Origin of the sequence: Aminobacter sp. SR38 (genome assembly GCF_014843375.1) — a bacterium.
GTDB lineage: Bacteria > Pseudomonadota > Alphaproteobacteria > Rhizobiales > Rhizobiaceae > Aminobacter > Aminobacter ciceronei.
Genome location: NZ_CP062112.1, coordinates 4,262,934 through 4,320,604 on the forward strand (window position 1 = coordinate 4,262,934; position 57,671 = coordinate 4,320,604).

48 protein-coding genes, 1 tRNA gene and 1 riboswitch (2 of these 50 cut by a window edge) are annotated in these 57,671 nt (G+C 63.2%); of the genes, 23 read left to right on the forward strand and 26 right to left on the reverse strand.

Annotation, left to right across the window (positions count from 1 at the left end):
• The 10 genes from IG197_RS20865 to IG197_RS20910 form a co-directional block, all read left to right on the forward strand.
• A protein-coding gene (locus tag IG197_RS20865) for an acyl CoA:acetate/3-ketoacid CoA transferase (protein WP_192314756.1) crosses the window boundary here: on the forward strand, positions 1 to 904 show its 3' portion. 707 nt of this gene lie to the left of the window's left edge; the window shows 904 of its 1,611 coding nt (coding positions 708-1,611); its start codon lies off the left edge, out of view; the stop codon is at positions 902 to 904.
• A complete protein-coding gene (locus IG197_RS20870) occupies positions 897 to 1,676 on the forward strand; it encodes an enoyl-CoA hydratase/isomerase family protein (protein WP_192314759.1) in 780 nt (259 codons plus the stop codon). The genes IG197_RS20865 and IG197_RS20870 overlap by 8 nt, the downstream gene beginning before the upstream one ends.
• Positions 1,676 to 3,196: an aldehyde dehydrogenase family protein gene (locus tag IG197_RS20875; RefSeq protein ID WP_067966190.1), complete on the forward strand. Its 1,521-nt coding sequence runs from the start codon at positions 1,676 to 1,678 to the stop codon at positions 3,194 to 3,196. Before IG197_RS20870 ends, IG197_RS20875 begins: the two co-directional genes overlap by 1 nt.
• Before the next feature lie 85 nt (positions 3,197 to 3,281).
• Positions 3,282 to 4,535 carry an ABC transporter substrate-binding protein gene (locus IG197_RS20880; protein ID WP_067958270.1) on the forward strand — a complete coding sequence of 418 codons (1,254 nt, stop codon included), beginning with the start codon at positions 3,282 to 3,284 and terminating at the stop codon, positions 4,533 to 4,535.
• A gap of 166 nt (positions 4,536 to 4,701) precedes the next feature.
• Positions 4,702 to 5,619, forward strand: a complete 918-nt coding sequence (locus IG197_RS20885; protein ID WP_067958274.1) for a carbohydrate ABC transporter permease — start codon at positions 4,702 to 4,704, stop codon at positions 5,617 to 5,619.
• Positions 5,616 to 6,497: a carbohydrate ABC transporter permease gene (locus IG197_RS20890; protein WP_067958276.1), complete on the forward strand. Its 882-nt coding sequence runs from the start codon at positions 5,616 to 5,618 to the stop codon at positions 6,495 to 6,497. Before IG197_RS20885 ends, IG197_RS20890 begins: the two co-directional genes overlap by 4 nt.
• Before the next feature lie 4 nt (positions 6,498 to 6,501).
• Positions 6,502 to 7,617, forward strand: a complete 1,116-nt coding sequence (locus tag IG197_RS20895; RefSeq protein WP_067958279.1) for an ABC transporter ATP-binding protein — start codon at positions 6,502 to 6,504, stop codon at positions 7,615 to 7,617.
• A gap of 1 nt (position 7,618) precedes the next feature.
• Positions 7,619 to 9,124: a GMC oxidoreductase gene (locus IG197_RS20900; protein ID WP_192314762.1), complete on the forward strand. Its 1,506-nt coding sequence runs from the start codon at positions 7,619 to 7,621 to the stop codon at positions 9,122 to 9,124.
• The gene (locus IG197_RS20905) at positions 9,121 to 9,897 is read left to right on the forward strand and encodes a 3-ketoacyl-ACP reductase (RefSeq protein WP_192314765.1); all 777 of its coding nucleotides are present in this window, start codon (positions 9,121 to 9,123) and stop codon (positions 9,895 to 9,897) included. The genes IG197_RS20900 and IG197_RS20905 overlap by 4 nt, the downstream gene beginning before the upstream one ends.
• 8 nt (positions 9,898 to 9,905) lie before the next feature.
• Entirely contained in the window at positions 9,906 to 11,561 is a 1,656-nt protein-coding gene (locus tag IG197_RS20910; protein ID WP_192314767.1) for a GMC family oxidoreductase, read from the forward strand.
• 54 nt (positions 11,562 to 11,615) lie between these two features.
• On the opposite strand, the gene IG197_RS20915 is transcribed toward IG197_RS20910, so the two are convergent.
• From IG197_RS20915 to IG197_RS20950, 8 genes are all read right to left on the reverse strand, one after another.
• Positions 11,616 to 12,938, reverse strand: coding sequence for a Mur ligase family protein (locus IG197_RS20915; protein WP_192314769.1), 1,323 nt, complete (start codon positions 12,936 to 12,938; stop codon positions 11,616 to 11,618).
• Positions 12,939 to 13,002: 64 nt separating this feature from the next.
• Complete coding sequence (locus tag IG197_RS20920) at positions 13,003 to 13,917, reverse strand: glycosyltransferase family 32 protein (RefSeq protein WP_246765207.1); 915 nt, start codon at positions 13,915 to 13,917, stop codon at positions 13,003 to 13,005.
• A 49-nt stretch (positions 13,918 to 13,966) separates the two neighbouring features.
• Complete coding sequence (locus IG197_RS20925; RefSeq protein ID WP_192314771.1) at positions 13,967 to 14,929, reverse strand: ABC transporter ATP-binding protein; 963 nt, start codon at positions 14,927 to 14,929, stop codon at positions 13,967 to 13,969.
• Positions 14,926 to 16,125: an amidohydrolase family protein gene (locus IG197_RS20930; protein WP_154386964.1), complete on the reverse strand. Its 1,200-nt coding sequence runs from the start codon at positions 16,123 to 16,125 to the stop codon at positions 14,926 to 14,928. The genes IG197_RS20925 and IG197_RS20930 overlap by 4 nt, the downstream gene beginning before the upstream one ends.
• 18 nt (positions 16,126 to 16,143) lie before the next feature.
• The gene (locus IG197_RS20935; RefSeq protein WP_182575406.1) at positions 16,144 to 17,067 is read right to left on the reverse strand and encodes an ABC transporter permease; all 924 of its coding nucleotides are present in this window, start codon (positions 17,065 to 17,067) and stop codon (positions 16,144 to 16,146) included.
• Positions 17,064 to 18,029: an ABC transporter permease gene (locus IG197_RS20940; RefSeq protein WP_192314773.1), complete on the reverse strand. Its 966-nt coding sequence runs from the start codon at positions 18,027 to 18,029 to the stop codon at positions 17,064 to 17,066. Before IG197_RS20940 ends, IG197_RS20935 begins: the two co-directional genes overlap by 4 nt.
• Before the next feature lie 60 nt (positions 18,030 to 18,089).
• Positions 18,090 to 19,655, reverse strand: coding sequence for an ABC transporter substrate-binding protein (locus IG197_RS20945; RefSeq protein WP_192314775.1), 1,566 nt, complete (start codon positions 19,653 to 19,655; stop codon positions 18,090 to 18,092).
• Positions 19,656 to 20,125: 470 nt separating this feature from the next.
• Positions 20,126 to 21,139: an ABC transporter ATP-binding protein gene (locus tag IG197_RS20950; protein ID WP_192314777.1), complete on the reverse strand. Its 1,014-nt coding sequence runs from the start codon at positions 21,137 to 21,139 to the stop codon at positions 20,126 to 20,128.
• A 132-nt stretch (positions 21,140 to 21,271) separates the two neighbouring features.
• Here IG197_RS20950 and IG197_RS20955 point away from each other — a divergent pair, with 132 nt between their 5' ends.
• Positions 21,272 to 22,012, forward strand: a complete 741-nt coding sequence (locus IG197_RS20955) for a GntR family transcriptional regulator (protein WP_067958309.1) — start codon at positions 21,272 to 21,274, stop codon at positions 22,010 to 22,012.
• Here the strand turns inward: IG197_RS20955 and IG197_RS20960 are convergent.
• The 3 genes from IG197_RS20960 to IG197_RS20970 form a co-directional block, all read right to left on the reverse strand.
• Positions 22,009 to 22,776 (reverse strand): aspartate/glutamate racemase family protein, encoded by a 768-nt coding sequence (locus tag IG197_RS20960; protein WP_067958311.1) that lies wholly within the window; start codon positions 22,774 to 22,776, stop codon positions 22,009 to 22,011. The genes IG197_RS20955 and IG197_RS20960 overlap by 4 nt on opposite strands.
• Positions 22,777 to 23,136: 360 nt before the next feature.
• On the reverse strand, positions 23,137 to 23,388 hold the full coding sequence (locus tag IG197_RS20965) for a hypothetical protein (protein WP_192314779.1): 252 nt from the start codon (positions 23,386 to 23,388) through the stop codon (positions 23,137 to 23,139).
• Positions 23,389 to 23,490: 102 nt separating this feature from the next.
• Positions 23,491 to 24,441 carry an AraC family transcriptional regulator gene (locus IG197_RS20970; RefSeq protein WP_246765208.1) on the reverse strand — a complete coding sequence of 317 codons (951 nt, stop codon included), beginning with the start codon at positions 24,439 to 24,441 and terminating at the stop codon, positions 23,491 to 23,493.
• Positions 24,442 to 24,688: 247 nt separating this feature from the next.
• Between IG197_RS20970 and IG197_RS20975 the strand changes: the two genes are divergently transcribed.
• Entirely contained in the window at positions 24,689 to 25,141 is a 453-nt protein-coding gene (locus IG197_RS20975) for a cupin domain-containing protein (RefSeq protein WP_067958320.1), read from the forward strand.
• A gap of 108 nt (positions 25,142 to 25,249) precedes the next feature.
• Positions 25,250 to 26,737 carry an NAD(P)/FAD-dependent oxidoreductase gene (locus tag IG197_RS20980; RefSeq protein WP_192314783.1) on the forward strand — a complete coding sequence of 496 codons (1,488 nt, stop codon included), beginning with the start codon at positions 25,250 to 25,252 and terminating at the stop codon, positions 26,735 to 26,737.
• Positions 26,738 to 26,820: 83 nt separating this feature from the next.
• Here IG197_RS20980 and IG197_RS20985 read toward each other — a convergent pair.
• Together IG197_RS20985 and cpdR are read right to left on the reverse strand one after the other, a co-directional pair.
• Positions 26,821 to 26,895: transfer RNA gene (locus tag IG197_RS20985), tRNA-Val, on the reverse strand.
• 126 nt (positions 26,896 to 27,021) lie between these two features.
• The gene (gene cpdR / locus IG197_RS20990; protein WP_018429348.1) at positions 27,022 to 27,384 is read right to left on the reverse strand and encodes a cell cycle two-component system response regulator CpdR; all 363 of its coding nucleotides are present in this window, start codon (positions 27,382 to 27,384) and stop codon (positions 27,022 to 27,024) included.
• A 228-nt stretch (positions 27,385 to 27,612) separates the two neighbouring features.
• Between cpdR and IG197_RS20995 the strand changes: the two genes are divergently transcribed.
• Positions 27,613 to 28,503 carry an N-formylglutamate amidohydrolase gene (locus tag IG197_RS20995; protein WP_192314785.1) on the forward strand — a complete coding sequence of 297 codons (891 nt, stop codon included), beginning with the start codon at positions 27,613 to 27,615 and terminating at the stop codon, positions 28,501 to 28,503.
• Positions 28,504 to 28,728: 225 nt separating this feature from the next.
• Positions 28,729 to 29,499: a histidinol-phosphatase gene (hisN, locus tag IG197_RS21000; RefSeq protein WP_192319899.1), complete on the forward strand. Its 771-nt coding sequence runs from the start codon at positions 28,729 to 28,731 to the stop codon at positions 29,497 to 29,499.
• A gap of 6 nt (positions 29,500 to 29,505) precedes the next feature.
• Here hisN and IG197_RS21005 read toward each other — a convergent pair whose 3' ends face one another.
• Positions 29,506 to 30,465 (reverse strand): alpha/beta fold hydrolase, encoded by a 960-nt coding sequence (locus tag IG197_RS21005; protein ID WP_192314788.1) that lies wholly within the window; start codon positions 30,463 to 30,465, stop codon positions 29,506 to 29,508.
• Between the two features lie 464 nt (positions 30,466 to 30,929).
• On the opposite strand from IG197_RS21005, the gene IG197_RS21010 reads away from it, so the two are divergent.
• On the forward strand, positions 30,930 to 31,397 hold the full coding sequence (locus IG197_RS21010; RefSeq protein ID WP_154386971.1) for an Hsp20 family protein: 468 nt from the start codon (positions 30,930 to 30,932) through the stop codon (positions 31,395 to 31,397).
• Positions 31,398 to 31,470: 73 nt separating this feature from the next.
• Here IG197_RS21010 and IG197_RS21015 read toward each other — a convergent pair whose 3' ends face one another.
• Positions 31,471 to 32,520, reverse strand: coding sequence for a low specificity L-threonine aldolase (locus IG197_RS21015; protein WP_192314791.1), 1,050 nt, complete (start codon positions 32,518 to 32,520; stop codon positions 31,471 to 31,473).
• Between the two features lie 501 nt (positions 32,521 to 33,021).
• Here IG197_RS21015 and gltB point away from each other — a divergent pair.
• Complete coding sequence (gene gltB, locus IG197_RS21020) at positions 33,022 to 37,752, forward strand: glutamate synthase large subunit (protein ID WP_067958341.1); 4,731 nt, start codon at positions 33,022 to 33,024, stop codon at positions 37,750 to 37,752.
• A 116-nt stretch (positions 37,753 to 37,868) separates the two neighbouring features.
• Positions 37,869 to 39,323 (forward strand): glutamate synthase subunit beta, encoded by a 1,455-nt coding sequence (locus tag IG197_RS21025; protein WP_067958344.1) that lies wholly within the window; start codon positions 37,869 to 37,871, stop codon positions 39,321 to 39,323.
• A 64-nt stretch (positions 39,324 to 39,387) separates the two neighbouring features.
• On the opposite strand, the gene IG197_RS21030 is transcribed toward IG197_RS21025, so the two are convergent.
• Positions 39,388 to 40,629, reverse strand: a complete 1,242-nt coding sequence (locus IG197_RS21030; protein WP_246765209.1) for a DUF459 domain-containing protein — start codon at positions 40,627 to 40,629, stop codon at positions 39,388 to 39,390.
• Between the two features lie 15 nt (positions 40,630 to 40,644).
• Positions 40,645 to 41,862 (reverse strand): lytic murein transglycosylase, encoded by a 1,218-nt coding sequence (locus IG197_RS21035; RefSeq protein WP_067966192.1) that lies wholly within the window; start codon positions 41,860 to 41,862, stop codon positions 40,645 to 40,647.
• A gap of 247 nt (positions 41,863 to 42,109) precedes the next feature.
• Here IG197_RS21035 and galU point away from each other — a divergent pair, with 247 nt between their 5' ends.
• Entirely contained in the window at positions 42,110 to 42,997 is an 888-nt protein-coding gene (galU, locus tag IG197_RS21040; RefSeq protein WP_192314794.1) for a UTP--glucose-1-phosphate uridylyltransferase GalU, read from the forward strand.
• 63 nt (positions 42,998 to 43,060) lie between these two features.
• A riboswitch (cobalamin riboswitch) is annotated at positions 43,061 to 43,246 on the forward strand.
• A gap of 46 nt (positions 43,247 to 43,292) precedes the next feature.
• Positions 43,293 to 44,027 carry a 5,6-dimethylbenzimidazole synthase gene (bluB, locus tag IG197_RS21045; RefSeq protein ID WP_192314796.1) on the forward strand — a complete coding sequence of 245 codons (735 nt, stop codon included), beginning with the start codon at positions 43,293 to 43,295 and terminating at the stop codon, positions 44,025 to 44,027.
• Here bluB and IG197_RS21050 read toward each other — a convergent pair.
• Positions 44,024 to 45,709, reverse strand: coding sequence for an outer membrane beta-barrel protein (locus IG197_RS21050; RefSeq protein ID WP_192314799.1), 1,686 nt, complete (start codon positions 45,707 to 45,709; stop codon positions 44,024 to 44,026). The two genes, bluB and IG197_RS21050, sit on opposite strands and share 4 nt — an antisense overlap.
• Positions 45,710 to 45,859: 150 nt before the next feature.
• On the opposite strand from IG197_RS21050, the gene IG197_RS21055 reads away from it, so the two are divergent.
• On the forward strand, positions 45,860 to 46,858 hold the full coding sequence (locus IG197_RS21055) for an SIS domain-containing protein (RefSeq protein WP_192314802.1): 999 nt from the start codon (positions 45,860 to 45,862) through the stop codon (positions 46,856 to 46,858).
• A gap of 33 nt (positions 46,859 to 46,891) precedes the next feature.
• Here the strand turns inward: IG197_RS21055 and IG197_RS21060 are convergent, their stop codons facing one another.
• The 8 genes from IG197_RS21060 to IG197_RS21095 all read right to left on the reverse strand — a co-directional run bounded on the left by IG197_RS21060 (position 46,892) and on the right by IG197_RS21095 (position 55,619).
• Positions 46,892 to 48,100, reverse strand: a complete 1,209-nt coding sequence (locus tag IG197_RS21060; protein WP_192314805.1) for an MFS transporter — start codon at positions 48,098 to 48,100, stop codon at positions 46,892 to 46,894.
• A 93-nt stretch (positions 48,101 to 48,193) separates the two neighbouring features.
• Entirely contained in the window at positions 48,194 to 48,799 is a 606-nt protein-coding gene (locus tag IG197_RS21065) for a TetR/AcrR family transcriptional regulator (RefSeq protein WP_192314808.1), read from the reverse strand.
• A 121-nt stretch (positions 48,800 to 48,920) separates the two neighbouring features.
• A complete protein-coding gene (locus IG197_RS21070; RefSeq protein ID WP_067958367.1) occupies positions 48,921 to 49,385 on the reverse strand; it encodes an NfeD family protein in 465 nt (154 codons plus the stop codon).
• A 36-nt stretch (positions 49,386 to 49,421) separates the two neighbouring features.
• Positions 49,422 to 50,372, reverse strand: a complete 951-nt coding sequence (locus IG197_RS21075) for an SPFH domain-containing protein (RefSeq protein WP_067958370.1) — start codon at positions 50,370 to 50,372, stop codon at positions 49,422 to 49,424.
• A gap of 113 nt (positions 50,373 to 50,485) precedes the next feature.
• Entirely contained in the window at positions 50,486 to 51,700 is a 1,215-nt protein-coding gene (locus IG197_RS21080) for an FAD-binding oxidoreductase (RefSeq protein ID WP_192314811.1), read from the reverse strand.
• Between the two features lie 65 nt (positions 51,701 to 51,765).
• Entirely contained in the window at positions 51,766 to 52,830 is a 1,065-nt protein-coding gene (gene hemH / locus IG197_RS21085; RefSeq protein WP_192314814.1) for a ferrochelatase, read from the reverse strand.
• Positions 52,831 to 53,051: 221 nt separating this feature from the next.
• The gene (locus IG197_RS21090) at positions 53,052 to 55,016 is read right to left on the reverse strand and encodes a 5'-nucleotidase C-terminal domain-containing protein (RefSeq protein WP_192314817.1); all 1,965 of its coding nucleotides are present in this window, start codon (positions 55,014 to 55,016) and stop codon (positions 53,052 to 53,054) included.
• Positions 55,017 to 55,229: 213 nt separating this feature from the next.
• Positions 55,230 to 55,619 carry a hypothetical protein gene (locus IG197_RS21095; RefSeq protein WP_067958382.1) on the reverse strand — a complete coding sequence of 130 codons (390 nt, stop codon included), beginning with the start codon at positions 55,617 to 55,619 and terminating at the stop codon, positions 55,230 to 55,232.
• Between the two features lie 258 nt (positions 55,620 to 55,877).
• On the opposite strand from IG197_RS21095, the gene IG197_RS21100 reads away from it, so the two are divergent.
• Together IG197_RS21100 and IG197_RS21105 are read left to right on the forward strand one after the other, a co-directional pair.
• A complete protein-coding gene (locus IG197_RS21100) occupies positions 55,878 to 57,314 on the forward strand; it encodes a PTS galactitol transporter subunit IIC (protein WP_067958385.1) in 1,437 nt (478 codons plus the stop codon).
• Positions 57,315 to 57,371: 57 nt separating this feature from the next.
• Positions 57,372 to 57,671, forward strand: the 5' portion of a protein-coding gene (locus IG197_RS21105; RefSeq protein ID WP_154387488.1) for a PTS sugar transporter subunit IIA. The gene runs 162 nt beyond the window's last position; the window shows 300 of its 462 coding nt (coding positions 1-300); the start codon lies at positions 57,372 to 57,374; its stop codon lies off the right edge, out of view.

Consider the following 57,671-nt stretch of genomic DNA (forward strand, 5'->3'; position numbering starts at 1 on the left):
GCGCGTGCCGGGCATGCTGGTCGACTACATCGTCGTCGACCCCGAGCAGAAGCAGACGACGCAGACGCTCTACGACCCTGCGATTTCAGGCGAGATCATGCGGCCTCTCGACAGCTTCCGCGTGCCCGAGTTCAACATTCAGAAGGTCATCGCCCGCCGGGTTGCTCAGGAACTCGAGGCCGGCAGCGCGGTCAATCTCGGCTTCGGCATTTCGGCCAACGTGCCGCGCATCCTGCTTGAAGAAGGGCTGCATGGTGAGGTCACCTGGGTGATCGAGCAGGGTGCCGTCGGCGGCGTGCCGCTGCTCGATTTCGCTTTCGGCTGCGCGTCGAATGCCGATGCCTTTATGCCGTCGCCCTACCAGTTCACCTACTTCCAGGGCGCGGGTTTCGACGCCTCGCTGCTGTCGTTCCTCGAGATCGACCGCAACGGCTCGGTCAACGTCTCCAAGCTCAGCTTCCGGCCACATGTGACGGCGGGTGCCGGCGGTTTCATCGACATCACGGCGCGAGCCAGGAAGATCGTCTTCTCCGGCATGTTCAATGCCGGCGCCAAGCTCGACATCGAGGCTGGCAAGCTGGTGGTCGAGAAGGAAGGCAAGCTCAAGAAGCTGGTCAACGAGGTCGAGCATGTCACTTTCTCGGGGCGCCGCGGCGTCGAACAGGGCCAGGACATCACCTATGTCACCGAACGCTGTGTGATGAAGCTTATGCCTCAAGGCATTGTGCTGACCGAGATCGCGCCGGGCGTCGAACTGCAGACGCATATTCTCGACCAGTCGGAATTCCCGCTGATCGTGTCGGACAAACTCAAGCAGATGGATGCTGACCTGTTCGCCGAAGCGCCGATCAGGTTGAAGCTGCCGCGCAAGCCGGTGCGCAAGCTGGAGGGCATCCATGGCTGACCAGCGCATCAGGGTCGAGTTCGAGGGTCCTGTCGCGATCATCACGGCGGCCCGGCCGGACAAGCTCAACGCCTTCGATATAGACATGCTGAAGTCGCTGTCCCAGGCCTGCGACGAGGTCGAGGCCAATGCGGAAATCCGCGTCGCCATCCTCACCGGCGAGGGCAAGGCGTTTTCGGCCGGCGGCGACATCAAGGCCTGGGGCGAAATGACACCCAACGAGTTCGGCCATGCCTGGGTGCGTTTCGGCCACCGCGTGTTCGAACGCCTGGCGACGCTGCGCGTACCGCTGATCGCTGCCATCAACGGCCATGCGTTGGGCGGCGGACTGGAGCTGGCGATAGCCGCCGACATCCGCATTGCCGAGCGTCATGTGAAGATCGGCCTGCCCGAGACTGGGCTCGGCATGGTGCCGGGCTGGTCGGGCACACAGCGTCTGGTGAGGCGCGCCGGTGCGCAGGTGGTGAGGCGTATGGCGCTGGGCGGCGAGGTGTATTCCGCCGACGAGGCAGCAGGGCTCGGGCTGGTCGACCATGTGGTCGAGACCGGCGCGGCGGTGGCTGCGGCGCGCGCCTATGCGGCCCGGGTCGCGGCGCGGGGGCCTGCGGCAGTCGAGGTCGCAAAACTGATGATCGCCACCGCGAACGGTGAAGACAATGGCACCGCCGTCGAGGCGCTGGGCTCGATTCTCGTGGCCAAGACCGGAGACCTCAAGGAGGGGGTCGCGGCCTTCAGCGAGAAGCGTGCCGCCAAATTTGCAGGAGAATGGTGATGACGGTCCTGATGCGTCCCAAGCCGCTCGACGGCTTCAAGGTCCGCGAGTTCAAGATGCTGATCGACGGCAAATGGACCGCCGGCGCCGAAGGCAAGGCCATCGAGCGCGCCAGCCCCGGCCATGGCGCCGTTGTCAGCCGCTACGAGGCCGCGACCGCTATCGATGCGAACCGCGCCATTGCCTCGGCACGCAAGGCGTTCGACGACGGACATTGGCCGCGCATGACCGGCGCCGAGCGCTCGCGCATCCTGCTCAGGGCCGCCGACATCATCGACGCGCGTGCCGATGAACTCGCCTTCCTCGACTGCATCGAGTCAGGCAAGCCGATCTCCCAGGCCAAGGGCGAACTTGGCGGTGCCGCCGACATCTGGCGCTATGCGGCAGCACTTGCGCGGGACCTGCATGGCGAGAGCTACAACACGCTGGGCGACGGCACGCTGGGCGTGGTCCTGCGCGAGGCGATCGGCGTCGTGTCGATCATCACGCCGTGGAATTTCCCGTTCCTGATCGTCAGCCAGAAGTTGCCTTTTGCGCTGGCCGCCGGCTGTACGGCAGTGGTCAAGCCGTCGGAGTTGACGTCAGGCTCGACGCTGGTACTCGGCGAGATTCTGGAGGCGGCAGGGGTTCCCCAGGGCGTGGTCAACATCATCGTCGGAACCGGGCCGGAGGCTGGTGCGCCGCTGACCAGCCACCCCGACATCGACATGGTGTCGTTCACCGGCTCGACCGGTATCGGCAAGCTGACCATGGCCAACGCCGCGCAAACGTTGAAGAAAGTGTCACTGGAGCTCGGCGGCAAGAACCCGCAGATCGTCTTCCCTGATGCCAATCTCGATGACTTCGTCGATGCGGCCGTCTTCGGCGCCTATTTCAACGCCGGCGAGTGCTGCAATGCCGGCTCGCGCCTGATCGTGCATCGCGACGTCGCCGACGAGGTGACCAGCCGCGTTGCCGCTCTGTCGGCCAAGGTCAAGGTCGGCGATCCGCTCGACCCATCGACGCAGGTTGGTGCTATCATCACGCCGCAGCATCTTGCGAAGATCGTTGGTTACGTGAAAGGTGCGAGCGAGAACGGTGCGAGGGTTGCTGTCGGCGGGTCTGCCGCTGATCTCGGCCTCGGCCAGTTCATGGAGCCGACGATCCTGTCGTCGGTCGCCCCCGACATGGCGGTGGCGAAAGAGGAGGTGTTCGGACCGGTGCTTTCGGTGCTTGCCTTCGAGACCACTGACGAGGCGATCCGTATCGCCAATTCGATCGACTATGGTCTGTCGGCAGGCGTCTGGAGCCGCGACTTCGACACCTGCCTGACAGTCGGCCGCAGAGTCCGTGCCGGTACCGTCTGGATGAATACCTTCATGGACGGTGCCTCGGAGCTGCCCTTCGGCGGCTACCGCCAATCGGGCATCGGCCGCGAGCTCGGCCGCCATGCGGTCGAGGACTACACCGAGACCAAGACGCTCAACATGCATATCGGACCGCGCACCGGCCATTGGATGCCGAAGGAGGCGCGCGGCTGAACGGAGGAATTCCCAGAGGCGGGGCCGAAGGGATTTTATGACACGCAATGACGCGTGAGGAACTTGCAACCCGGGAGGAACTGGAATGCGTAAGTTTTTGATGAGTACGGCAGCCGTGGCGGCACTGTTTGCCGCGCCTATGCCGATGGCACAGGCCGAGGAAAGCGTCGAAGTTCTGCACTGGTGGACGTCAGGCGGTGAGGCAGCAGCACTCGACGTGCTGAAGAAGAACCTGGAAGGCCAGGGCGTGACCTGGAAAGACATGCCGGTTGCCGGCGGCGGCGGCGAAGCGGCGATGACCGCGCTGCGCGCCCGTGTCACCGCAGGCGATCCGCCCACCGCCGTGCAGGCGCTTGGCTTCGACATCACCGACTGGGCCAACCAGGGCGTCGTCGGCGATCTCGGCGAAGTGGCCGACAAGGAAGGCTGGGACAAGGTCGTTCCGGCCGCACTGCAGAACTTCGCCAAGCATGACGGCAAGTGGATTGCAGCACCCGTCAACGTGCACTCGACCAACTGGGTCTGGATCTCCAAAAAGGCGCTCGACGCTGCCGGCGGCAAGGCGCCCGAGACCTGGGACGAGCTGGTCGCGGTGCTCGACAAGATGCAGGCCAACGGCATCACCCCGCTCGGCCATGGCGGCCAGGCCTGGCAGGATGCGACCATCTTCGACGCCGTCGTGCTGTCGCTCGGCACCGACTTCTACAAGTCGTCGATGATCGATCTCGATCCGGCCGCACTTGGCGGCGACAAGATGGTCGAAGCCTTCGACCGCATGGCCAAGCTCAAGACCTATGTCGACAAGGACTTCTCTGGCCGCGACTGGAATCTTGCCTCGGCCATGGTCATCGAGGGCAAGGCCGGCATGCAGATGATGGGTGACTGGGCCAAGGGTGAGTTCCTCAAGGCCGGCCAGAAGCCGGGCACCGACTTCGTCTGCATCCGCTTCCCCGGGACGCAGGGCGCCGTCACCTTCAACTCTGACATGTTCATGATGTTCAAGGTTGGCGACGACAAGAAGAAGGCGCAGCTGCAGATGGCTGCCGACATCGAGGATCCGGCCTTCCAGTCGTCGTTCAACGTGGTCAAGGGCTCGGTGCCGGCACGCACCGACGTGCCTGACACCGCCTTTGACGATTGCGGTAAGAAGGGCATCAAGGACCTGGCGGAAGCCAGCTCCGGTGGCAAGCTGTTCGGCTCGATGGCACATGGTTATGCCGCACCGGCCGCAGTGAAGAACGCGCTCTACGACGTCGTTACCCGTCACTTCAACGGCGAACTCGACTCCAAGGCCGCCGCCAAGGCGCTGGCCGAAGCGGTTGCCGCCGCCAAGGGGTGAGACGCCGGTATGCGCAGCAAATCCATCGTGCCGGTGGCACGATGGCAGGCGGCGAACGCCTGGGAGCTGCGTAGCAGCGGGGCCACGGCAGGCCCTTCACCGAACTTCGTGCCCCGGCTTCGGCCGGGGCACATCCTGACCTGACAACCCAGAGGCTGGACACCCCATGGCCGATCTCACCACGACCGCACCCCGCGCGGTGACGAACCCGCGCGCGACGTTGCAGGACCTGCTGCCGAAGATCGTGCTGGCGCCGAGCTTCGCGTTGATCCTGATCTTCGTCTACGGCTTCATCGTCTTCACGGCCTTCCTGTCGTTCTCGGGCTCGAAGCTTTTGCCCGATTTCTCGACCTGGGTCGGCCTGAACAACTATGTCAGGCTGTTCAACCATCCCAACTGGATCACGGCGCTGAAGAACCTCGCGATCTTCTCGGTGCTGTATATCGTCATCTGCAGCTTCATCGGGCTGGCGCTGGCGATCTTCCTCGACCAGAAAATCCGCGGCGAGGGCGTGCTGCGCCCGATCTATCTCTACCCGATGGCGCTGTCATTCATCGTCACCGGCGTCGCCTGGAAGTGGTTTCTCGACCCCGGCATCGGCCTCGAGCACGTGATGCAGTCATGGGGTTGGGAAAGCTTCTCGTTCCGCTGGATCAAGGAAGGCCAGATGGCGATCTACACCATCGTCATCGCTGCGGTGTGGCAATCGTCGGGCTTCGTCATGGCGATGTTCCTCGCCGGCCTGCGCGGCGTCGACAACGAAATCATCAAGGCCGCCCAGATCGACGGCGCCTCGACGCTCACCATCTATCGCCGGATCATCATTCCACTGATGCGGCCGGTGTTCCTGTCGGCCTTCGTGGTGCTCGCCCACCTCGCCATCAAGTCTTACGACCTTGTGGTGGCGATGACCGACGGCGGACCGGGGACTGCGACCTGGACGCCGGCGCTGTTCATGCAGAAGTTCACCTTTGGCCGCAATGAAATGGGCATGGGTGCTGCGTCCGCGATCATCATGATGATGATGATCTTCGCCATCATCGTGCCCTACCTCTACTCCGAACTCGGGGGGAAGAAGAAATGAGTGCCGCCTCCCAGGACGTCGCCACCCGTAACGGCATCTTCGCCCGTGCGCTGATCTATGCCGTTCTCATCCTGTTTGCGGTCTACTACCTGCTGCCGCTCTATGTGATGGTCGTCAATTCGCTGAAGCCGCTGGACGAGATCCGCCAGGGCAACATGCTGGCGCTGCCGCAGCAATGGACGATAGCGCCCTGGCTGTCTGCCTGGTCGACTGCGCAGATCGGCGTCTCGCCGACGGGGCTGAAACCCTACTTCCTGAACTCGGTGATGATGGTGGTTCCGGCGGTGGCGCTGTCGACCATCCTCGGGGCGCTCAACGGCTATGTGCTGACCAAATGGCGCTTCAAGGGCGACAACATCGTCTTCGGCCTGATGCTGTTGGCCTGCTTCATTCCGTTCCAGATCGTGCTGATCCCGTCGGCCCGCATCCTCGGCCTGACCGGCTTGGCCGGCACCATTACCGGGCTGGTGCTGATCCACGCCATTTACGGCCTCGGCTTCACCACGCTGTTCTTCCGCAACTATTACGAGGCGTTCCCGACCGAACTGGTGCGGGCAGCACAGATCGACGGCGCGAGCTTCTTCCAGATATTCCGGCGCATCCTTTTGCCGTCGTCGGGTCCGATCATCGTCGTCACCGTCATCTGGCAGTTCACCAACATCTGGAACGACTTCCTGTTCGGCTCGTCGTTTTCGGGCTTCAACTCGATCCCGCTGACGGTAGCGCTCAACAACCTCGTCAACTCGTCCACCGGCGTGAAGGAATACAACGTGCATTTCGCCGGCGCGATCCTCGCCGCCCTGCCCACCCTCATCGTCTACATCGTCTCCGGACGCTATTTCGTGCGCGGCCTGATGGCCGGCGCGGTCAAGGGGTAAGCCCATGTCGTTTCTCAAGATCAGCAATCTCTACAAGAACTATGGCCAGGTGGAGATCCTCAAGGACATCAATATCGAGATCGACAAGGGCGGCTTTCTGGTGCTCGTCGGCCCGTCGGGCTGTGGCAAGTCGACGCTGCTCAACACCATAGCCGGGCTCGAGCCGATCACCTCGGGCGAGATCTCCATCAACGGCAATTCGGTCGCCGGGCTGCATCCGTCCAAGCGCGACATCGCCATGGTGTTCCAGTCCTACGCGCTCTACCCGAACATGACGGTGGCCGGAAACATCGCGTTTGGCATGGAAATCCGCGGCGTGCCCAAGGACGAGCGCGACAAGGCGATCAAGCAGGTGTCCGACATCCTGCAGATAGGCCACCTGCTCGACCGCAAGCCGAGCCAGCTCTCCGGCGGCCAGCGCCAGCGTGTTGCCATGGGCCGGGCGCTGGTGCGCAATCCGCAGGTCTTTCTGTTCGACGAGCCGCTGTCCAACCTCGACGCCAAGCTGCGCGTCGACATGCGCACCGAGATCAAGCGCCTGCACCAGCGCATGAAGACGACGATCGTCTATGTCACCCACGACCAGATCGAAGCGATGACGCTGGCCTCCAAGATCGCCGTGCTCAAGGACGGCACCCTGCAGCAGTTCGGCACGCCGGCCGAGATCTACAACAGCCCGGCCAACATGTTCGTCGCCGACTTCATGGGTTCGCCGGCGATGAACCTGTTGACCGCGCGCCTCGAAAACGGCGAGGGCGGGCTCAACGTCATGCTCGAAAGGCCGGGCGAGAAGCCGCTGGCGCTGCCGATCAAGAATGCCAATGGTGTGCTCGGTGGCTATTCGGGCAAGGAGATCATCTTCGGTGTCCGTCCGGAAGCACTGACCGACCCGGATGGTGCCGATCGCAACGCCAGGTCGATCGCCGAGGGCGAATGTTTGATCGAGGTGGTCGAGCCTGCCGGTTCCGACACCTTCGCTGTGACCAAGCTCGGCGGCAAGGAAGTGGTGGCGCGGCTGCGTGCCGACGCCGCGATCCATGCCGGCCAGAAGACGAAGCTCGCCTTCAACCTGGACAAGGCGGTGTTCTTCGACCCGAAGAGCCAGCTGCGCATCGCCTGACATGTCCGGACAGCCTGACATCGTCATCATCGGCTCGGGTGTCGGCGGCGCCACTGTTGCTGCAGGGCTCGCCGCGGCCGGCGCGGAGATTCTCGTGCTCGAGGCTGGTGGCCATATCGCCGACCGGCCGGAGAACCGCGACCAGCGCGCCATCTTCCAGCGCGGGCATTTCCGCCCTGACGAGACCTGGTATGAGGCCGACGGTACCGGCTTCAATCCGGGCAACTATTACAATGTCGGCGGCAATTCGAAGTTCTACGGCGCCGTGCTGACACGCTACCGCCGCGAGGACTTTGACGAGATGCAGCATCTCGACGGTGTGTCGCCGGCATGGCCGATTGCCTATGAAGACCTGGAGCCGTGGTACGGCAGGGCCGAAGAGCTTTATCAGGTGCGCGGTACGCTCGGCGAAGACCCGACAGAGCCCGTGCATTCGCAGCCCTATGGCTTGAAGCCCGTTGCCGACGAGCCCGCGATCTCGAAGGTGCGGGCACGCCTCAAGGCCAACGGCATGCATCCCTTTTCGCTGCCGCTCGGTGTCGATATCGAGCGCTGGCTGGCCAAGGGCAAGACGCCGTGGGATGCGCATCCCAACAGCTTCGACGGCAAGATGGATGCCGAGACGACGGCGCTGGCCGCGGCGCTGAAGCATGAGAACGTCAAGCTGCAGACCGGCTCGCGTGTGACGCGTCTGGAGGCGGCCGCCGACGGGCGGATCGTTGCGGTTCATTACCTGCGCAATGGCGAGGCAACAGTGCTGCGACCGAAGCTGGTGATCCTGTCGGCAGGGGCTGTGCAATCGGCGGTGCTTCTGCTGCGCTCGGCCAACGACAGCAACCCCAGCGGCCTCGCCAACCGCTCCGATCAGGTCGGCCGCAACTTCATGAACCACAATTCGACGGCTGTCATCGCCATGAGCCCCTGGTTCCGCAACGACTCGGTTTACCAGAAGACCTTCGGCTTCAACGATTTTTATCTCTCCGACGGCGAGGGCGGGCCGCCACTGGGCAACGTCCAGCTGCTCGGGCGCATCTCGGGTACCATCCTGAAGGGCGCGATGCCCGCCGTGCCGGAGTGGCTGTTGAATCTGACAACGGCGCATTCGATCGACTTCTACGCCATGAGCGAGGACCTGCCGTCGCCGGAAAGCCGGGTCATGGTCGATGGCGACCGCATCGTGCTGAAATGGGTGCGCAGCAACTGGCAGGCGCATGAGCGGCTGGTGGCCAAGCTCAAGCAGGTGCTGCGCAGCGCAGGTTTCCCGGTCGTCGTCTCACGCGCCTTCGACAAGCGCACGCCGTCGCACCAGTGCGGCACGGTAAGGATAGGCAGCGACCCCAAGGACGCCCCGCTCGACGTCTTCTGCCGCGCCTTCGACCATCCGAACCTGTTCGTGGTCGATGCGAGCTTCCTGCCGACATCGGCGGCGGTCAATCCGGCGCTGACGATCGCGGCGCAGGCGCTGCGGGTTGCCGACCACATCGCTGAAAAGGATCTGGCGGCATGAAAGTGGCGGCAAAACCGGTGGCACTGGTGACCGGCGCGCGGCGCGGCATCGGCCTTGCCGTTGCCGAAGCGCTTGCCAGGGCGGGCTTCGACCTCGCCATCACCGATCGCGAGAATGACGTTGCCTCGGCAGAGGCGGTATCGGGGCTGGAGAAACACGGTGCGCGCGTGCTGTTCCTCGCCTCCGACCTTGCCGACCTCGACGGCCATGCCGGCACGGTCGACAGGATCGTCGGGCATTTCGGGCAGATCGACTGCCTGGTCAACAATGCCGGTGTCGCGTCCAGGGTGCGCGGCGATTTCCTGGAGATGACGCCCGAGAATTTCAACGCCATCATGGCGGTCAATCTGCGCGGCACGGTGTTCTTCACCCAGGCGGTGCTGCGGGCCATGCTCATCGCACCACCGACATTGCATCCGCGCTCGGTGATCAACATCACCTCGATCTCGGCCGAGATGACGTCGCCCGACAGGCTCGACTACTGCATGTCGAAGGCCGGGCTTGCCGCCTTCACCCAAGGGCTGACGCTGCGGCTCGCCGGCACCGGCATCGACGTGTTCGAAATCCGGCCCGGAATCATCCGCTCCGAAATGACGGCGAAAGTCTCGGAGAAATACGACCGGCTGATCGCTGACGGCCTCGTGCCGGTCAAACGCTGGGGCGAGCCGAACGACATCGGCCGCATCGCGGCGGCACTCGCCAGCGGCGGCTTCGGCTTTGCCACCGGCTCCATCATCAGGGCTGACGGTGCGCTGTCGGTCGCGCGACTTTGAGATCAGAGATGACTTACGACTACATCATCACAGGTGCGGGTCCAGCCGGTTGCGTGCTGGCCAACCGGTTGAGCGAAGATTCCGATGTGCGCGTACTGTTACTTGAGGCTGGCGGCGGCGACTGGAACCCGCTGTTCCACATGCCGGCGGGCTTTGCCAAGATGACCAAGGGCGTGGCGAGCTGGGGCTGGGAAACCGTGCCGCAGAAGCACATGAAAGGCCGCGTCTTGCGCTACACCCAGGCCAAGGTGATCGGCGGCGGCTCCAGCATCAACGCCCAGCTCTACACGCGCGGCAACGCCGCAGACTATGATCTGTGGGCAAGCGAGGACGGCTGTACCGGCTGGGACTACCGCTCGGTGTTGCCCTATTTCAAGCGCTCGGAAGACAACCAGCGTTTCGCCGACGATTATCATGGCTATGGCGGGCCGCTCGGCGTGTCGATGCCGTCGGCTGCCCTGCCGATCTGCGATGCCTATATCCGCGCCGGCCAGGAGCTCGGCATTCCCTACAATCACGACTTCAATGGCAAACAGCAGGCCGGCGTCGGCTTCTATCAATTGACCCAGCGCAACAAGCGGCGCTCGTCGGCCTCGATGGCCTATCTCGCCCCGATCAAGGACAGGCGCAACCTGACCGTCCGGCTGGGCGCGCGGGTGACGCGCATCGTGGTCGAAAAGGGCAGGGCTGTCGGTGTCGAGGTCGCCAGCGGCAATGGCACCGAAATCATCCGCGCGGAGCGGGAGGTGCTTGTGTCCTCGGGCGCTATCGGTTCGCCCAAGCTTCTGCTGCAGTCGGGCATCGGCCCGGCCGATCACCTGAAGAGCGTCGGCGTGCCTGTCGTCCACGACCTCAAGGGTGTCGGCGAAAACATGCAGGACCATCTCGACCTGTTCGTCATTTCCGAATGTACCGGCGATCACACTTACGACAACGTCGCCAAGCTGCATCGGACGCTGTGGGCAGGACTGCAATATGTGCTGTTCCGCACCGGGCCGGTGACGTCGAGCCTCTTTGAAACGGGTGGCTTCTGGTACGCCGATCCCGACGCGCGTTCGCCGGACATCCAGTTCCATCTCGGCCTTGGTTCGGGCATCGAGGCCGGCGTCGCCAGGCTCAAGAATGCGGGTGTGACGCTCAACTCCGCCTATCTGCATCCGCGCTCGCGCGGCACGGTGCGGCTCGCGTCCAGCGACCCGGCGGCGGCTCCGCTGATCGACCCCAATTACTGGGCCGATCCGCACGACCGCAAGATGTCGATCGAAGGTCTCAGGGTTGCACGCGAGATCATGCAGCAGGCAGCGCTCAAGCCGTTCGTGCTGGCCGAGCGGCTGCCCGGACCGGACAAGGTGTCCGAGGAACAGCTGTTCGACTATGGCTGCGCCAACGCCAAGACGGACCATCACCCTGTCGGCACCTGCAAGATGGGCACCGACGATATGGCTGTCGTCGACCTCGAGCTCAAGGTACATGGCATGGAGGGCTTGCGTGTCTGCGACAGCTCGGTCATGCCGCGCGTGCCCTCCTGCAACACCAATGGCCCGACTGTCATGATGGGTGAGAAAGGCGCCGACATCATCCGCAACCGCGACCCGCTGCCACCGGCGATTTTCACATATGAGCGCAACGACACCCGACCACGGGCCAGGGCCGAGATAAGCTAGTTTCACCCGGAGGGCCAGGCCTCGCCCGTCACTCCTGCTCGAGGGGGCATGCCCTCAGTCCGTGGATTGGCTGCCTTTGTTCCGCATGGCCCGCGAACGAGCTTTCCGGGCTTTGCGATGATCGTGGTAGGGAACCTCGACCATTCCGCATTGCAGACAGTCGATGTACTTGCCGCAATTGGTTTCCCAGCACTGGACATCGTGTGTCCAACTGAGCGCGATCCGTTCAAGATGCTGGGTCTGTGACCCCTTCAGAAGGATCAGTTCGTTCGGCCGCGAGGTTGCCTTGACATAGTCAGATGCCTCCTTTGGCAAGAGGAAGTCGATGAACTTGCCGCTGTTCCTGTCCTCTGCGGTAGGGCGGGCGCGATGGCCGTTTTCGCCGACGAAGATGAACTGGTCCGAACATTGGTAGGCGAGGTCGTATGCAAGTGCGGTGCCCTTCCTCGGGCCACCGGTATAGTCGGAGATAAAGCCGATCACTGCGCGCTTGTTGGCTGGCTGGGCATTGCGGAGAATGGCGATGGCGGCCGGAATGCTGTCGTTGGGCGCCTTCACCGTATCGACGATGAAGGCGGGGCCTCCGGCGGTGGCGAGGATGCCGCAGCGGTTCCATGGGGCTGCAAAGCCGGCAATGCGAGATGCCGCCAAGGCTGGTGGCACGCCGAGTTCGACAGCGGCGGCGAAAGCGCCTAGGGTCGCGATCCAGAACTCCTCTCCTACAAAAGCCGTCTGCAGTTCGAAGCTTCCTTTCCGGCAGGACACCGTCACTTTGAGGCGTCGTGGGAAAGCAGCCTCGGCAGCGTCCAGTCTATAGTCGGCGCCTTTCGACCGGCCGAAGGTGACGATCCGGGCCTGAGTACGCTTTGCCATTGCCATGACATGCGGATCGTCCGCATTGAGGACAGCCAGCCCCGATGGTGACAAGGCCGCGACAAGCTCTCCCTTTTCCTGAGCCACGGCGTCCTTGCCGCGAAAGGCCGAATAATGCTCCAGGCCGACCTTGGTGATGATGGCGACGTCAGGGCGGAGGAGGTGAGCCATCGGCGTGATCGAGCCTTTGACGGTGGCACCAACCTCGGCGACGACATAGTCCGCCTGCGATGGCGCGTGGCACAACGTTCTTGCCAACTGCGGGATCGTGTTCTCGTAGACTTGGGCGTATACGCTGCCCTGGCCCTCCAGAATGTGCGCAAGCAGGGCGGTGGTCGTTGATTTCGCCGAACTGCCCGTTATGCCGATGTGCAGCGCCTTGGAGCGGCCACGTCTCAGTTGCGCCAGCTTCAACCGGAGGCCATTGCCGAGGCGAGCGATGATGGCCCGTGGCCCATGCTTTCGGCGGAAGGACCGGGTGGCATTCCTGAACGCCTGATACATCAATGCCCCTCTCCAGCGGGCGCTCGATCCGCGCCACGTAGTTCCACGGCACGCTGCGCGCTCATTATGCCGCCTTCTTCTTCTTGATCGCTCTCAATCGCTTACGCGCAATCGAAGCATAGATACGCCGCCGGTATTCGAGCATGTTGGAAAAGATCGAGCTGAATCGATAGGCGCCAGTCGTTTCTCCGAACATCTGGTGTGCATAGATCTTGCCGGTCCCGGAGTATTTTCGCCCGATGAAATGCTCGGGAATGAGGATATGAGAGGGCCAGATGACGATATCCGGACGGTGCGTTTCGATCAGCTCGGCAATGAACAGATTGCCCGTCGTCCTCCAGGGTTGGTCCAGTTCGGCCGGGGGTGTCTTTTCCAGTATGGAGAGGATCAGGTCCAGGAATGGATGGCCCGGCGCAGCCGCAACGATCGGGGCAACCAACTGGCCGCGCAGGAATTCGTTTTCGTAGACAGTGTAGAGGCTTCCACCGTCATCGAACAATTCATCGACCGGGTGGACGCAAATGCTGTCCGCTCCGGCCATGTAGCCGCCCTGGGCGTACAGGATTTCGAAGCGCAGCAGGTCTGCGGCACCGGCATAAGCGCCGCGCTTCATGTACTCGTCGATCTGGGCGCGAGTCCTGAACATGCCGTTACGGAGGAAGTCATTGTCGTAGAGCGTGTATTCCCAGTCCGGGTGTCGCTCGATCCAGCTCTGCATCCACTGCGACGGCTGCTGCTTCGGGCCTATCCAGATATGACCGAGCTTCCTGGGAATTTTCATGGGGTGCGAAGCTCCATAGGCCCAAGACAGGTGCCCGGCATGCGGCCGTCCAGCAGAGCCGTGGCGAGCAACCAGAAGGCGAAGCGCGGCTTTGGTGAACACTTTCTGGCGTGTGATGAGAGGCTCGTCAACCGAAAGGTCGAGCCCTTCTTTGCCGACCGCCCGAATGAACGGCCGGCGCATGCCGAAGGTTGGCAACCTTTCGGATCTAATGTGCGGGAACTGGCCTTGCGTTGTGCCTTGCTGCTCAGTCTTGAATGGCGTGGCAGGCGACGTTGGCGCCGGCTGCCGAGTGCCTTAGTTCCGGCCGTTCCTTCTTGCAGACGTCCATCGCCAGCGGGCAGCGCGGGTGGAAGGTACAGCCGCTGGGCGGGTTGAGCGGGCTCGGAATGTCGCCGCCCAAGGGCGCGCGGTCGCGCTTCGGCGCTTCGAGGTCGGGCACGGTTTCGAGCAGCAGCCTGGTGTAGGGGTGTTGCGGGTTTTCGAGGATGATTTCGCCCGGTCCTTCCTCGACGAGGCGGCCGAGATACATCACACCGATGCGGTCGGTGAGGAAACGCACGACCGACAGATTGTGGCTGATGAACAGATAGGTCAGCCCTAGTTTCTGCTGCAGCTCCTTGAGCAGGTTGAGCACCTGTGCCTGCACAGACACGTCGAGGGCGGATGTCGGTTCGTCGAGCAAAAGCAGCTCGGCCTCGGCGGCAAGCGCGCGGGCGATCGAGATGCGCTGGCGCTGGCCGCCGGAGAATTCGTGCGGATATTTGTCGGCGTCGCTGGGTGCCAGGCCTACGGTGACCAGCAGCTCGCCGATGCGCTTGCGGCGCTCAATGCGGCCAAGCTTTCGCGCCATGGGCTCGGCAATGCTCTGGCCGATGCGCCAGCGTGGATTGAGGCTGCCGACCGGATCCTGGAACACCATCTGCAAGCGCACACGCTCGCCGCTGTCCTTGCGGATCTCGACGGCGCCTACGGTCGGCCTTTCCAGTCCGGCGACGAGGCGTGCGACGGTGGACTTGCCGCAGCCGGATTCGCCAACCAGCGAGAAGGTCGTGCCGGGGCGAATGGCGAAGCTGACGCCGTCGACGGCCTTGACGCTGCGACGCGGGGCGCCGGTTGCCAGGCGTTGCAGGAAGGGTGCGGAGACGTCGAAGGTGCGGCCGAGATTGGCGACCTTGAGCAAGGGCTGTTCGGTGACGATTGCGTTCATGCGCCGCCACCATCGATCCAACTGCCGTCGCGGGCGACGATACGGCCGCGCTTGACCACCAGTGCGCGCTTCGGCCGGTCGACGACGATCTGGGCCTGGTTTTCACCTTCGATCAGCACGAGGCTGCCGTCGCAGCCGACATCCAGCCCATGGCCGGCGAGATCGAGCAGGTCGGCGCCGCGCTTCGTACCCATGTCGAGGGCAGCCGTCAGCTCGGCGTCGGTGCGGCAGTTGCTGCGCCAGGACAACAGCCAGCAGCGCTCCAGCATGTCGCCATTGCCATGCGGGTTCCAGGTGTCGCGCAACGAATCCGACGCCACAGCACAACGCACGCCATAGTCGGCAAGCTCGAACATCGGCGGGAAGGGGATGTCGCCGGGCACCGCCGAGATGATGCCGATGCCGGCCTCGGCGAGCAGGTCCATCATGCGGGCGAGCTCGTCGCGCGATGCTGTGCCGAGACAGAATGCATGGCTGACGATGACCTTGTCCTGCATGCCAAGCGCCTTGGCGCGCTCGGCGATCAGGCCGAGTTCGTAGAGGCCGAGCTCGCCGCGCTCATGCAGGTGGATGTCGATCTTGGCCTGCTTGCGGTGGGCGATGCCAAAAATGGTGTCGAGATGGCCCTTCGCGTCGCCGTCGACGCTGGCCGGGTCGATGCCGCCGATTACAGAGGCGCCTTCGTCAAGGGCTGCTTCCATAAGCTCTGCCGTACCCGGCTCGATCAGCATGCCGAGTTGCGGGAAGGCGACGATCTCGAGGTCGACGGCGTGCTTGGTCTTTTCCCATGCGGCGAGCACGCCATGCAGATTGTCGAGCTTGTATTCGGGCGAGATGTCGACATGGCTGCGAATGTGGGTCGAGCCGTTGGCGACGCACTGGCGCATCAGATTGCCGGCGCGCTCGGCGACAGACCAGGGCAAGCTGCGGCGGATCTCGACCTCGTTGTCGATCATGGCGCGGAGTGAATCCGGCACATTGATGCTGTGCCAGGGCAGGCCCCACAGGATCTTGTCGAGATGGACATGCGCCTCGACGAAGGGGGCAATGGCGATCGCGCCCTTGCCGTCAACGACCGTGATGCCGTCAGGGCCCGTCACATTGCTGCCAATCGCCGCGATGCGGCCGTTCTCGATCAGGATGTTGCCCGCGCTCCCGGCATCGGGGCGGACATTGGTGAGCAGAAGGTTGGTCATGATTGCTGTTCCGTGGTCTTAGCGAAGGCGAGGATTGAGGACGTCTCGAAGCCAGTCGCCGACGATGTTGACGGCCAGCACCAGAAGCACGAGTGCGGCGCCGGGGAACAGCGAGATCCACCATTCGCCCGACAGCAGCAGGTCGTTGCCGGCGCGGATCAGGGTTCCGAGCGAGGGCTGCGACGGCGGCATGCCGAGGCCGAGGAAGGACAAGATCGCTTCGGTGAGGATGGCGACGCCGAGGCCGAGCGTTGCCAGCACCAGCACCGGGCCGATGGTGTTGGGCAGGATGTGGGCAAGCAGGATACGGACGTTGCCGACCTCGCTGATGCGGGCTGCGGCGACATAGTCCTTGCGGCGCTCGATCATGGTGGCGGCGCGCACGGTGCGGGCGAACTGCACCCAGTCGGCGACGCCGATCGCCAGGATGACGACGTAGAAACGCATCTCCTCGCGCATGCCGATCGGCATGACGATCTTGGCGACGCCGTCGATGAAAAAGGCGATCATGATGGTCGGGAAGCTGAGCTGGATGTCGCCGAGCCGCATGATGACCGTGTCGACCCAGCCGCCGAGATAGCCGGCGATCAAGCCGAGTGCGACGCCGATGGTCATCGAGAAGGCGACGGCGGCGATGCCGACCAGGATCGACACGCGCATACCGTAGAAGATGGTGGAGAGGATGTCGCGGCCCTGCTCGTCGGTGCCTAGCAGGTAGGTCGAGCTGCCGCCGTCGATCCATGCCGGCGGCAGGCGGGCGTCCATGATGTTGAGCGTGGCCGGATCGAACGGATTGTGAGGCGCAATCAGGCTTGCGGCGGCGGCACAGAACACCAGCGCGATCAGCGCGACAGCGGCGAAGATGACCGGCGGCGAGTTCCTGAAACGCCAGGCCAGTTCGCTGTTGCCAAAGGCTTTCAGTCGGAGGACGAGCTGGCTCATTTTGCGCGCAACCTTGGATCAACGGCGAGATAGATAAGGTCGACGACCAGGTTGATCGTGACGAAACTGAAACCGACGAAGGCGAGATAGGCGGCCATGACGGGGAAGTCGGCGAATTCGATGGCCTGCAGGATCAGCATGCCCATGCCGGGCCACTGGAAGACCGCCTCGACGACGATGGCGAAGGCGATCAGCGAGCCGATCTGCAGGCCAGTGATGGTAATGACCGGCAACAGGCTGTTGCGCAGCGCATGCGTCAGATAGACGGCGCGGTCAGACAGGCCGCGGGCGCGGGCGAACTTGACGAAATCCGTGCGTACCACCTCAAGCATTTCGCCGCGCACAAGCCGCATGATCATCGACACCTGGAACACTGCGAGCGTGATGGTCGGCATGATCAGAGCCTTGATGCCTGATGTGGTGAGCAGGCCAGTCGTCCACCAACCCAGCGTCACGACCTCGCCGCGGCCGAAGGCCGAGAGCCAGCGCAGTTCGACGGAGAACACCAGGATCAGAAGCATGCCGATCAGGAACTGCGGCATGGAGATGCCGAGCAGCGACCCAAACTGCAGGCTGCGGCTCAACAGGCCACGTGGCTTGAGCGCCGTATAGACGCCCATCGGGATACCCATGGCAAGGGCAATGACGGTCGCGCACATGACAAGCTCCAGCGTCGCCGGCAGGCGGGCCAGGATCAGGTCGACCACCGGCTGGCGGTTGCGATAGGAGATGCCGAAATCGCCGACCACGGCACGTTCGACGAAGCGCCAGAACTGGACGAAAGTCGACTGGTCGAGACCAAGGGCGACACGCAGGTCCTCGCGCTGGGCAAGCGTGGCGTTGACGCCGAGGATGTTGTTCACCGGGTCGCCGAGGAAATTGAAGATCGAGAACGAAAGCGCCGACACGACCAGCATCACGAGGATGACGCTGGTCAGTCGCGTGGCGAGCAAGGAAATCATCTCAGCCTCTGAAATGGAGAAGAGGCCGGGCGCGCGTGGCGCCCAGCCTCCGATCAATCGTCAGTCCATCGTGTAGTACCAGAACCGCGTGTATTCGTCGGCTGGTACGATGGCGTGGACCTTGTCGCTCATACCCCAGGTCAGGAACTGCTGGTGCAGCATGATCTTGCCGACCTCGTCGCGGTGCAGCTTCATCACCTCGGAGATCATCTCCTGGCGCTTCTCGGTGTCGTATTCGGTGCCGATCTGCGGGATCAGCTCGTCGACGCGGGCGTTGGAATAGCCTTTCGGGTTCCAGGCGCCGAGGTCGCCGGTGGGTGTGTGGAAGGTCGCCGAGATGATGTTGTAGGCGTCCAGCGTCGGCAGGCCGGCCCAGCCGAGCATGTAGAAAGAGTATTTGCCGGCGGGCAGCTCGGTGTCGAACTGCACAGGCGGGTGCATCGTCAGCTGCGCCTTGATGCCGACCTTGGCGAGCATGCCGACAGTTGCCTGGCAGATCTGCTCGTCATTGATGAACGAACCGGCCGGGCAATCCATCGGCAAGGTGAAGCCGTCGGCATAACCCGCTTCCTTGAGCAGTGCCTTCGACGCCTCGATATCAAAGGGGAAGCGGACGTCGAGGCTGGCGTCGTAGAAGGGCAACTGCGGCGCCATCATGATCGCCGAGGGGCGGCTGTTGTCGCGCATGATCGAGCGTTTGATGCCGTCGATGTCGATGGCCTGGTAGATCGCCTTGCGGACGCGTACGTCGGCGAGCGGGTTGGAATCGAGGCCGGGCAAGGTCTTGGACTGCTGGTCCATGCCGTAAAAGATGTTGCGCAGATGTGGCGCGCGCATGATCTGCATTCCGGGTGTTCCCTCGATGCGCGCGACGTCCTGCGGCGGCGCGTTGCGGATGAAGTCGACCTCGCCGGAGAGCAGGGCCGCGACGCGCGTGGCATTGTTGGCGATTGGCGTGTAGACGATCTCGTCGATGTTGTGCTCGCGCTTGTCCCACCATTTTTCGTTGGCAACGAAGACGGTCTTCACGTCGGGCTCGCGGCTGGCGACCTTGAACGGTCCGGTGCCGATCCCTTGCGTGATCATCGCGCCGCCGGTGTTGGTCGACAGGTCGAGCGGCTTCTGGGCGCCGATCGATTCCTGGAATTCCTTGTCGAGGATGTACCAGCCGGCGAAATCGTTGAGCAGCAGCGCGTATTTGCGCTTGAGCGTGATGTCGATGGTGTGGTCGTCGACCTTGGCGATCCCGGCGATCGGCTCGAGCAGGCCGGCGAAGGGCGAGCCCGGCGAACCGGCACGCTCATAGGAGAAGATCACGTCGTCGGCGGTGAACGGGTTGCCGTTGTGGAACTCCACGCCCTTGCGCAGGTGGACGCGCCACTGAGTGTCGGACAGCGTTTCCCAGCTTTCGGCCAGGGCCGGCTCGATCTTGAGCTCCTTGTTCCAGCGGACAAGGCCTTCATAGACGTTGCCGATCAGGCTGAGCGTGAAATCCTCACGCGCCGCGTGAGGGTCCATCGAACTGATTTCCTGCGATTCAGCGAACCGCAGCGTCTTGGCTTCAGCCGCGCTGACGGCGAGGCCGGCGCAGGAGGCGAGGAGAAGGAGTTTCAGATAACGGTTCATCGGCTGTTCCCACACAGTTCTTGATTGTTGGACTTGTCTTGTCTCGTTCGGGCGTCGGCATGCCGATGGCCAGGGTGTCGAGCATGCCGAAAGCCGCCGCATCCATCGGGTTCGAGAACTGGTTCAACAAGGCTGTGTGGCCGGCGTGACAGGAACGAAACCGCGATCCTCTCATCCCCCGAGGTTCGGGGAATGCCCATTTCGATCCGTTCTGATCTCGAGCACTTGTCACTTGGAGCCTAGCCTGTTGAGAGCCGACAGGAGGGATGATTTCACATCGAATACGCTTCGTCTACAGTGTTGTATGCGTAAAATGGCATCAATTGTATACAAACAATGCCTGAAATTTGAGCTGTTTGGCAGGGGCATGGGCGTGGCGAAACCAGCGCCGTCGCAACGGGCGACGCTATCGAAATCGAAGGCCATGTTCAGACCGCGGCAGCGCCATCCTTGGGGCGGCTGTTCTGCCGTCAGAGCGTCGTGCCGCCCTGGTGGATGAAACAGGCGGCGGCTGTGCCGCCGGCATCGGCGAGCCGGGGCAGTTCGCTGCGGCAGCGGTCTCCGGCCTTGCGGCAGCGCGGATTGAAGGCGCAGCCTTCCGGCCAGCTGCCCAGGCGCGGCATCGAGCCATCGATCTGGGCAAGCCGGTCGGCCTTGCGATTGAGCGACGGGATCGAGCCCATCAACCCGGCAGTATAGGGGTGGCGTGGCCGGTGGATGACCTCGTCGACCGGTCCGATCTCGACGACGCGGCCGGCATACATCACCGCGACCCGGTCGGCGGTCTCGGCGATGACACCCATGTCGTGGGTGACAAGCATGATCGCGGTGCCACGGGTCGCCGCAAGCCGCTTCAACAGCCCGATGATCTGGGCCTGGACCGAAACGTCGAGTGCCGTCGTCGGCTCGTCGGCAATGATCAGCTCCGGCTCGCCGGCAAGCGCCAGTGCTATGACGATGCGTTGGCGCATGCCGCCCGAGAACTGGTGCGGATACTGGCTGAAGCGGTTTTCCGGATCGGCGATGCCGACCTCGCGCAGCAGCTGCAGCGCCTTGGTGCGTGCGGTCTCGGCATTGCCCGGATGATGCGCGCGGATGGTTTCTGTCAACTGGCGCCCGACGGTGAACAACGGGTCGAGGCTGGTCAGCGGGTCCTGGAAAATCGCGCCGATGTGGCGGCCTCGCAGCTTACGCTGTTCGGCCTGGGGCAGGTCGTCGATGCGCTGGCCGGAGAGATGGACGGTGCCGCCCGAGATGCGCCCGGGCGGCTGCAGCAGCCCGATCAGGGCGCTTCCGGTTAGCGACTTGCCGGCGCCGGATTCGCCGACGACGCCGAGGATTTCGCCCTGGCCGATGCTGAAGGAAACGTCGTCGACGGCGACGAGCGAGCGTTGGCGCAGCGGAAACTCGATGCGCAGATTGTGTACATCGAGGACGGCGGCAGCTTGCGCCGCCGCTCCCGGATCAAAGGCCAGTCCAGTCATGGGAGCACCGCCATGCGTTCAAGGGTTGTGCCAAGGGAAAAGGCATGTTCCAAGCAGCAACTGTAGAGGATAGAATACATACCAATTCCTCCTTATGCCCAATTCACCAGGCCAATTCACCAGGATCGTGACATGCTACGCGAGCCCCGCGCTTCGAAGACCGCCGTTTCGTCGAGCCAGAGCGGCAAGACCAAAAAGCGTGGCGGCCCGACCGACGAGCATATTCACGGCGAAATCTACGCGGCGATCATCAACCACCAGATCCGCCCGGCCACGCCCTTGCAGGAGGATGCGCTGGCGACTGCCTTCGGCGTCAGCCGCACCATCATCCGCAAAGTGCTGCAGCGGCTGTCGCACGAGAAGCTGGTCGACCTGATCCCCAACAAGGGCGCCTTCGTCGCCAAGCCTTCGATCGAGGAGGCGCGGCAGGTGTTCGAAGCCAGGCGCGGCGTGGAATGCATCCTCGCGGAAAAGCTCGCCTCGACGATCACCAGGGAAGACGTCGATCGGCTGACGGCCATGGTGAGCGCCGAGGCGGAGGCAGTCGAGCAAGACAGCAAACATAGGCGGCTGCAGCTCTCCGGGGATTTTCATCGTGAACTCGCTTCGCTTGCCGGAAACGAGGTGCTGCGTGACTTCGTGCACGAACTGGTGTCGCGCACGTCGCTGATCATCGCGCTGTACGAATCGCCGGGTGCGGTGCCGTGCTCGTACAGCGAGCACAAGGAGATCGTGGACGCCCTGAAGCGGCGGGACGGCAAGAAAGCTGCGCAGTACATGGACCACCATCTCCGTCATATCGAGGCTCAGATCGACCTGTCCGACCACCCCGTGCGCGTCGACTTCAAGACGCTGTTCAAACCGTTGGCCTAACTGACCTTTCTCGTCGTTCCGGCGTTTGCAAGGCGCGTTTCGGGTGCATAGCCGGCGAGCTTGCCGCGATAGGTCTTGGGCAGCGGATAGGCGAGATCGCCGCGCTTGGAGGTCTTCAGGCCCATGCCGACAATGGCCTCGGCAAATTTGACGCCGGCAACCACGCCGTCGATGACGGGAACCTGCAGCCGGTCTTCGAGATAATGCGCAAGATCAGCCATACCGGCGCAACCGAGCACGATTGCTTCGGAACGGTCTTCGGACAGCGCCCTCTCGCACTCGGCAAGGATGATCGCGCGGGCGTTCGATTCCGGCTTTTCCAGCTCCAGCACCGGAACGTCGGTGGCGCGCACGCGGCGGCAATGATGCTGCATGCCGTAGTTGCGGACCAGCTGTTCGGCGATGATGCGCGTGCGTTCGAGCGTCGTCACCACTGAAAAGCCGGTGGCGACGAAGCTTGCCGCGTGCATGGCGGCTTCTGCAATGCCGAACACCGGCGCGCCTGATATCTCGCGCGCCGCAAGCAGACCGGGATCGCCAAAACAGGCAATGATGTAGGCGTCGGCGGCCGGCCCATCCATGATCTCGTCGACAAGGCCGATGATGCTCATCGCTTCATCGTAGTGGCCTTCGATCGAGGCGGCGCCGGAGCGGGAGGTCACCGCCAGGATCTCGGTTGCCGGTGCTGCAACCGCCCGCGCCGCATCACCGATGAGATCGGTCATCGACTGGGTGGTGTTGGGATTGATGAGCTTAATTCTCATGCGATCCTCTGAAGCCGCTGGCCTCGCCGGGTGTCGGTAGTTCCCAGCCTAAAATTGTATACTATCATGTATTCGTATTGGATGTAATTTGCTGTTGTCAACACGGTATCCGGCGATTTTGCGGGATAGACGAATACGAGTGGCCGCCCGTCGCAGGACTGATGGCGGCGGGTTTGCGCACGGATGCCCGGGCTATCCTAGCTGGCAGCACAAGCATTTGAACGATTTGGGATTTTGCTGCGCTGCAACGGGCTGCAGCGTAAAGCCAATCATTGCGTGGTTTTCCGGGGCGGCTTGCGCCTCAGGAGGCTATGCTAATTGTATACATGTTGAGTGCCTCAGCTTCGGTCGAGAACAGACCTAGAAACCGCAGGCAAGGCATTCCTCGCCGTTCCTGTAGCGATATTCGGCTTTCCAATAGTGCGGGTCGTTGACCAAGGCATATTCCACATCGCCAGACATGGCGTATGTCTTCCTGAACGGACGCGCCAGCATGACGAACAGTCGACAGCCCGGCGGCCAGTCGCCGACCGAGAGAATACTGTTTCCCCTTGATAGCTCCGACATCAGGATCGCCTGCAAGGGCGACGCCATCCGGGGGAGGTCGGACATGGGTATGCTCCAGTGATTGTCGAGTGACTCGGGCGACGAACACCATCTGGCGGTTTTGCTTGTCGGGAAGGAGGGTAAAGCGTTGCGCCAAGCGCCTGCAAGCTATTGCGGCAGAGCGCTGGCTTTTCTCGTCTCGCGAGGGAGCTCGCCGAACTCGTGCCGGTACTCGGCGGCGAAGCGGCCGAAATGGGTGAAGCCCCACTTCAGCGCGACGTCGGTGACGCTGGCTTCGCCCGCCACGAGGTCGAAACGGGCACGGCGCATGCGTTCGCGGGTCAGGGCGCGGATGGGCGAGATGCCGAAGGCGTTGCGGTAAGCCAGTTGCAAGGTCCTGGGGGCTACGCCGGCGGCTTCGGCAATCTCATGCAGACCGATGGGTGCCGCGACATTGGTGCGGATGAATTCTTCTGCCCGCTTCAGGTGGCGGGGGGCTGCACCCGGCCTGTGCTCGTTGAAGAACAGGCTCATGTTGTTGGGCTGGTTGCGCAGGAACAGTTCGAGCAGGTGCTGCTCATGCAGAACGTTGTGCAGGCCCGGGCCGTGCAGCGGTTCCTTCGCATCGGCGGCATGGAACAGCGAATTGGCCAGGCGCCGCCACGCCAGCATCTCGGGTCTGGAAAAATCGATCAGCGGGTCGAAGATCAGCGGCCCCGAAATGTCACGGTCGAGCAAGCGCATGGCAAAGGCATGCAGCGGCGCCTTTCGCACCTGGACGAGCAACTGGGCGCAGCCCTGCCACCATTTCATCCTTGTCGCCAGGTCGGCGTTGAGGACGGAGGCGACGCTGCGGTCGGTCAGAAACTCGCGTGTGCCGTTGCGGACAGTGGCTGAACCGGAGATCGGCATCTGGATCAGGTAGAAGTCGCCGAGTTCGCCCGGATCGATCAGCACGTCGGCGCCATAGCTGATATAGTTCAGCGAGATCATCTCGCCGGGCGCATGATTGTGCGTGACGCGAAAAGCTGCCCTCTCACCGATGATGTCCAGTCGGTGATTGCAAAACTTCTGGGCGACCCGCTCCCTGGCGCAGTCGAGATCGTTCGACTGAAACAAGACATGGTCTGAAAGCGGTACCCTTCGGACGGACGCCTCTTCCATCAGCATTCGGGCAGACTAGCACCGATCCTCCAGCTGCCAATGAAAATGAGCGGCAGTAGGTCGCGCCGACAGCTTTTTTGCGCTTTCTGGATAGTCATCGCGCATTCCGGCTAGTGCTTTGGAGATACCCGCAGCAATCTCTGCGTGGAACAAATGAAAGGGTCGCCTCGGGTAGGCCCTTCGAAAGCAAAGGGAGCATCACATGAGCAATGAACTCGCCAAGGGCATCACGCGCCAGGGCACCGGCTATGCCGGCAAGACCTGGAATATCCTTGGACAGGTCTATTTCCCGAAGGCGGTGTGCGACGCCACCTTCGCCTTCGAGACCAACAGCGAGCCGGGCCAGTTCGTGCCCGTGCACATCCATCCGAACCAGGAGGAGTTCATCCTGGTCCAGGAAGGCGAGCTCGACCTCAAGCTCGACGGCGAATGGGTCAAGGCCAAGGCGGGCGATCTTGTGCGCATGCCCAGGGGCATTCCGCACGGCTACTTCAACAAGTCCGACAAGCCGACCAAGGCCCTGTTCTGGGTGTCGCCGGCCGGCATGCTGGAAGAACTGTTCAACCGGCTCGACAACCTCGCCGACCCGGCCGAGGTGGTGAAGGTCTCGGCCCAGCACGAGGTCAATTTCCTGCCGCCCGAAGCCAACGACTAGGCTGTCAGCTTCCAACGGGAATCTGCCTGGCGCGCGCGACACGGGTCGCGTGCGAAGGCCGGCTCGCGTCCTGCGAACCCTGCATCCTGGCACACAAGGAACAGCAAGATGGTCGAGAAGAAGAAAGTCTGCGTCATCGGCGCCGGCGTCAGCGGGCTTGCGGCAGCACACGCCTTCAGGCAGCGCGGGCATGACGTCGAAATCGTCGAGCGCGGTTACGACCTGGGCGGGGTCTGGGAGCCGTCGCGATCCTATCCCGAGGTGCAGACGCAAAGCCCGAAGGATCTCTATCGCTACACCTCGATGCCGATGCCGGAGAACTATCCGGAATGGCCGAAGGGCACGCAGGTCCACGCCTATCTCAAGAGTTACGCCGAGCAGAACGGGCTCGTGCCGCTGATCCGCTACGGCACCAAGGTTGTTTCCATGCAGCGACGCAATGGCGCCAAAGGCTGGACCGTCGAACTGGAAACTGGCGACGGCACGACGACCACTGGGGATTTTGATTTCGTCGCCGTCTGCACAGGTAATTTCAGCGAGAAACGCGAACTGGTGCATCCAGGCCAGGACACGTTCGTCGCGGCCGGCGGCCAAGTGCTGCACTCGTCCGAATACACCGATCCGGCGACGGTGCGGGGCAAGCGGGTCGTGGTGCTCGGCTTCTCCAAGTCGGCGACAGACATCGCCGTCAACGCCGTCAATTCGGGTGCAGCCGCCGTCACCATCGTCTATCTCGAGCCGGTCTGGCGTATTCCCTACTTCATCGGCGGCCTGATCAACTTCAAGCGCATCCTCTATGTCCGTGCCCAGGAGGTGATGTTCCCGAGCTGGAACCAGCCTCTGCTGGCGCGACTGGCGCATGCCATGGCCAAGCCGCTCGTCTGGGCCAACTGGCGCGGGCTGGAAAGCCTGCTTTCGCTGCAGCTCAAGCTGAAGAAGACCGGCCTGAGGCCAAAAGTGCCGATCGAGACCAGCATCAACTGCTCGGTGCCGATCGTGACGCCGGGCTTCTTCGACATGGTCGCCGACGGACGCATAAAGGCAATCCAGGGCACTATTGCTGCTTATGACGAGGCCACGGTGATCCTGTCGGGCGGCGAGAGGGTCAAGGCCGACATGGCCATACTCGCCGTCGGCTGGAAATCCGGAGTGCCCTTCCTGCCGGAAGAACACCGGCGCAAGCTTGTCGAGCCAGACGGGCAGTACCGGCTTTATCGCGTCATCGCCAACCCCGATTTGCCCGACATGGGCTTCGTCGGCTTCAACTCGTCATTCTGCACTGTTCTGAGTGCTGAACTCGCCGCCAACTGGTTGGTGCGATATGCGGACGGCAAGCTGGGGCGTCAGCCGACGCACCAGGAGATGACCGACAACATCGAGATGATGCTGCGCTGGAAGCGCGACGAACGCCCTGCCGCCGGCGTCTATGGCGGCCTGTGCGTCGCGCCTTATCATTTCAAACATTTCGACGAACTGCTGGCTGACATCGGCGCAACCAAACGGCGGCGCAACGTCTTGGCCGAAAACTTCGCGCCGCCAAACGCCGATGCCTATGCGGGCTATCTCAACAGCGCGCCGGATTATCGGGCGGCGTAAAAGGGCGACGCAAACAACTGTGCCAAGTCCGGCTGTCCGTCGGGCGCTGGTCGATATTGCCAAGTGATATCAGGGAGTTCGGATGGTGGGCGTGACAGGGATTGAACCTGTGACCCCTGCAATGTCAATGCAGTGCTCTCCCGCTGAGCTACACGCCCATCCGATGGGGGCGGATACACCATTTTTGATCCGGCGCGTCAATAGCGTGTTTGGCGGAAAAACGCGCCGGATCATCAATTCCTTCAGCGGCGCGATCAATTCCCTTGGCGACGCTGGGGAAACGCTTAGGCGGCGTGGAGCATCTTCTCGACTTCGTTGACGAGATCGCGCAGATGGAAGGGCTTCGACAGCACTTTTGCGTCGCGTGGCGCCTTCGAATCAGGGTTCAGGGCGACTGCCGCAAAGCCGGTGATGAACATCACCTTGAGATCGGGGTCGATCTCGGTTGCGCGGCGCGCCAGTTCGATGCCGTCCATTTCCGGCATGACGATGTCGGTCAGAAGCAGCGAAAAGGGTTCCTCGCGCAGCCGCTCGTAAGCGCTCGCGCCATTGTCGAAGTCACTTACCTGGTAACCTGCGCGTTCCAGCGCCTTGACCAGGAAGCGACGCATATCGTCGTCGTCTTCTGCCAGAAGAATGCGTGCCATAAGTATCCCGTCCGAATCAGCGGTCGAAGCCGCCCCCCAGCAGGGGCTTCGTTAACCATCTTGTATATGAGTCCTGGACGGTAAACATCAAGTGAATGCCGTGTCAGCAGAGTGACGCAAAGGCATAATAAGAGCCGACTTTCCACCGCCTGAACGACTGGACACTGGCCGCCGCAGGTGGCACTTTCGATAGATGAGTGAGTGCATTTCGCAGGTCCATCACGAAAGATGACGCCAGCCGAAGATTTCGCCGAGCTGCCGCCGTTCGAAGTCCGGACGAGTGCCGAGCAGCGTGTGCCATTCGTGTTCAATTCGCCGCACAGCGGACGTTGTTATCCCGACCGGTTCCTCGCCATGTCCAGGCTCGATGCCGTCGCGATCAGGCGCTCGGAGGACTGCTATGTCGACGAGCTGTTCGGCGCGGCCGTCGCCTTGGGCGCGCCGATGCTGACCGCTCACTTCCCACGCGCCTATCTCGATGTGAACCGCGAGCCGTGGGAACTCGATCCCCGGATGTTCGCCGAGCCGGTGCCGCCTTTCGCCAATGTCCGCTCGGCGCGCGTCGCCGGAGGGCTGGGCACGGTGCCGAAGCTGGTGGGCGAGGGGCTGGATATCTATCCCGGCCGGCTGCCGCTGTCGGAGGCGATCGGGCGAATCGAATCCGTCTACAAGCCTTATCATGAGACGCTGAAGCGGCTGGTCACCCGGACCCATGCCCGGTTTGGCTATGCCGTGCTCGTCGACTGCCATTCGATGCCGGCGTCGGTCCGCCTCGGCGACAATGGCACACGGCCTGATTTCATCGTCGGTGACCGTTTCGGGACCTCTGCTGCATCTGCTCTGTCAGAGCGGGCAATCGGGCTGCTGGCGGCCATGGGCTATGCTGTGGCGCACAATAAACCTTACGCCGGCGGCTTTATCACCGAACACTACGGCCGCCCGGCCCGGAAGCTTCATGCGCTGCAGATCGAGATCAATCGCGGGCTCTATATGGACGAACGAACGTTCAAGAAATCCGCTGGATTTTATGCGCTTGCCGACGATCTGGCCCGGTTTTCCGGGGATCTCATGGCAATGCCAGACTATCATTTCCTCGACCTGCCATTGGCCGCAGAGTAGCCGCCTGAGGCCGGCGGTTAAAAAAAGACCGCTCCGGAGAGCGGTCGAAGTCTAGGGAGGAAACGCCCAAGGAGGGCATGGACAGGAGAACTGTCCGAAGTTGAGATTATTGTGCGCTGCACAAAAGTCAAGGCGCCTTTGGGCTTTTTAATTCACGGTGATGTGGTTATTGCCGAGCGGGGTCGTGGCGTGTCATTCACGCCACAGTTGGAGATGGGGTGATTGATGGTCGACGCCGGGTTCATGCGACGGATCGCAACTGCAGCAGCAGCCGAGACGCTGCCGCGTTTTCGCCGCCTCGAGGCGGTGGCAAACAAACTGGCCAGTGGTTTCGATCCGGTCACCGAGGCTGACCAGGAGGCCGAACGTGCCATTCGCGCGCTGATCAACGCTGAATTTCCCGATCATGGCATCCTCGGCGAGGAGCATGGCAGCGAAAACCTCGGCAACAGCCATGTCTGGGTGATCGACCCGATCGACGGCACGCGCGCCTTCATTTCCGGCCTGCCGGTGTGGGGCACCTTGGTCGGGCTAACCGTCGAGGGCGATGCGGTTGCCGGCCTGATGTCGCAGCCATTCACCGGCGAGCTGTTTTATGCCGACGGCAAGGGTTCGCATTACGAGGGCCCGGGCGGGCCGCGCAAGCTTGCCGTGCGCAAGACAACGTCGCTCGCCAATGCGACGATGTTCACGACCACGCCTGCCTTGTTCAAGGGCGAGATGCGCAAACGCTACGACCATCTGGAAACCCAGGTCCAACTCGCGCGCTACGGCACCGATTGCTACGCCTTCGCCATGGTTGCGGCGGGCCAGGTCGACATCGTCGTCGATCCGGGACTCAAGCCCTACGACATCGTGGCGCTGATCCCCATCATCGAGCAGGCCGGTGGCATCGTCACGACCTTCGAGGGCGGCCCGGCGGAAAATGGTGGCGACATCATCGCGGCGGCAACGCCCGAGCTGCATGCTGCGGCCCTGAAGGTGCTGATGGGCTGAAGCAGGCTATTCGACCATCACGGGCGTTCCCGGCACGAAAGCGCTGAACGCCGCGAGCAGTTGCTCGCGGTAGATGTCGACTTCTTGCAGGATCTCGTGGCGGGCGCCATCGATGGTCAGCATTGAGGCAACACGGCATCCGTGGACATATTGCTCGACGTCGCGCGTCGAGACCACCTGGTCGGCGCCGGCCGTGACAATCAGCATCGGCACCTTGAGCGAGGCTATGAAGGCTGGGTCGCGCACGGTTTCCGAGGCCGTCGCAGCCGCCCGCAGCCAGGCGATCGTCGGCCCGCCGACGGAGAGTTCGGGATAGGTCTCGTAGAGCAGGATGTTGCGGCGATAGCGACGTTCGTCGCTGGTCAGCTTGTTGACAGCAAAGGGCGTGCCTTCGCGCGGCCGCGGGCCCCAGGCGGCGTAGAGCCTGCCGAGGCCGATCCAGCACAGCAGCGTTGTGATGCGCCTGATCGCCGACATCGAGAACGGCGCGCCGACGACCGACAGGAACGGCGCCACCAGCACCATGCGCTGAACGCGGTTGATCATCGCCGGTGCGGCGAGAAGGGCGATCAAGGCACCGCTTGAATGGGCAAGGATGAAGAATGGGCCGCGGCAGTCGGGCAAGACGATCTGCTCGAAGAAGGCCTCGAGATCCCTGACATAGTGGTCGAATGTCTTGACGTGGCCGCGGTGACGGTCGCGCAGCAGCCGCTCGGATGCACCCTGGCCACGCCAGTCAAAGGTGGCGACGGCATGGCCGCGTACTGACAAATCGCGAATGGTCTCGAAATACTTCTCGATACACTCGTTGCGGCCCGGCAGCAGAATCACCGTGCCCTTGAACGGGTGCGAAGTCGCGGGAAACAAGCCATAACGCAACTGCTTGCCGTCATGCGCGTCGAAGTGGCCGACGGTTGCCCGCTCGGGTACCGGATTGCCGGGGATTTCGTGGAACACGTCCGTCATCAGCGCTCGGCTTGGCACTCGCTGCCGTGGGATCTGGCGATACGAGGGTGATAGAAAGCCGCACCGAGAAAATCAAAGGAAATCCGTGCTAAGCGGAAACGCCAATCGGAATCGAATGAGGCCGAAGGCAGCTTGCGGGTTGCCTTCGGCCTCTGTCGTTCCGGGAGGAAGGGACGTTGCAACCCGGTTCGGCTTCGTCGGCGGCATTCTGTGGTGCCGCCTGTTCTTGAACTTGGGTGCACTCTAGGCCAGCCGACCTGAACGGATACCGAAGGGGCGGTTCATCTTCGGTTCATCCTGGCGGCGGTGAAAAAGCTCTCGCAAAGATGTCTTGAAATGGCTTTGGGCGCCCCCCAAATGTCTCCTGCGGCGCCCAATATCGGGGCCGCTGATCACCGCCGGGACGCCAGAATGGGTTTCGGCACAGGTCATGCGCAAACCTTGTTGCTCACTGGAGAACACCCATGCGTCACGTTGATTTTTCCTCGCTCCACCGCTCGACGGTCGGCTTCGACCGTCTGTTCAACATGCTTGATGGCCTTGGCCAGCCTGACGGCGGCACCACCTATCCGCCCTACAACATCGAGCGCACCGGCGAGGACGCCTACCGCATCAGCATGGCGGTCGCAGGCTTCTCGGAAACCGAGATTTCGATCGAAGCCCATCGCAATGTGCTGACGGTCAAGGGCGAGCGCGCCAATGAAAGCGCCGGCGAAGGTTCGGAGCTGCTCTATCGCGGCATCGCCTCGCGTGCCTTCGAGCGGCGCTTCCAGCTTGCCGACCATGTCGAGGTCGTCGGCGCGACCCTCAAGAACGGCCTGCTTCACATCGATCTCAAGCGCAACATTCCTGAAGAGCACAAGCCTCGCAAGATCGAGATCTCCGCTGCTCCAGCGAAGGCCAAGCAGATCGAGGCCAACACGGTCAACTAAGACTGCTCCTCCCAAGCAGCAAAGGCGGCGCCTCCAGCGCCGCCTTTTTGTTGTCCGCTATCCGTAACTGCGCCTAACGCAGCAGTTCGCTGAACCGGACGATGTCGTCTGAGGTGGTGGCGAAGGAGGTGACGAAGCGAAAGAGCGCCTCGTCATCGCTGATCTGCCCGGCGAGCGATGTCGGGGTCGGCCAGGTGTAGAAGGCGGCACCTGCCTCCTGGGCCTTTTCGGCAACATCCTTCCTGATGATGGCGAAGACCTCGTTGGCCTCAGGCTGCCAGCCGAGGCGCGCAACGGCCGAGCTTTCGAAAGCCTGGGCAAGACTCGCCGACATCGCATTGGCGTGACGCGCCGTTTCAAGCCACAGGCCGCCGTCGAAATAGGCGTCGAATTGCGCCGAGATGAAACGCGCTTTGGAGAACAGCTGGGCCGAACGCTTGCGCAGGAAGGCCATTTCCCTGGCGCGGTCGAGATCGAACATGACGATCGCCTCGGCGCACCAGCAGCCGTTCTTGGTGCCGCCGAAGGAGATGATGTCGACGCCGCGTTTCCAGGTCATTTCCGCCGGCGAGACGTCGAGAGACACCAGCGCATTGGCAAAGCGGGCGCCATCCATATGCAGCGGCACCGCATGCTTGCGGGCGACGGCGGAGACGGCCGCGATATGGTCGAGACGATAGATGGTGCCGACCTCGGTCGCCTGGGTGATGGAAATCGCAGCCGGGCGTCCGCCGTGGACGTTTTCGGAGGCGTAGCGGCTGATCGCTTGCTCAAGATTGCCGATGTCCATGCGCCCGAGCGTTCCATCAACCGGGTAGAGCCGCGAACCATGGGAAAAATACTCAGGCGCGCCGCATTCATCCTCGAGAATGTGCGCCTCGCGGTGGGCAAAGGAAATGCCACCGGGCTTGCCGTATGCGGCGAGCGACAGCGAATTGGCCGCGGTGCCTGTGGCGACGAAGAACACCGCCACCTCGCGCTCGAAAACTTCGGAGAACCGTGCATAGACCGCCTTGTCGAGCTCGCCGTCGCCATAGGCGCGGCTGAAGCCCGCAGCACTGGCATGCAGTCTCTCGGAAATCTTGGGGTGAGCGCCGGCCCAATTGTCTGATGCGAAGAACATTTTCGTCGGTCCGTAATATGGCTGCGGGAGACTGCGTGGCAGGGGGTAGGCGCGAGCTAGACCGGATTTGCCGATCTTCGGCAAGTGCGGGGTCCAGAAATCGATTGAGGCAGGAAAAGTGCTGTTTTGACCGGGTGTTCAAAAATTACGCCATGCGACGGTTTGACGTAATTTTCGGTCTTTGCAGAGGCGGAAAATTCGTGAATCGGTCTTGTGCGTATTCAAGAATTCTGTCATACAAAATTTAGGACAGCAGTGCTGTCTTATTTATCTGCCCAATACGAACCGGATTTGGCGTATGATGACGCTGCGTCCGGCTTCCGCTGCGGGCTAGGGTCAGGGCTGAGGTCGGAGCAATCCGTTCACGTCTGTCCCGACTGCGGTTTAGCGCCGACGAACGGCGCTGGGCCGCTGCATATCGAGCATATCTGAAGGTGAACGGATCGGCATACTGCCGTCCCAAGGCAAACTGCCCGGATCGGGCTGGAATGGAGATAGACGATGACGGAGTTGACGCCATCTGTGACGACGGGTTTTGTGCCGGCCGCGCAGACGAAAGCGGCCAACAATAAAACCGATCATCTCCGAACCACCACCGGCTATGCAGCGCATGGCCTGTATGATCCGCGCAACGAACATGACGCCTGCGGCGTCGGTTTCATCGCCCAGATGAAGGGCATCAAGTCGCACCAGATCGTCAAGGACGGTCTGTTCATGCTCGAAAACCTGACGCATCGCGGCGCCGTCGGCGCCGATCCGCTGATGGGCGATGGCGCCGGTGTCCTGGTGCAGATCCCCGACCGGTTCTTCCGCGAGGAGATGGCCAAGCAGGACATCGATCTGCCGGCACCCGGCCAGTATGGTGTCGGCCACTGGTTCATGCCGCAGGATGCTGCGACGCGCGAACATGTCATGGACATCATCCGCGAGTCGGCGCAGTCGGAAGGTTTGCCGCTGATCGGCTTCCGCGATGTGCCGGTCGACAACGCCTCTTTGTCGAAGGCACCTGATATCGCTGCTTCCGAGCCGTTCCATTGCCAGGTGTTCATCGGGCGCACGCCCGAAGTCGACGACGATGAGGAGTATGAGGCGCGCCTCTATTTGCTGCGCAAGGTCATTTCCGGCCGCATCTATGCCGAGCACAACAACAAGGACATCGGCGCCTATTGCGTGTCGCTGTCGGCGCGCACCATCGTCTACAAGGGCATGTTCCTGGCCTTCCAGGTCGGCGCTTATTACAAGGACCTTTCCGATCCGCGCTTCGAGACGGCGCTGATCCTCGTCCACCAGCGCTTCTCGACCAACACGTTCCCGTCATGGAAGCTGGCGCACCCCTACCGCATGGTCGCCCACAACGGCGAAATCAATACGGTGCGCGGCAACAACAACTGGATGGCGGCGCGCCAGGCCTCGGTCGACAGCGAGTTGTTCGGCAACAACATCTCCAAGCTCTGGCCGATCTCCTATGAGGGGCAGTCGGATACGGCGTGCTTCGACAACGCGCTCGAGTTCCTGTTCCAGGGCGGCTATACGCTGGCGCATGCCATGATGATGCTGATCCCGGAAGCCTGGGCCGGCAACAAGTCGATGGATGCCGACCGCAAGGCCTTTTACGAATATCACGCGGCCCTGATGGAGCCGTGGGACGGTCCGGCTGCGGTGTGCTTCACCGACGGCCGCCAGATTGGTGCCACGCTCGACCGCAACGGCCTGCGTCCCGCCCGCTACATGGTCACCGACGACGATCGGGTCATCCTGGCGTCCGAAGCCGGCGTGCTGCCGGTTGATGAAAAGAGAATCATCAAGAAGTGGCGTCTGCAGCCTGGCAAGATGCTGCTCATCGACCTGGTCAAGGGCCGCATCATCTCGGACGAGGAGATCAAATCCGAGATCGCGACCAAGCACCCCTACACGAAGTGGCTGTCCAACACCCAGCTGATCCTCGAGGAACTGAAGCCGGTCGAACCGCGTGCGTTGCGCAAGGACGTCTCGCTGCTCGATCGCCAGCAGGCCTTCGGCTACAGCCAGGAAGACACCAAGCTCCTGATGTCGCCGATGGCGACGACGGGCCAGGAAGCAGTCGGCTCGATGGGCACCGACACGCCGATCTCGGCGATGTCGGACAAGTCGAAGCTGCTCTACACCTACTTCAAGCAGAACTTCGCCCAGGTCACCAACCCGCCGATCGATCCGATCCGCGAGGAGCTGGTGATGAGCCTGGTCTCGTTCATCGGTCCACGCCCGAACATTCTCGACCTCGTCGGCACGTCGCGCCGCAAGCGTCTGGAAGTGCGTCAGCCGATCCTCACCAACGCCGACCTGGAGAAGATCCGCTCCATCGGCCACACCGAGGAAAGCTTCGACACCAAGACCATCGACGTCACCTATGCCGCATCGGAAGGTGCTGCTGGCATGCAGGGTGCGATCGAGCGTCTGTGCGAGCGCGCCGAGGCGGCGGTCGCGGGCCGCTACAACATCATCATCCTGTCCGATCGCCAGCTTGGTCCGGACCGCATCGCCATCCCGTCGCTGCTGGCGACGGCGGCCGTGCACCATCACCTGGTCCGCAAGGGCCTGCGCACCTCGGTCGGCCTTGTCGTCGAATCGGGCGAGCCGCGCGAGGTGCATCACTTCTGCTGCCTTGCCGGCTACGGCGCGGAGGCGATCAACCCGTATCTGGCCTTCGACACGCTGACCGACATGCACAAGCGGGGCGAGTTCCCGCCTGAAGTGGATGGCTCGGAGGTCGTCGGCCGCTACATCAAGTCTATCGGCAAGGGCATCCTCAAGGTGATGTCCAAGATGGGCATCTCCACCTACCAGTCCTATTGCGGCGCGCAGATCTTCGACGCCATCGGGCTGAAGACCGACTTCGTCGAGAAGTACTTCACCGGCACGGCGACCAACATCGAAGGCGTCGGGCTGGAAGAGGTGGCGACCGAGACCGTCAGCCGTCACGAATCGGCCTTCGGCGAAGATCCGGTTCTGCGCAACGCGCTCGAAGTCGGCGGCGAGTACATGTATCGCATGCGCGGCGAAGCCCATGTGTGGACGCCTGACGCGGTTGCCTCGCTGCAGCACGCCGTGCGTTCGGGCTCGTGGGCGACCTTCAAGGAGTTCTCCGCCCAGATCGACAGCGAAACAGCACGTGCCCAGCAGATCCGCGGCATGTTCCGCATCAAGCTGGCCGAGGAGAGCGGGCGCAAGAAGGCCGCGCTCGACGACGTCATGCCGGCGGCCGAGATCGTCAAGCGTTTCTCGACCGGTGCCATGTCCTTCGGCTCGATCAGCCGCGAGGCGCACAGCACGCTTGCCGTTGCGATGAACAAGATCGGCGGCAAGTCGAACACCGGCGAGGGCGGCGAGGAGCCCGACCGCTACCTGCCGCTGCCCGGTGGCGGCGTGAACCCCGAGCGTTCGGCGATCAAGCAGGTGGCTTCCGGCCGCTTCGGCGTGACGACGGAGTATCTCGTCAACTCCGACATGATGCAGATCAAGGTGGCGCAGGGTGCCAAGCCCGGCGAGGGCGGCCAGTTGCCTGGTCACAAGGTCGACGCGACGATCGCCAAGACCCGCCACTCGACCCAAGGTGTCGGCCTGATTTCGCCGCCGCCGCACCATGACATCTATTCGATCGAAGATCTGGCGCAGCTGATCTACGACCTGAAGAACGTCAACCCGGCAGCCGACGTGTCGGTCAAGCTGGTGTCGGAAGTGGGCGTCGGCACGGTTGCGGCAGGTGTCGCCAAGGCGCGCGCCGACCACATCACGATATCAGGCTATGACGGCGGCACCGGTGCATCGCCGCTGACCTCGCTCAAGCATGCCGGCAGCCCATGGGAAATGGGCCTTGCCGAGACGCATCAGACGCTGGTGCTGAACGGCCTGCGTTCGCGTGTCGCGCTCCAGGTCGACGGCGGCCTGCGTACCGGCCGCGACGTCGTCGTCGGCGCTCTGCTGGGCGCCGACGAGTTTGGCTTCTCGACCGCGCCGCTGATCGCGGCGGGCTGCATCATGATGCGCAAGTGCCATCTCAACACCTGCCCGGTTGGCGTCGCCACCCAGGATCCGGTGCTGCGCAAGCGCTTCAAGGGCACGCCCGAGCACGTCATCAACTACTTCTTCTACGTCGCTGAAGAGGTGCGCGAGCTGCTGGCCGAAATGGGTTACACCCACCTCGATCAGATCATCGGTGACGCCGACCTGCTGGAAAAGCGTGAGCTGATCAACCACTGGAAGTCGCGTGGCCTCGACTTCTCCAAGGTGTTCTACAAGCCCGATGCGCCGCGCGAAGCCGTCCACTGGACCGAGCGCCAGAAGCATCCGATCGACGACGTTCTCGACCGCAAGCTGATCGCCGAGGCGAAGGCGGCGCTCGAAACGCGCCAGCCGGTGAAGATCGAGGCAACCATCCGCAACGTCGACCGCTCAGCCGGTGCGATGCTGTCGGGTGAGGTCGCCAAGCGCTTCCGGCACAAGGGCCTACGCGAGGACACCATCTCGGTGAAGCTGACCGGGACCGCCGGACAGTCCTTCGGTGCCTTCCTGGCACGCGGTATCTCGTTCGAGCTGGTCGGCGACGGCAACGACTATGTCGGGAAGGGCCTGTCCGGCGGCCGCATCGTCATCCGCCCGTCGGATGACGCCCGGATCGTTGCCGAGGATTCAATCATTGTCGGCAACACCGTGCTTTACGGTGCGACCGAAGGCGAGTGCTACTTCCGCGGTGTCGCCGGCGAACGTTTCGCCGTCCGCAACTCGGGCGCCGTTACCGTCGTCGAAGGCGTGGGTGACCATGGCTGCGAATACATGACGGGCGGCGTGGTGGTGGTCATCGGCAAGACCGGCCGCAACTTCGCAGCCGGCATGTCGGGCGGCGTCGCCTATGTCCTCGATGAGGAAGGCGATTTCGCCGAGCGCTGCAACATGGCGATGGTCGAGCTCGAGCCGGTCCCTGAAGAGGACGACATGCTGGAGAAGCTGCACCATCACGGTGGAGACATCGCCCACAAGGGCCGTGTCGACGTCTCGGGCGACATGACACGCCATGACGAGGAGCGCCTGGTTCAGCTGATCTCGAACCATATGCACTACACCGGTTCGACCCGTGCCAAGCAGATCCTGGACGACTGGGCGAGCTACCGACCCAAATTCCGCAAAGTCATGCCGGTGGAGTACCGCCGCGCACTGATCGAGATGGAGCGCATGAGGATGGGCGTCGCGGCGGAGTAAGCCGTGACGATCTTCCGGCGGCGCCCGAACAGGGCGCCTGCCATCGCATGCTTCATTTGAAGTGGTGGAATTCTAAGCCCGCGCCGAGGTGCTGGGCATGACTGACGAGAGTTACGATGGGCAAGGTTACAGGTTTTCTCGAAATTGACCGGCAGGTGCACAAGTACCAGCCGGCTTCCGACCGCATCCGGCACTTCCGCGAATTCACGCTGCCGATGTCGAACAAGGAAGTCGAAAAGCAGGCTGCGCGCTGCATGGATTGCGGCATTCCGTTCTGCCATGGCCCGACGGGCTGTCCGGTGCACAACCAGATCCCGGACTGGAACGACCTCGTCTACAATGGCGATTGGGACAACGCGATCCGCAACCTGCATTCGACCAACAACTTCCCCGAATTCACCGGTCGCATCTGCCCGGCACCTTGCGAGGAAGCCTGTACGCTGAACCTCGAGGACATTCCTGTCGCCATCAAGACCGTCGAGCAGGCGATCGCCGACAAGGCTTACGAGACCGGTTACATCAGGCCTTATCCGCCGGAGAAGAAGACCGGCAAGAAGATCGCTGTCATTGGTTCCGGCCCGGCCGGAATGGCCGCAGCGCAGCAACTCGGCCGCGCCGGCCACGACGTGCATGTCTATGAGCGCGAGAGCCGTCCCGGCGGCCTGCTGCGTTTCGGCATTCCTGATTTCAAGATGGAGAAGCACTACATCGACCGTCGCGTCGAGCAGATGACGGGCGAAGGCGTGACGTTCCATTGCGGCGTCAATGTCGGCGTCGACAAGCCGGTGACCGAGCTCCTGGCCGAATACGATGCCGTGCTTTACTGCGGCGGCTCCGAAACGCCGCGTCCGGCGGGCATTCCCGGAGACGACCTTAAGGGCGTGCATGACGCGATGCCTTACCTCGTCCAGCAGAACAAGCGCGTCGGCGGCGAAGACATCCAGTCGGTTGCCTGGCAGTCGGAACCGATCGTCGCTGGTGGCCTGCATGTCGTCGTCGTCGGCGGCGGCGATACGGCGTCCGACTGCGTCGGCACCGCATTTCGCCAGGGTGCCGTGCGCGTCACCCAGCTCGACATCCGCCCGCAGCCGCCGGAGCGCGAGAACAAGCTCGCCGTGTGGCCCTATTGGGCGACCAAGATGCGCACCTCGTCCTCGCAGGCCGAAGGCGCGCAGCGCGAGTTCCAGGTGGCAACGCTGGAGTTCATCGGCGAAGAAGGCCAGCTGACCGGCGTGAAGTGCTGCGAAGTCGACGACAAGCGCAAGCCGATCCCGGGCACCGAGTTCGTCATCCGCGCCGATCTCGCCTTCATCGCCATCGGCTTCGCCGGGCCGCTCGCCGACGGTATGGTCAAGGAACTCGAGGGCAAGCTCGAGATCACCACCGACAGCCGCCGTTCGACCAATGTTGCCGCCAACGACCGCGACTACAAGACCAATGTGGACAAGCTCTATGTCGCCGGCGACGTGCGCCGCGGCCAGTCGCTTGTGGTCTGGGCGATCCGCGAAGGCCGCCAGGCCGCGCATTCGATAGATGCCGACCTGATGGGGTCGAGCGTCCTGCCGCGTTAAGCTGGCCGGAACCAAGCAAACAAAAGGCGCCGCGAGGCGCCTTTTTCGTTTCCGGTCGACAACCTTAGCGCCTGATGATGGCGGTCGTCGTTTCGGTTCCTTGCGCTGCAGGCAGCGGCTTTGGCGGCCAGGAGAAGTCGTCGATGCGTCCGGCAGGTGCCGCGGGGGCGATGCCTTGCACGGCAAGCTTTTCGCCTGGCGAACGCGGGTCGGACGTGGCAGCCGTCTGGCCGCCGAGAAGCTCCGTGCCACCGTCGAGTTCCGGATCGGAGAGCGAGACCGGCACCGTCCGGTCGATGTTGACAGGCACGTTGAGTTCGCCGGGCGTCGCCTGCGGCAGGCTTGCCGGCACGACGGTTTCGGTACCTTGAGGCGTGATGCCGAGCAGCTTGTTCAGCGGCTTTTCGGCGAAGAAGGCGAGCTTGCGTTTGCCGGCGCGGGTGACGTTGATGCCGTCGTCAGCGCGCAGGCGCACCGGCTGGCCGTTGATGTCGGGGCCGCTGGTGACGAAGGCGCCGGCCTCGTCGACGAAGCCGTCCCAGACATCGACGAATTCGCTGCCTGCGGCTTCCGTTGCAGCACGGTAGATGTCGTTGAAGGCGAGCATGTCGGTGTTCATCTTCGACGACTTGAAGGCGGGCATGCCGACCCACAGGAACGGCACCTTGGTGTCGGCGATGGCCTTGGCCAGCTTGTCCGCGCGCGCCGTGTACTCCTTGGTCCAGGCGGCGCTCATCGGTGGCTCGCGCGTGTCGGCGACCCGCATTTGCTGGCGGTCGTTGGATCCCATCATGATGATGACGGCGGCAGGCTTTTCCTGCTCGATCAGCGCCTTGGCTTTCTCGGGCCAGTTGTAATAGTCCTCGCGGACGAGGCCCGACGAGCCGTTGGTCTTGTCGATGACCCTGATCTTGGCATTCTCGGCAAAGACCGTGCCCAGCCCCTCGGCAATGCCGCCGCCGAGGAAGTCGCCGATGACCAGCACGACACGCGCGTCAGCCAGCTTTTCGACCACCGGAACGGCCGGATCGGCAGCCCTGCCGACATTGCCGGCGGTTGCCTTTGGCTTGCGTGGCGTCTTGCGGATCTTCTTGCGCGGCTGCGGCTCATCAATGATGAAGGGATCGACGCGCGGTTCGCGGCGCGGCATGAACAGGTCGCGCAGGGACCATTTGCGCAGAATGCCTTCCTGCGCCACGGCCGGCGTCGGCATTGTCGACGAAATGGCGGTCAAGGCGACCGCCACCGCGACCAGTGGCGTCGTCAGGCGCAACAGCGAAAACCGCGGACGACGCGTCAATGCCAATACAGCCTCCGGTTGCTAGTTACGCCGCAGGAACTTCAGCACTTCCATGCTCGGATGACCGTCCGGCGTCAAGCCCAGCTGTGCCTGGAATGCCTTGATTGCCGAGCGCGAACCCTCGCCGATCTTGCCGTCGCTCTTGCCGTCGTAATAGCCATGCGCCGAAAGGCGCTTCTGCAACTCCTGCTTTTCCTCGAAGCTGAGCTTGGTGAACGGCCGCTTCCAGTCCTGCACCAGGCCACCATAGCCGGCGATCTCGTCGGCAAGAAGGCCGACGGCGAGCGCGTATTTGTCGGCGTTGTTGTAGCGTTTGATGACCGAGAAATTCTTGGTCATCAGGAAGGCCGGTCCGCCGCGGCCGTCCGGCACCTTGAGGGTGGCGACGTCGGAGCCGCGCTTGAAGGCCTTGCCGTTGGCGCGTTCGATGCCGAGCGATGCCCATTTGTCGAGCGTCAGCGATCCCGTCGGGAACTTCTGACCCGCGGGCAGCACCACTTCGTAACCCCAGGTCTTGCCGGCCTGCCAGCCGTTCTTCTTCAGAAGGTTGGCTGCGGTGGCGAGCGCGTCGGGCACGGAGTTCCAGATGTCGCGCTTGCCATTGCCGTCGGCATCGACCGCGTAGGCCTGGTAGCTGGTCGGGATGAACTGGGTGTGGCCCATCGCGCCGGCCCAGGAGCCGACGAGGTGACTTTCGTCGATGTCGCCGCGCTGCAGGATCTTCAGCGCCGCGATCAGCTGGGTGCGGGCGAACTTCGCCCGGCGCTGGTCGCCATAGGCGAGCGTCGCCAGCGACCGCACGACATTGCGCATCACCTTGTCGTTCTTGAGAATCTCGCCGTAGTTCGATTCCATCGACCAGATGGCGAGCAGGATGTAGCGGTCGACGCCATACTTGGCCTCGATGCGGTCGAGCCAGGGTTTCCACTTGCGCGCCATCTCGCGACCGACAGCAATTGACTGGTCATGGACGCGATTGTCGAAATAATCCCAGACCGGCGCGGTGAATTCGGGCTGGAACCGGGCCTTTTCAAGTACTTCGGGGTCAGCCGAGGTCACGCCACGAAAGGCGCGGTCATAGGTCGAACCGGAAATCCCGTTGTCTGCGGCGACGGAGCGGAAGCTCGCCACCCAGCGCTGGAAACCGGCTTCGGCGGCCGCCGGGCCGGCCGGAAGCATCAATGCCAGCGAAAGGGCAGCGGCGCTCAGGAGGCCTTTGGCGGTCTTGCGAAGGGGCATTCTTTCCTCCTTGGAGAGATCAGAAACACGATTCATCGCCGATGCCGGTTATCAATCAGTTTACCATAGACCCGTTGGGGAACGAAAAGCGGGTTGAGGGATTGTCCACCTAGCTGTTCGGACAATCAAGATCGCGTGATCAATGGTCTTGCCCGCTGTCGCCGAATATGTGAACGCATTCAGTATTCATCAATTCGGGCGTGGCAAAGTTGGCGTCCGATACATCCCTCTATCGGACGACCACGCAATGAAAAGAGTTCGCAAGGCAGTTTTTCCGGTCGCGGGCTTGGGCACGCGTTTTCTGCCTGCCACCAAGTCTATCCCCAAGGAAATGCTGACTGTGGTCGATCGCCCTGTGATCCAGTATGTGGTCGACGAGGCGCGCGAAGCGGGCATCGAACATTTCATCTTTGTCACGGGCCGCAACAAGGCGGTCATCGAAGACCATTTCGACGTCCAGTTCGAACTTTATGATACGCTGGCCCAGCGCGGCAAGACCGAGCAACTGGAGCGCCTGCAGCGGTTGCAGCCGGCCCCGGGCCAGACCTCGTTCACGCGCCAGCAGGTACCGCTCGGCCTTGGCCACGCAGTGTGGTGCGCGCGCGAGCTGGTCGGCGACGAGCCCTTCGCGCTGCTGTTGCCCGACATGATCATGCAGTCGGAAAAGAGCTGCATGCGCGAGATGGTCGAGCTCTATGCCGAGACCGGCAACAACATCATCGCCGTCCAGGAATGCGACCCGGCCGAGGCGCACAAATACGGCATCGTCGGCAAGGGCAAGTCGGTTCACACCGGCTTCGAGATCGAGGGCATGGTGGAAAAGCCCAAGCAGGGCACGGCACCCTCGAACCTGTTCATCAATGGCCGCTACATTCTGCAGCCGGAGATTTTCAAGATCCTGGCAAGCCAGGAGCGTGGCGCCGGCGACGAGATCCAGCTGACCGACGCCATGCTCAAGCTCGAGAAGATGCAGTCCTTCTACGGCTATCATTATCGCGGCCGCACCTTCGACTGCGGCTCGCCGGAAGGTTTCGTCGAAGCCAACGTTGCCTTTGCCTTGTCGCGCTCCGATCTCAGCAGGAGCATGGCCGGCGTCATCGAAGCGCTGCTCGGCGAGATCAAGCCGGGCAAATAAGCCACATGTCGCCCGTGCGTCAGGATTGGACGCACGGTGCGATGGCTTTCGGCCGCTGCTGCCGCTAGAAATACCCTGCCAGGTGCCCGCAGCGATGCGGGAGAATCGGGAACACGGTGCAAATCCGTGGCGTGCCCAACGCTGTAAGAGGGACCGTATCGGCAGAGGCCACTGTTCATCCTGAACGGGAAGGCGCCGCAGACGGGTTGAACTTGAGCCAGAAGACCGGCCCGGCAGACATCGACCTCCGCATGGTCAGGCGGAGGGAACCGACATGCTCGCCAGGGGATATGCGATGCTTGCTGACCAGTTGAAGGCCGCTTCAGGCTGTTTCGATATCGCTGCACAGGATGCCGTTTACCGCGCCATCTTCACGCGCCGCGACGTTCGCAGCCATTTTCTGCCTGATCCGATCGACGACGATGTGCTGGCGCGGCTGCTGCTGGCGGCCCATCACGCGCCGTCGGTTGGCTTCATGCAGCCGTGGAACTTCATCGTCATCAGAGATCGCGAACGACGCGAGCAGGTCCGCGACCTGTTCTTTGCGGCGCGGCAGCAGGAACTGCCTGAGATCGCCGAGGAGCGGCGGGGGCTGTACCGCAAGCTCAAGCTCGAAGGCATCTGCGAAAGCCCGCTCAACCTGGTCATCACCTGCGACCGCAGCCGTTCGGCAAACTCTCCGCTCGGACGATGGCACAATCCCGAGATGGACCTCTTCAGCACCGTCTGCGCAGTTCAGAATTTCTGGCTCGCCGCGCGTGCCGAGGGCATAGGCGTCGGCTGGGTCAGCATCCTCGATCGCGAGGCGCTGAAGCAGTTGCTAGGCATTCCCGATCACGTCGTGCCGGTGGCCTATCTCTGCGTCGGCCACGTCAGCGAATTCGCCGACAAGCCCGATCTCGAGCGCCATGGCTGGGGATGCCGTCTGCCGCTTGCCGAGCTGATCATGAGCGAGGTCTATGCGGGGCAGGGGGAGACGGCCTTGAGGGCCGCAGCCGCCGCGATCGGCGGTTTGCCCCAAGCAGGTTAGCGCTGGATTTTCAACCCGACGAAGACGCTGTTGGTCTTGGCGTCGCGGAACGGCAAGGTGCTGTCGAAGGTCTCATGGCGCAGCTTGCCGGTCAGGCCGGCGTAGCGGTTGAGCCACCAGGTCAGGCCCGCTTCGGCGCTGAGCCTAAGCTCGTGGTCGTTCGAGCTGGCATAGTCGCGGTAGCCGACGCCGCCGGCGAGGAATGCAGTCAGGTTGGAACGGATCTGCCGTTCGACGCTGAGGCGGCCGTTGTAGAGCACCGAACCGCTGTCGCCCGGGGTCGTCGATCCCTCGACGAAGGTTTCGCCGGTCAGGCCGACGATCGTGCCGCGCATCGGCGACCATCTGAGATCAGCGGCAATCGTCGCGGCGGAAACCGTCTTCAGCCGGTCGTCGTCGAAATCCTCCGAAATCCAGCCGGCCGAAATCTCGCCGCCGAATTTTTCGCCCATGTCGATCTCGACGCCGGCGCGGGCGCCGGTACGCTTGGACGAGCGCTCGAAACCGGCGGTGTCGAAGCGCAGGTCATAGACCCGGCGGCCGAATTCGACCTCGCCAAAGGGCGTCAACGCCGGTGAGACCTCGTAGCCGACGCGGACCTTGCCGGTATAGAGTCTGGAGTCGCGGTCCTTCTGTGAGAGCGTGGTGCCGTCGGTCAGTTCGGCGTCGCTGTAGCTTTCGTCGACAGCTTCGCCGGTCACTCCGAAGCGGAACTTGCCGACGGCCTTTTCGACACCCAGCGCGCCGTTCAGCGTGTGCAGGTTCGGCCGCTCGGCGGTGCCGGAGATGACCACGGGCGACGACGTCGATTCCGGGCGCATGCTGTAGCCGAGCCGCGCCAGTGCGCGCATGTCGTCGGCGAGATCGAGTTGCAGCCGCCCGTCGATGCCGCCGCTGAGATCCTTGACCTCCTGGCCGGAGATGGATTTTCGGTAGTTGCCATAGGCGTCGATGGTCGCCGAATGGCTCTCCCAATCGGACGCGGCGTTCAGCCTGAGAGTCGTCTCGGACAGAACGGCCGACTTTCCGTTAAAGCTGGAATCCGCATTCGACGTCGCGGTGACGCCCTGTTCAAGGCTCGGCTTCAGAACGAAGGTGCCGAAACGGATGCCAGTCGGCTCGAACGGGTTCGCATCCGGCTGAGGCCTGCGGCCTTCGATGGCGCGCTGGCGCTCGGCTTCGGGTCCGTTCTCGATCTCCGTTTCGGAATCGACGGTGCCCTGGCGCACGGTGCCGGTGGTCAGCTCTTCGTCGGCTGCCGGCACTGCTGGCCGCTCGGCAGCCGTCGGCGCGGCGGTGCCGGCCAGCCGCTCGCGTGCCTCGCGGGCGCGCTGGCGCGCGGTCGTGGGCGGACGGGCGGATGACAAGGAGCCGGCCGATGTGCCGTCGGCGTTGGGCGGTTCGCTGAACAAATCGGTGGCCTCAGCGTCAGCCTGGGTTGGAATCGCGCCGGGGCTGACCGGCTGGTAGGCCGGTGCCTGGTCCTGCGCCTGCTCGGCCGCAGGGCGCCTCTTGTAAAGCCGCAGGGTGTTGTTGATGTCGTCTTCGCTGACCGGTCCGCGCAAGGCGGTTTCCTGGGCATGCAGCGGTGCGGCGCACAGCAACGTCGCCACGCTTGCCGTCGCCAGCAAGATGCGGAGTGCCGTGGTCTGTGTCCATTGCTCCGGCCTGATCTGCGCCATCTTTCCCACTGCTTCGCCGACGCAAGGGCGTCGCGCTTACCAACTGGTAAATCGCCATGGTTAACGGAGCGTTTCCCGCACGCCCTGAGAGGCCTCGTTTTGGGCGGATAATCATGGACAGCCGCACGCCGACGCGCTAACGCATGCGCCATGCACGCTGGATCGCTGAAAAAAGAGCCGGACGGGCAGGCGTCGATCGCCTCCGCGCTCCGCACCGTCACCATCGAGCAGGCCGGCATCGCCGCGCTTGTCGCAGCGCTTGAAGGCCCGCTCGCCGAGCCATTCGCCAGGGCTGTCTCGATCCTGGGCCAGCTCAGCGGCCGGGCGATCATCACCGGCGTCGGCAAAAGTGGGCATATCGGCTCCAAGCTGGCGGCGACCTTCGCCTCCACCGGGACTCCGGCCTATTTCGTCCATCCTTCGGAAGCCATTCACGGCGATCTCGGCATGATCACCAGGGAAGACGCGATCGTCGCACTCTCCTGGTCGGGTGAAACAGCAGAGCTCAAGGGTATCGTTGCCTATTCGAGGCGCTTTTCGATCCCGCTGATTGCGCTGACGGCCGGCGATACGTCCGCCTTGGCGCGTCAGGCCGACGTCGTCCTGTCATTGCCCCGGGCGCCGGAAGCCTGTCCGCACGGTCTTGCGCCGACGACCTCGACGCTGCTGCAACTCGTCGTCGGCGACGCCCTGGCCGTGGCTTTGCTCGAGGCGCGCGGCTTCACTGCCGATCATTTCCGCACCTTCCATCCCGGCGGCCAGCTCGGCGCGAGCCTGATGCCGGTCGGCGACCTGATGCACAAGGGCGAGGAAATGCCGATCGTCGCCGTCGGCACCAAGATGCCGGAGGCAGTAAAGACACTGTCCAAGAAGCGTTTCGGTTGCGTCGTTGTCGTCGACGAGCAGGGCCGGCTGGCCGGCATCGTCACCGACGGTGACCTGGCGCGCAATCTCGATCGAAATCTCGCCGAGACCAATGTCGAGGACATCATGACCCGACAGCCCAAGACGGTGCCGCCGCAGATGCTGGCGGGCACTGCGACGGCAATGCTCAACGAGTACAACATCAGCGCCATCCCGGTGGTCGAAGGCGACAAGCCTGTCGGCATCATCCACTTCCACGATCTGCTCCGGGTTGGCGCCGCCTGACCGGCGCCCTGCTGCCAACTGCCTGACGGCCCCCTACTCAGCTTCGTCCGGACCGAGGGCGAGCGCGCCGATGACCGCGCAGGCGGCAAGCATGGCCGCGCATGCCGATAGAACAGCTGTCGGGCCGAACAGATCCAGCGCGGCACCGACAACGAGAGCGGCAAGCGGGGCCGTGACGAGGATCATTCCGATCGATGCGCCGATGACATGGGCGCGCAGGTTCTTCGGCGCACTGGTCTGCAACAGGGTGGTGAAAACAGGCGAGAGCGGGCCGGCGGCGATGCCGAGAACTGCACCTGATGCAATCAGCGTGGGCACCGCGCGGTCGATCACGAGCATGATGACGCCGGCGGCCAGGCCGACGAAGGCGGCAACGAAGACACTGCGCAAGGCGGGCCGACCGCCGATTACGGCCATTGCAAGGTTGACCGCTATCGCACCGGCCGCGGCGGCGGTGAGATAGAGCCCCAATGTCGAAGCCGACTGCCCTTCGGCGCGCAGAATTGCCGGCAGGGCAACATTTTCGAGTGCGACGAAGGTGCCGGTGCCAAGGCTTGCCAGCAGCAGGGCCGTACGCAGGCGGACCGATCCGAAGATGATGCGCATCGCGCCAGCCAGTTCAGTGGACGCGGTTGAGGACATCTGCCGCAGGCGGAACTGGGGCAGGCTGAGCGCGGTCATCAATGCGGTCACGATGTTGAGTGCGGCGATGATCCACAACAGCGTAGAGGTCTCGACGATCGCCACCAGCAAGGCAGCGATCGCCGGCCCGACGATGGCGGCGCCGTTGTCGACAAGGTCGTCGATGGCATTGGCGCGCAGCAGCGGCATGCGCGCCAGACGCGCGATTTCGGGAACGCGGGATTCGATCGCGACGCTGCCGGGGCCGTCGAATATGGCGCCGAGCAAGGCAAGCGCGACGAGTGCACCGATGGTCATCATGCCGAAGCCGTAGAGCAGGGCGGCGGCAATCGACGCTGCGCAGCCGAGCCCGACAGCGATCATGGCGGTCTGGCGGATGCCGAGTCTTTCGGCGACAGGGCCGCCAAACGCACTGCCGAGAATAGCCGGAGCGAGTGTCACGAAGGCGACGATGCCCATCCAACTGGCGCTGCCGGTGAGGTCGTAGACCAGCCAGGGATAGACGATGGCGGTGATTGCATTGCCCAGGCTGAAGAAGATACTGGCCAGCTGCAGCCCGGCAAATGGGGCGCGTGTCCTGGCAAGGCGCAAGGTGTTCATCACAGTTTCGCTGCGAGCCGCAGCATCCTTTGCTGGTTCTGGTTTCCAGGATTTCCGGGGCAAGCCTTGCCGGCCTGTGCCCGTCTGTCTCGCCTATGTCGTTGCTCCCGGCCTGAGAAAGCGGGTCAACAGCAGATGCAATGTTTTCTTTTGCTCGAGCGGCTTGAAGCCGGGGTCGACGGCGACGCGGCCGAACACGCCGTCGATGAGCGCGGAGATCCATTGGGCGCCGTCGGCAGGATCGAGCCCCGGCCCGATCTCGCCGCGCGCGGCGGCATCGCGCAGGATCAGGGCGAGTGCTGTGCGCATTTCGGCGTCATGGGCCGTGACGAGGGCTGCGATCTGCTGGTCGCGCATCGCCTCCGCCGCGATTTCGAGTGCGAGGCTCGAATAGGCCGGGTCGGCGGCCAGTTCGAGCACGATGTCCATGAATTTGAGGATCTCGCCGAACAGGTCCTGGCTGTTGTCGATCTGTGCGAAATAGGCCGCCGTCTCGCGGCGATCCTGCTCGACGATTGCCGCGATGATTGCGTGCTTGGTCGGATAGTAATGGAACAGGTTGCCGGGGCTCATGCCTGCTTCGGCGCAGATTTCCGCGGTCGAGGTGCCGTGAAAACCTTTCCGGGTAAAACAGGTGATCGCCGCAGTCAGGATCTGCTGCTTTTTTGCCTCGAACTTTTCTGGGTCGACCTTGCGCATCCGCGCTCTCATTTATTATTAGATTGATCAATCTAATAATTGAGCGTGGTCATGTGGTCAAGTCAAAGGGATGCTCCAGGGGGCTGGCGAGGTGCCGCTCAAGCGATCAGGAGAGCTTGCCTCAGACCGGCTCCACCACCAGTTCCAGGTCGGTGTCGGCAGCGCCTATGACACGCACCTGCGCGCCGGCGGGCAAATCGGGGCCGGAGACCCGCCAAGTTGTGTCGCCGAGCTTGATGCGGCCCCGGCCTTCCCTGATCGGTTCGGCCAGCGTTGCCGTGCGGCCGATCATCTGGGCGCCACGATTGTTCAGAAGGGGTTGGTCGGATGCCTGTTCGCGGTCGCGAACGAGCTTCTTGCCGACATAGGCGGAGGCAAGCGAGAGCACCAGGAAAATCAGGACCTGCACCTGCCAGGTCCAGAACGCCGCGTCCCAGAGCAGCAGCGACGCCGAGCCGACGATCAGCGCGGCGATGCCGATCCACAGCAGGAATACGCCCGGCGCAAAGATTTCCAGACACAGCAGGATGAAGCCGAGCAGCATCCAGTTCCAGGGACCGAGTTCGGCAACGATGCTTGCGATCATGTGCGGTTCCTCAATTCACCTCGTCCGGTCAGAGGCTCAGCCCTGCTCGGGCGGAATCCTCGGCGGCCGGGAGGCCTGGCGCTGCCCGCCTGCCGTGCCGCCGTCGCGGAAGACTTCCTTGGCGATCTCACCGATACCGCCAAGTGTGCCGATCAGCGACGACGCCTCCATCGGCATCAGGACAAGCTTGCTGTTGTTGGCTGTTCCAACCTTGGCCAGCGCCTCGGTGTACTTCAGCGCGACGAAGTAGTTGATCGCCTGGACGTCGCCCTTGGCGATGGCTTCCGAAACCACCTGGGTAGCGCGTGCCTCGGCCTCGGCGGAGCGTTCACGCGCCTCGGCGTCGCGGAAGGCGGCTTCCTTACGGCCCTCTGCTTCCAGAACCTGCGCCTGCTTCATGCCCTCGGCTTCGAGAATCTGGGCGCGCTTGTTGCGTTCGGCCATCATCTGGCGACCCATCGATTCGATCAGATTCGCCGGCGGATTGATGTCCTTGATCTCGACGCGGGTGATCTTGATGCCCCAGGGGTGTGCGGCTTCGTCGACGACGCGCAGCAGACGCTCGTTGATGGCGTCGCGGTTCGACAGCAGCTCGTCGAGATCCATCGAGCCCATCACGGTGCGGATGTTGGTCATGGTCAGGTTGAGAATGGCGTTCTGCAGGCCGGCGACCTGATAGGCCGCCTGTGGCGCGTTCAACACCTGATAGAAAGCGACGCCGTCGACGGCGACCATCGCATTGTCCTTGGTGATGATCTCTTGCGTCGGCACGTCGAGCACCTGCTCCATCATGTTCATCTTGGCGCCGATGCGGTCGATGAAGGGGATGATCAGGTTGAGGCCGGGCGTCAGCGTCCGGGTGTAACGACCGAAACGCTCGACAGTGTAGTTGTAGCCTTGGGGAATGGTCTTGATGCCGGCGAACAGCACCAGGAGCACGAGAACGACAAGTACCGGGATGACGATATCGAAGCCGCTGAAGCCCATGCGAAACTCCCCCGCAAGTTGAGTGCGCGATTCACAAGTCGCGCCACATGCGTTGAAGACTTAAGGGCGTTTCAGCGGCGATACAACACAGCAAGCCGGAAATGTCGTCCGGCTTAGCGTGGGAAGGCGAACAGGTCGGCGTCGGCATCCCGGTGGCCGGAAATGCCGGCGTTGACGATCTCCGCCGCGATGCGTGAATAGGTGATGCCGTTGCCGCCATAACCCATGGCTGCATGGATGCGCGGGTGGCCGGGAATGGTGCCGATATAGGGCAGGCCGGTCGGCGTGGTCCCGAACGAACCGGCCCAGGCGAATGCCGGTTTGGCATCGAGTCGCGGGAAAAGCCGCTTCAGCTTCGCCGAAATGCGATCCGATTTTTCGGCGATCAGCGCGTCGCGCCGAACCTCATCGGCGAAATCCTCGTCCTCGCCGCCACAGATCACCCGACCGTCCGCCGTCGCGCGCAAGTAAAGATAGGGGTCGGAGGCCTCCCAGATCAGATGCCTGCCCGGCCAAAGCGCCTGCCTTTGTGGTTTTGTTGCGATCGCCCAAGTCGAGATGATCTTGTGGTCGGTGGCGGGTATCGGCTTGGCGACGAGTTCGTAGCCGGTCGCCAGCACGACATGGCCGGCCGTAATCGTCGGGCCTTCTGCCGTCACCACCACCGCCTCTTCGCGTCCGGTCTGGATGGAGACAGCCTCGACGGGGGCGTAGAAGCGTGCCTTGCACTCCAGCGCCCTGTGCAACAGCCCGGCGGTCAGCTTTCTCGGGTCGAGTGCCAGATTGTCGTGGCTCAGGATGGCGCCCTGGCGTCGGATGCCGCACTGGTCTTGCAGTTCGGATGCGGCAAGATAGGTGGCGTGAATGCCGGCAAGGCGCCGGGCTTCTGCCTCGTCGCGCAATGCTGGCGCGTCCAGAACATCGCCGGCAAGATAGAGCGAAGACCTGGTTTCCATGTTGCAACGGATGCCAAGTTCGCCGACGCGCGTCCTGAGGTTCAACACCGCAAGACGCGAACGTCGCCAGGCACGTTCGGCCTGTTCACGGCCGATGCTGCGGGCGAGTTTCGACAGCGGTTGATCGATCTCGAACTGGACGAGTGCGGTGGTCGCCGCAGTCGAGCCGAGGAGCGGTCCGCGCCTGTCGATGCAGACGACAGCATGGCCAGCATCGGTCAGGGCTTCGGCGATCAATGCGCCGCTGATGCCCATGCCGACGATGGCTACGTCGGTCCTGATGTCGCGGGTGAGCTTACCTGTCGGAACGGACGGTGCGCGGTAGGCGTGCCAGACGGGCCGTCCGGTCCTGAGGTCAAGCTTGCGGGTCATAGACGGGCGGATCTCCCTGGCCCGTGGTCAACGCCGCGCACCGATGGAGGTTCCGCCGCCGGCGGTTAGACCCAGCCCATGAGCTCGCGACGCGTGATCGTCTCGATCACCGCCATGCCTTCCGGACTGTCGTTGAGGCAAGGGATGTGGGAAAAATTCTTGCCGCCGGCATGGTGGAAGATCTCGGCGTTTTCGCCGGCGATCTCCTCCAGCGTCTCGATGCAGTCGGACGAGAAGCCGGGGTTGACGATGGCGATCGACTTGACGCCCTCCTTGGCCAGCCGCTCGACGGTCTTGTCGGTGTAAGGCTGCAGCCATTCCTGCGCACCGAAGCGCGACTGGAAGGTGGTCATCAGCTTCTTGTCGCTCATCGCCAGCCGCTCGCGCAGCAGCCGTGTCGTCTTCACGCAATGGCAGTGATAGGGGTCGCCCCTCTCGAAATAGGGCTTCGGGATGCCGTGATAGGAGGCGAGGATGACCTCCGGTTCGAAGTCGAGCTTGGCCAGGTGCTGCTCGATCGAGCGGGCCAGCGCTTCGATATAGACCGGCTCGTCATAATAGGCGGGAACCGTGCGGATCGACGGCATGGCGCGGATCTTCATCAGCGCGCGGAACAGCTGGTCGCTGGCGGTCGCCGTCGTCGTTGCCGAAAACTGCGGATAGAGCGGGAACATGACGATGCGGTCACAGCCCTGGGCGATCAGCTTCTTGACGACGCTCTCGGTCGACGGGTTGCCGTAGCGCATGGCCCAGTCGACGACGACGTCAGGCAGGTCGCTGAGCGCTTCTGCCAGCTTCTCGCCCTGGGCGCGGGTGAAGGTGCGCAACGGCGACTCGTCGCGCTCGGTGTTCCAGATCTTCTTGTAGTTCTCGCCCGACTTCTTCGGCCGGGTGTTGAGCACGATGCCGTAGAGGATCGGATACCACAGCAGCTTCGGCATCTCGATGACGCGCGGGTCGGACAGGAATTCGCGGAGATAGCGCCACATCGACTTCTTGTCGGTGCCGTCGGGCGTGCCGAGATTGACCAGGAGAACGCCGACCTTGCCCTTGCGCACCGCCGGATGACCGTTTGGAAGCGCGCCCAGTGCCTTGGCCGATGTCTCGTCGATTGTGGTCGTCAGGTTCATTCGGTGTCTCCGTTACGCGGGATACCTAATTGAATGGGGTGGGCATTCAATGTCGCGTCTGGCCGCACCCTGCAAGGGAATAGGGCAACAGGGCAGCTGGGGAGTAGGGTTTTATCGCCCAAGTACCTTATTGCTTACTGTCCTATTGCCCGATTCTCCTGCCCGGAATGTAAAAACCCGCCCGGCATGCCGGGCGGGTTTGCTTAAGCAAGTAGCCCTGTTCAGTTTGCCGACGGGATCGAAAGCGTTCCGCCGATATGCAGGTCCTCGGCCTTGGCGTCCGGGTTGGCCGCGGCAATCGCCTGCCACTTGGTCGCGTCCCCGAGATAGGTTTTGGCCAGATCCCAGAAGGTGTCGCCGCGGGCAATGGTGTGCGACTTGCCGGCGGCGGCCGGTGACGCTGCAGCGGGTGCAGTTGCCTCGGCAGGCTTGGCTGGCTCGACTGTCGGCGGCGTGCCGGCGATCTCGCCCGAGGCGCTCGGCAGCGCAGGCGTTGCCGGTGCGGCTTCGGTCGTTGCCGCGGGGGCGGCTTCAGCCGGCTTGGCCGGCTCGGCAGCAGGCGCTGCGGCAACGGTCGCGGCGATCTCGGTGATGCGGCCGTCAAGCTTGGGCGTGAACGGACGGTTCTTGGCGAGATAGTCTGCGACCACCTGTTCGAGGCTCGGACCGTAGTCGTAGGCGTTGGTGGCGTTCGAGGCGAACAGCTTGTAGCCATCGCCGCCTTGGCGGACGTAGTTGTTGGTCGCGACCGTGTAGACCTTGGCTTCGTCGATCGGCTTCCAGGCGCCGCCGTCCATCACCTCGACGGACTTGACGCGGCCGGCATTGGCCGCGACCGACTTGTCGAACGAGTACTTCAGGCCGGAGACCTGCGGGAACTTGCCCTTGCCTTCCTCGATCTCGCTGACGCCTGCCTCAAGCGAGGCGACGATGTCCTTGCCGGAAAGCTGGAAGGTGGCGAGCGTGTTCTGGAACGGCAGCACGGTCAGCACTTCGCCCATGGTGACCACACCCTGGTCGATGGAAGCACGGATGCCGCCGCCGTTCTGGAAGACGATGGTCACGCCCTGGTCCTTGACCCGGTCGAGGATGGCGTCGGAGATCAGGTTGCCCATCTCGCATTCACGGGCGCGGCAGCTTTCGCGGCTGCCGTCGATCATCGCGGTGGTCTCGGCGACCTCCTTGTTCTTCAGTTCCTCGATCGGAGCGCCGAGTTCCTTGATGCGGGCGAGCACGGCCTCGTCTGGCTTGACCGAGTTGTCGAGATAGATCGGGTCGCCCTTGGCTTCCTTGACCACGCCATTGTCGTCGAAGGTCACGGTGAACTCGCCAAGATATTTCGAGTAGGACGCAGCCTGGGTGACCGGCACCTTGTAGCCGTCGGGGTTGTCGATCATCGTCGGGTAGGGCCCTTCGGCCTTGGCGTCGGTGTTCGACAGCAGTGAATGCGAATGGCCGCCGACAACCACGTCGACGCCGGGGATCTTGGCGATCAGTTCCTTGTCGCGGGGATAGCCGACATGGGTCAGCGCGATGATCTTGTTGACGCCTTCGGCCTTCAGCTTCTCGACTTCGGCGGTGATCGTCTTGATGTCGTCTTCGATGGCGATATTGGGACCGGGCGAGGCGACTTCGGGCGTGTCAGTGGTGACGGCGCCGATGATGCCGACCTTCTGGCCGCCGACCTCGAGCACCAGTGACGGCTTGATGCGGTCGCCGACCTTGGACTGGGCATTCGGGTGGACGTTGGCCGAGAGAACCGGGAACTGGATCTTCTCGAGGAAAGGCACCAGCGCTTCTTCGCCGTCGTCGAACTCGTGGTTGCCCACGGTCATGGCGTCGAACTTCATCTGGTTGAGGAATTCGGCTTCAACCGCGCCCTTGTAGGTGGTGTAGAACAGCGAGCCCTGGAAGTTGTCGCCGCCATTGAGCAAGAGAACGTTCTGGCCTTCGAGTTTCTTGCGCTGTTCGGCAATCGCCGTGACCAGGCGCGCGGCACCGCCGATGCACTCGCCTTTGCCCTCTTCTTCGGCGGAGCAGGTCGATTCAAACTTGTTGTTGCTCTCAATGCGGCTGTGCCAGTCATTGATATGCATGATGGTCAACGTATAGTCGGCGAATGACGGCGCGGCGGAATAGCCGAATGCCGAGGCCGACAAAGCCGCAATGGCAGCCAATCTTTTCATGATGAAATCTCCCGAATGACCCCCGCGAGACGTTTAGCGTCTTCGCTTGATCGGAATGTTACACATTCCTTGGCGCCATGTTCACATTCCGAATTTTCGGATGCAAGGGAGAATCGGAAACGAAAAGCCGGCTTACTTGCCGGGCATGGCTTCCGGCCGCGCCGGAAGCCTGAAAGGGGATGCCGTGCCCGCCGAAGCGGGCCTGGAATGCCGTCAGGCGGTACGCCGGGTCAGGGTGAATTGCTGGCCGGCCGAGCTGGTGCAGTTGAGCTGGTTGGCCGAGATCAGCAGGCAGTTGAAGCTGATCGGCGACTGGCGGATCAGCGACGTGCCGTTGATCTGGACCGAGTTGGCGCCAGTCAGGATGTAGGTACCATCCGAGAGCTTCTGGCCGGTGTCGGTCGCGACCGTCTGGAACGAGCCGGCGGCAAAGGTGGAGAGCCCAGTGCCCTTGGCGTCGAGCCAGGCACCTTCCACACCCGTCGGCGCTGGCCTCACGCCACCGCCGCCCGAAGATCCGCCGCCGCTGGTCGAACAGCCGGCAATGGCGGCCGCAAGCAAGGCAAGCACTCCGGCCGAAGCAATTTTGCGCGAAGTCGTCATGAAAGAATCCTCTCCTCAGTCCGCAGCCTTCAATCGCCCGATTTTGCTTTCAAGGCAAGGCTTTGCCGGCCGACATCGTCGGTCGGGCAATTGCGAATTGACTGCGACTGTGGCCGATTTGCCCGCCCGTTGGGCCGTCGGGACCGCATGGGTAGATTGACAGTTTTTGTAAACGATGCAACTTTCGTATGCCGTAAAACACAAATGTTCTAGGCAAGGGATGTGCTTGGAGCAACTTAGACGCCTTGGGGAGGCAACATGGATTCGTTTCTGACCGGCCTGAAAGCGGCCGTGGACACGCTTGGAGCAACGGTACTGTTGCCCATCGTCATTTTCATCATCGCTGTGGTTCTCGGCGCCAAGGTGGGCAAGGCGTTCCGCGCCGCCATCACCATCGGTGTCGCCTTCATCGGCATCAACCTGGTGCTTGGGCTGATGCTCGGCTCGATCGGCGACGTCGCCAAGGCGATCGTCACCAACACCGGCATCCAGCGCGACATCGTCGATGTCGGCTGGCCGTCGGCTGCCGCCATTGCCTTCGGTTCGTCGGTCGGCCTGTGGGTCATTCCGATCGGTATTGCCGTCAACATCGCGCTGCTGCTTTTGCGACTGACGCGCACGCTCAACGTCGACGTCTGGAATTTCTGGCACTTTGCCTTCGTCGGTTCGCTGGCCACCGCCGCTACCGGCAGCCTCGGCTACGGCCTGGCGGTCGCAGCGCTCGTCGCAGCGCTTGCGCTGCTGTTCGCCGACTGGTCGGCACGCGCGGTGCAGCAGTTCTACGGCATTCCCGGTGTGTCGGTGCCGCATCTGGCCTCGGCGCAGATCCTGCCCATCGCCATCGTGCTGAACTGGATCATGGACCGCATTCCTGGCATCAACAGGATCAATATCTCGACCGAGACCATCGAGAAGCGCTTCGGCGTGTTCGGTGAGCCGGTCGTGCTCGGCCTGATCATCGGCCTCGTGCTTGGTGTGATCGCCTACTACAACGCCGGCGATTTCGGCACCGTGCTGTCCAAGGTGCTGACGACGGGCATGACGCTGGCTGCTGTGATGCTGCTTCTGCCGCGCATGGTGAAGGTGCTGATGGAAGGCCTGCTGCCAGTTTCGGACGCCGCCCAGGAATTCGTCCGCAAGCGCACCGGTGACCGTGAGCTGCTCGTCGGCCTCGACTCGGCGATCCTGATCGGTCACCCCGCCGCCATCTCGTCGTCGCTGATCCTGGTACCGATCGCCATCGTGCTGTCGGTCATCCTGCCCGGCAACCGCGTCATCCTGTTCGCCGATCTTGCAGTCATTCCGTTCATTGTCGCCATGACCGCGCCGCTGCTCAAGGGCAACGTCTTCCGCATGGTCATCGTCGGCACCGTCACGCTGGCGCTCGGCTTCTACGTCGCCAACGCGCTGGCGCCGCTGTTCACTAGTGCTGCCGTCTCGTCGGGCTTCCAGATGCCGGCCAATGCGGTGCAGATCACCTCTGTCGTCGACGGCTTCCTGTGGATCCCCTACGTGATCATCGAAGCGATCCAGGGCCTCGCCATCGCCGGCCTGGTTCTGCTCGCGGCGGTGATTGCCCTGCTGTTCGTCCTCTACCGCCGCAACAGCGCGGCATGGGAGCGCGCGGCGGGCGCCGAGGACGAAGCCGAGCAGGCAGCCCCTGCCGTCCGCGCCAAGGCTTCGGCACACGCCTGACATCGAAAACCCGGACCGGCGGCGCGTGCCGCCGGTTTTGGACACTGGAGTAGTTGAATGGCGCGAGCCCTGATGAACTTTCTCGATCCCCAAGCCATTGCCCTGGGGGTCGAGGCACAAGACAACGAAGCGGTCATCCGCCTGCTGGCCGGCAAGCTCGAGGCGCTCGGCTATGTCCGGCCATCCTATGCGGGCGCCGTGGTAAAGCGCGAGGCGACGATGCCGACCGGCCTGCCGCTCGGCTACGCCCTCAATGTCGCCATTCCGCACACCGACCCGGAGCATGTCCTGAAACCGGGGATCGCGCTGGCCGTGCTGCGAAAGCCGGTGGACTTCGCCAACATGGAAGATCCCGAC

Bases quoted from the DNA above. Each gene is read 5' to 3' on its own strand.
- IG197_RS20950 (WP_192314777.1), bottom strand. From the start codon at position 21,139: ATGACTGGACTGGCCTTTGATCCGGGAGCGGCGGCGCAAGCTGCCGCC.
- IG197_RS20880 (WP_067958270.1), top strand. From the start codon at position 3,282: ATGCGTAAGTTTTTGATGAGTACGGCAGCCGTGGCGGCACTGTTTGCC.
- IG197_RS20890 (WP_067958276.1), top strand. From the start codon at position 5,616: ATGAGTGCCGCCTCCCAGGACGTCGCCACCCGTAACGGCATCTTCGCC.
- IG197_RS20945 (WP_192314775.1), bottom strand. From the start codon at position 19,655: ATGAACCGTTATCTGAAACTCCTTCTCCTCGCCTCCTGCGCCGGCCTC.
- IG197_RS21100 (WP_067958385.1), top strand. From the start codon at position 55,878: ATGGATTCGTTTCTGACCGGCCTGAAAGCGGCCGTGGACACGCTTGGA.
- IG197_RS20960 (WP_067958311.1), bottom strand. From the start codon at position 22,776: ATGAGAATTAAGCTCATCAATCCCAACACCACCCAGTCGATGACCGAT.
- cpdR (WP_018429348.1), bottom strand. From the start codon at position 27,384: ATGGCACGCATTCTTCTGGCAGAAGACGACGACGATATGCGTCGCTTC.
- IG197_RS20995 (WP_192314785.1), top strand. From the start codon at position 27,613: ATGACGCCAGCCGAAGATTTCGCCGAGCTGCCGCCGTTCGAAGTCCGG.
- IG197_RS20905 (WP_192314765.1), top strand. From the start codon at position 9,121: ATGAAAGTGGCGGCAAAACCGGTGGCACTGGTGACCGGCGCGCGGCGC.
- IG197_RS21095 (WP_067958382.1), bottom strand. From the start codon at position 55,619: ATGACGACTTCGCGCAAAATTGCTTCGGCCGGAGTGCTTGCCTTGCTT.
- IG197_RS21060 (WP_192314805.1), bottom strand. From the start codon at position 48,100: ATGAACACCTTGCGCCTTGCCAGGACACGCGCCCCATTTGCCGGGCTG.
- IG197_RS21050 (WP_192314799.1), bottom strand. From the start codon at position 45,709: ATGGCGCAGATCAGGCCGGAGCAATGGACACAGACCACGGCACTCCGC.
- IG197_RS20900 (WP_192314762.1), top strand. From the start codon at position 7,619: ATGTCCGGACAGCCTGACATCGTCATCATCGGCTCGGGTGTCGGCGGC.
- gltB (WP_067958341.1), top strand. From the start codon at position 33,022: ATGACGGAGTTGACGCCATCTGTGACGACGGGTTTTGTGCCGGCCGCG.
- IG197_RS20870 (WP_192314759.1), top strand. From the start codon at position 897: ATGGCTGACCAGCGCATCAGGGTCGAGTTCGAGGGTCCTGTCGCGATC.
- IG197_RS20940 (WP_192314773.1), bottom strand. From the start codon at position 18,029: ATGATTTCCTTGCTCGCCACGCGACTGACCAGCGTCATCCTCGTGATG.
- IG197_RS20930 (WP_154386964.1), bottom strand. From the start codon at position 16,125: ATGACCAACCTTCTGCTCACCAATGTCCGCCCCGATGCCGGGAGCGCG.
- IG197_RS20895 (WP_067958279.1), top strand. From the start codon at position 6,502: ATGTCGTTTCTCAAGATCAGCAATCTCTACAAGAACTATGGCCAGGTG.
- IG197_RS20965 (WP_192314779.1), bottom strand. From the start codon at position 23,388: ATGTCCGACCTCCCCCGGATGGCGTCGCCCTTGCAGGCGATCCTGATG.
- IG197_RS21025 (WP_067958344.1), top strand. From the start codon at position 37,869: ATGGGCAAGGTTACAGGTTTTCTCGAAATTGACCGGCAGGTGCACAAG.
- IG197_RS20885 (WP_067958274.1), top strand. From the start codon at position 4,702: ATGGCCGATCTCACCACGACCGCACCCCGCGCGGTGACGAACCCGCGC.
- IG197_RS21010 (WP_154386971.1), top strand. From the start codon at position 30,930: ATGCGTCACGTTGATTTTTCCTCGCTCCACCGCTCGACGGTCGGCTTC.
- IG197_RS21065 (WP_192314808.1), bottom strand. From the start codon at position 48,799: ATGCGCAAGGTCGACCCAGAAAAGTTCGAGGCAAAAAAGCAGCAGATC.
- IG197_RS21075 (WP_067958370.1), bottom strand. From the start codon at position 50,372: ATGGGCTTCAGCGGCTTCGATATCGTCATCCCGGTACTTGTCGTTCTC.
- bluB (WP_192314796.1), top strand. From the start codon at position 43,293: ATGCTTGCTGACCAGTTGAAGGCCGCTTCAGGCTGTTTCGATATCGCT.
- IG197_RS21055 (WP_192314802.1), top strand. From the start codon at position 45,860: ATGCACGCTGGATCGCTGAAAAAAGAGCCGGACGGGCAGGCGTCGATC.
- IG197_RS21015 (WP_192314791.1), bottom strand. From the start codon at position 32,520: ATGTTCTTCGCATCAGACAATTGGGCCGGCGCTCACCCCAAGATTTCC.
- IG197_RS20915 (WP_192314769.1), bottom strand. From the start codon at position 12,938: ATGTATCAGGCGTTCAGGAATGCCACCCGGTCCTTCCGCCGAAAGCAT.
- IG197_RS20955 (WP_067958309.1), top strand. From the start codon at position 21,272: ATGCTACGCGAGCCCCGCGCTTCGAAGACCGCCGTTTCGTCGAGCCAG.
- hisN (WP_192319899.1), top strand. From the start codon at position 28,729: ATGGTCGACGCCGGGTTCATGCGACGGATCGCAACTGCAGCAGCAGCC.
- IG197_RS21090 (WP_192314817.1), bottom strand. From the start codon at position 55,016: ATGAAAAGATTGGCTGCCATTGCGGCTTTGTCGGCCTCGGCATTCGGC.
- IG197_RS21035 (WP_067966192.1), bottom strand. From the start codon at position 41,862: ATGCCCCTTCGCAAGACCGCCAAAGGCCTCCTGAGCGCCGCTGCCCTT.
- IG197_RS20910 (WP_192314767.1), top strand. From the start codon at position 9,906: ATGACTTACGACTACATCATCACAGGTGCGGGTCCAGCCGGTTGCGTG.
- IG197_RS20925 (WP_192314771.1), bottom strand. From the start codon at position 14,929: ATGAACGCAATCGTCACCGAACAGCCCTTGCTCAAGGTCGCCAATCTC.
- IG197_RS21005 (WP_192314788.1), bottom strand. From the start codon at position 30,465: ATGACGGACGTGTTCCACGAAATCCCCGGCAATCCGGTACCCGAGCGG.
- galU (WP_192314794.1), top strand. From the start codon at position 42,110: ATGAAAAGAGTTCGCAAGGCAGTTTTTCCGGTCGCGGGCTTGGGCACG.
- IG197_RS21070 (WP_067958367.1), bottom strand. From the start codon at position 49,385: ATGATCGCAAGCATCGTTGCCGAACTCGGTCCCTGGAACTGGATGCTG.
- IG197_RS20975 (WP_067958320.1), top strand. From the start codon at position 24,689: ATGAGCAATGAACTCGCCAAGGGCATCACGCGCCAGGGCACCGGCTAT.
- IG197_RS20935 (WP_182575406.1), bottom strand. From the start codon at position 17,067: ATGAGCCAGCTCGTCCTCCGACTGAAAGCCTTTGGCAACAGCGAACTG.
- IG197_RS20875 (WP_067966190.1), top strand. From the start codon at position 1,676: ATGACGGTCCTGATGCGTCCCAAGCCGCTCGACGGCTTCAAGGTCCGC.
- hemH (WP_192314814.1), bottom strand. From the start codon at position 52,830: ATGAACCTGACGACCACAATCGACGAGACATCGGCCAAGGCACTGGGC.
- IG197_RS21080 (WP_192314811.1), bottom strand. From the start codon at position 51,700: ATGACCCGCAAGCTTGACCTCAGGACCGGACGGCCCGTCTGGCACGCC.
- IG197_RS20980 (WP_192314783.1), top strand. From the start codon at position 25,250: ATGGTCGAGAAGAAGAAAGTCTGCGTCATCGGCGCCGGCGTCAGCGGG.